This is a genomic window from Streptomyces sp. NPDC057939, from assembly GCF_042887545.1.
Classification (GTDB): domain Bacteria; phylum Actinomycetota; class Actinomycetes; order Streptomycetales; family Streptomycetaceae; genus Streptomyces.
This window is the reverse complement of sequence record NZ_JBHVPG010000004.1, coordinates 270,983-328,653: the sequence shown is the minus strand read 5'-3', so window position 1 is coordinate 328,653 and position 57,671 is coordinate 270,983. Positions and strand designations below refer to the sequence as shown.

The window sequence follows — 57,671 nt, the reverse complement described above, 5'->3', positions numbered from 1 at the left end:
CCGATCGCCTCGGTGACGTACGAGACGTCCTCCGGGGTGAGGTCGCGCAGCTGTGCGAGGTCCTCGCGGCGGCGGATCGGCTGCGCGACGACCGGGCCGACGCCCGGCTTGATGTCCAGGTCGACGCCGATGGCCTTCAGCGGGACGACGATGTCGGAGAAGAAGATCGCCGCGTCGACGCCGTGGCGCCGCACGGGCTGCATCGTGATCTCGGTGACCAGGTCGGGGCGCATGCAGGACTCCAGCATGGCCGTGCCCTCGCGCACCTTGCGGTACTCCGGAAGCGAGCGCCCCGCCTGCCGCATGAACCACACCGGAGTGTGCGGAACCGGCTCGCGCCGGCACGCCTTCAGGAAGGCGGAATCGTACGTCTGACTCGGCTGGCCCGTCGGGCGTTCGTTGGCACTCACGACCCAAATCTTCGCACGTATGAAGAAGTGCCCGGCCCGGTGCGGGTGTCCCTGCGCCGCAGGGGCGCTCGTTCCGCCTAGTCTTCCCGGCATGGCTGCGGCTCAGGGACGATTTTCAGATGGCGCTGACGGTGTGGACAGCGCGAAGGAGAGCTCGGTCCCGCTGCCGTTCCGGCGGGCGGTCGACGGCTTGAGGAAGGCGCGGCTGCGCCCGGGTATCGAGATCGACCCGACGAAGCCGCCGCAGAGACTGGCGCCGTACGCCTACGCCCTGGAGGCGGCGGTCGTCGACGGCGAGGACGACCTGGCCGACGGCCGGCTGATCCTGCTCCACGACCCGTCCGGGCACGACGCCTGGCACGGGACCTTCCGGCTGGTGACGCTCGTACGGGCCGAACTGGAGCCGGAGATGGCCGCGGACCCGCTCCTCCCGGAGGTGTGCTGGTCGTGGCTGACCGGGGCGCTGGACGCGCGCGGACTGATGTACGGGGAGCCGAGCGGCACCGTGACCATGGCGAGCTCCCACTACTTCGGCGGGCTCTCGGAGCGGCGGCCGGCGACCCAGATCGAGATCAGGGCCTCCTGGACGCCGCGGGAGGGGGTGGGAGGGGTGCCGGAGACGTCGGCGCACCTGGCCGCCTGGTGCGAGCTGCTGTGCCAGATCGCGGGGCTGCCCCCGGTGGGGCCCACGGACACCGTCACGGGCGTGGTGTCCCTGCCACAGCGCCGCGGTCCGCACCACCCGTAGCCGAGGGGCCCCGCGGGGCCGTCCGGCCGAGGCGCGTGCCGCGAACGACCGGTCGGGATCGTCACGGAATGTCGGAACAGCGCATCCGTTGCGGGCTTCTGATCATCCTCTGATCGATCGTGCGTCCGAATTGCCCGAATTGTTACTCACTAAATCGTGATCATTCCCTAAAGCCGGGCGGGTGACGTGCCGAAGGAGTCAGTGACCATCCGCACGGTTCGCACCGGCTGCCTTCCCCCAGCCGGCCCGTCCCGCCACTCCCCCAGGAGGCCTAGGTGTCCGTTCTTCTCGAGCAGCCCGCAAGCCTGGTCGCCTACCGCCCGAACAAGCCGACGGCCATGGTCGTCGTGGCCGACCCGCGCGTCCGCTCAACCGTGACCCGTCATCTGTGGGCGCTCGGAGTTCGTGACGTGATCGAGGCGTCGTCCATCGCGGAGGCCCGCCCCCGCGTCGGCAGCCCGCGCGACATCTGCGTGGCCGACGTACACCTGCCCGACGGTTCCGGTCTCACCCTGCTCTCCGAGACCCGGGCCGCCGGTTGGCCGAACGGCCTGGCCCTGTCCGCCGCCGACGACATCGGCGCCGTGCGCAACGCCCTCGCGGGCGGCGTGAAGGGCTACGTCGTCACCGGTACGCGCACCAACATCGGGCTCCCCACCAGGCCCGGCGCCGCCCCCATCGGTGCCGCAGCCGCCCGTATGCACCGCCGCCCCCCGGGTGCCCCGAGCCACCCGGGCGGCTACCGCGAGCTCTCCGGCCGCGAGGTCGAGGTCCTGCGCCTCGTCGCGGAGGGCCAGTCCAACAAGGCCATCGGCGTCTCGATGGGCCTGTCCGCCCTGACCGTCAAGTCCCACCTCGCCCGGATCGCCCGCAAGCTGGGCACCGGCGACCGGGCCGGGATGGTCGCCGTCGCCCTGCGGACCGGGATCATCCACTAGGACCCCGGAGATCGTCCGCCCTTTTCCCCCTCGCGCCCGTCGACGGAACGTTCCGGCGACGGGCGCGTCACATCCACGGATACCCTTGACCGGTGACCGACGCCCAAGAGACCGCAGCAGACCTGCGCACCACCACCGGGGGCGGCCCCCCCGACGACACGGTTTCGTCCGATGGGCCGCCGATCCCCTTGCTGGAGCCCCGCGAGGGCATCCCGCCGGTCGTGGCCGACGCCGACGCCCTCGCCCGGGTGGTCGCGGCCTTCGCGGCCGGGACCGGGCCCGTGGCGGTCGACGCCGAACGCGCCTCCGGATACCGCTACGGCCAGCGCGCCTACCTGGTGCAACTGCGCCGCGAGGGGGCCGGCTCCGCGCTGATCGACCCGGTCGGCTGCCCCGACCTCTCCTCCTTGGGCGAGGCCCTGTCCGGCACCGAGTGGATCCTGCACGCGGCCACCCAGGACCTTCCGTGCCTGCGCGAAATAGGCATGACGCCCACCTCCCTGTTCGACACCGAACTCGCGGGCCGGCTGGCCGGCTTCCCCCGGGTCGGGCTCGGAGCGATGGTCGAGGGCGTTCTCGGCTACGTGCTGGAGAAGGGTCACTCCGCCGTCGACTGGTCCACCCGCCCGCTCCCCGAGCCCTGGCTGCGCTACGCCGCCCTGGACGTGGAGCTGCTGGTAGACCTGCGGGACGCGCTGGAGAAGGAGCTGGACCGGCAGGGCAAGCTGGAGTGGGCCCACCAGGAGTTCGACGCCATCGCCTCCGCCCCGCCCGCGCCGCCCCGCAAGGACCCGTGGCGCCGCACCTCCGGCATGCACAAGGTGCGCCGCCGCCGGCAGATGGCGGTCGTCAGGGAGCTGTGGGAGTCCCGCGACAAGATCGCCCAGCGTCGGGACGTGTCGCCCGGCAAGGTGCTCGGTGACGCGGCGATCGTCGAGGCCGCCCTGGCCCTTCCGGCGAACGTGCACGCGCTGTCGGCCCTGCCCGGGTACGGGCAGCGGATGGGTCGGCGCCAGCTCGACCAGTGGATGGCCGCCGTGGACCGGGCGAAGGCCCTGCCCGAGAACGAGCTGCCGCAGCCCGGAGCCAGCCCGGCGGGTCCGCCGCCGCCGCGCTCCTGGGCGGACAAGGACCCGGCCGCCGCGGCCCGGCTGTCGGCCGCCCGTACGGCCGTGTCCGCGCTCGCCGAGGGGCTGAACCTGCCCCAGGAGAACCTGATCACCCCGGACACCGTGCGCCGACTGTGCTGGGAGCCGCCGCAGCGGCTGGACACCGGCACGGTGACCGAGGCCCTCGCGGCCCACGGCGCCCGCCCCTGGCAGATCGAGCAGGTCACCGCGGCCCTCGTCACCGCCCTCGCGGCGACCGACTGAGCCCGCTCCTCCACGAAAGCCCCCGGCCGACGGCCGGGGGCTTTTTGTTACGCGGCCATGACACTCAGCATCTTTTGAACACGCTCAACAATCGCTAACTTCTTGAACATGATCAAAACTCGGAGCACGAGCGGAACCACCTACGCGGCATGGGTCGAGGAGTTCGAGGCCGAGCGGGAGCGCCGCACGGCGCTCGGGGACCCCGATTGGGGGCGCGGGGCGCGGTTGCCCGCCGCGATCGTCCGCAGCGTCCAGAAGTTCCAGGTCGGAGAGGACGGCGACGGCTCCGCGCTGACCGGCAAGGCGGACCGCGCGGGCGAGGCCTCGTACGCGGCGGCGGTGCGGCTGTTCATCGCCGAGGAGCAGAACCACGCGCGGATGTTGGCCCTGCTGCTGACGGCCGGCGGCGCGGGCACCCTGGACGGCCACTGGAGCGACGCCGCGTTCGTGCGCCTGCGTCGACTGATGGGGCTGAAGCTGGAGCTCCTCGTCCTGATGGTCGCCGAGGTGGTGTCGCTGCGTTACTACCGGGCGCTGCGCGACGGCAGTCCCGACCCGCTCGCCTCGGAGGTCGCCCGCCGGCTGCTGGCGGACGAGGAGCGGCACGTCCCCTTCCACTGCCACCGCCTCAACGCGGGCCTGGCCCCGCTCCCCCGGCCGGCGCGACGGGCGGTGACCGCGGGCTGGCGGGTGCTGCTCGCCGGGGCGGCCGTCGTGGTCGCAGTCGACCACGGCCCGGCGCTGCGCGTGCTGGGCGTGGGTCGCCGCGCGTTCGTCGAGGACGTGCTGCGCTCCTCGGCCGTCATGGCCGCGGCCATGGTCGACGGGCCCGTCGCGGAGCCCGTGGCGGGACGCCTGCCGGTGTGACCTTCGCCGCTCCTCGGGGAGGGGGTGTGCACATTGGTTACCCACAAGTAGCATGGGCCGGGTGAGCGGGCGCTCAGGACCACGTCCCGGGCCGCCCCCGCGCAGCAGTGCACACCCGCACCTGGAGGAGAGCCAACGTGCCTCGTACCGTCAGGGACGTCGTCTTCGTCGACGGCGTCCGCACCCCGTTCGGCAAGGCGGGCCCGAAGGGCATCTACCACGAGACCCGCGCCGACGACCTCGTCGTGAAGGCGATCCGGGAGCTGCTGCGCCGCAACCCGGACCTGGACCCCAAGAAGATCGACGAGGTCGCCATCGCCGCGACCACGCAGATCGGCGACCAGGGCCTCACGCTGGGCCGCACGGCCGGCATCCTCGCGGGCCTCCCGCAGTCCGTACCGGGCTACTCCATCGACCGCATGTGCGCCGGCGCGCTGACCGCCGTGACCGCCGTCGCGGGCGGTGTGGCCTTCGGTGCCTACGACGTCGCCCTCGCCGGCGGTGTCGAGCACATGGGCCGTCACCCCATGGGCGAGGGCGTGGACCCGAACCCGCGCTTCGTCTCCGAGAAGCTGGTCGACGAGTCCGCCCTGTTCATGGGCATGACCGCCGAGAACCTGCACGACCGGTACCCGACGATCACCAAGCTCCGCGCCGACGAGTACGCCGTGCGCTCGCAGGAGAAGGCCGCCAAGGCGTACGCCGACGGCAAGATCCAGCAGGACCTGGTCCCGATCTCGGTGCGCAACACCAACGAGGCGGCCGGTGAGACGGGCTGGGGCCTGGTCACCACCGACGAGCCGATGCGCCCGGGCACCACGCTGGAGAACCTGGCCGGCCTGAAGACCCCGTTCCGGGTGCACGGCAACGTGACCGCGGGCAACGCCGCCGGTCTCAACGACGGTGCCACCGCCGCGATCATCGCCTCCGAGGACTTCGCCCGGGAGAACAACCTCCCGGTCAAGATGCGCCTGGTCTCGTACTCCTTCGCGGGTGTCGAGCCGGAGGTCATGGGCTACGGCCCGATCCCGGCGACCGAGAAGGCCCTGGCCCAGGCCGGCCTGACGATCGACGACATCGGCCTGTTCGAGGTCAACGAGGCCTTCGCCGTGCAGGTGCTGGCCTTCCTGGAGCACTACGGCATCGCCGACGACGACGCCCGCGTGAACCAGTACGGCGGCGCCATCGCGTTCGGCCACCCGCTGGCCTCCTCCGGCGTCCGCCTGATGAACCAGCTGGCCCGCCAGTTCGAGGAGCAGCCGCACGTCCGCTACGGCCTGACCACCATGTGCGTCGGCTTCGGCATGGGCGCCACGGTCATCTGGGAGAACCCGAACTTCAACGCCGAGGGAGACTCCAAGTGAGCACCACCGCTGAGCTCCTGAAGGGCGCGGCCGAGCTGTTCCCGGACGAGGTCGTCACGTCCGCGCACGTCCGTCACCTGGACCTGCCGTTCGGCGCCGGGCGCTTCGCGCTCGTCACGCTGGACAACGGCTTCGACCACACCAAGCCGACCACCTTCGGCCCCCAGTCCCTCGCCAACCTGAACGCGGCGATCGACCAGGTCGAGCAGGAGGCCACCGCCGGCACCATCGTCGGCGCGGGCATCACCGGCAAGCCGTTCATCTTCGCGGTCGGCGCCGACCTCAAGGGCGTCGAGCTGCTGAAGAAGCACGACGAGGCGCTCGCCATCGGCAAGGGCGGCCACGACGTCTTCAAGCGTCTGGCGGCCCTCGCGGTCCCGACGTTCGCGTACTACAACGGCGCGGCGATGGGCGGCGGCGTCGAGGTCGGTCTGCACTGCACCTACCGCACCGTCTCGAAGGCCATCCCGGCGTTCTCGCTGCCCGAGGTCTTCCTCGGTCTGGTTCCGGGCTGGGGCGGCTGCGCCCTGCTGCCGAACCTGATCGGCGCCGAGCGCGCGGTCTCGGTCATCATCGAGAACTCGCTGAACCAGAACCGCCAGCTCAAGGGGAAGCAGGTCTTCGAGCTCGGCATCGCCGACGCCCTCTTCGAGGGTGCGGACTTCCTGGAGCAGTCGCTCCTGTGGACCGCGAACGTCCTGAACGGCACCACCGAGGTCGTCCGCGCGGACATCGACCGCGGCGAGGGCTGGGACGCGGCCGTCGCCAAGGGCCGCGCCATCGCGGACTCCAAGGTGCACGGCGCCGCTCCGGCCGCCTACCGCGCGCTGGACATCATCGCCGCGGCCAAGGACGGCGACCTCCAGGCCGGCTTCGACGCCGAGGACACCGCGCTGGCGGACCTCATCATGGGCGGCGAGCTGCGCTCGGGCATCTACGCCTTCAACCTGGTCCAGAAGCGCGCCAAGCGCCCGGCCGGTGCCCCGGACAAGTCCCTGGCCCGTCCGGTCACCAAGGTCGGCGTCGTCGGCGCGGGTCTGATGGCCTCGCAGCTGGCGCTGCTGTTCCTGCGCCGCCTGGAGGTGCCGGTGGTCCTCACCGACATCGACCAGGAGCGCGTGGACAAGGGCGTGGGCTACGTCCGCGCCGAGATCGAGAAGCTGCTCGGCAAGGGCCGCATCAACCAGGACAAGGCGAACCGCCTGAGCGCCCTGGTCAGCGGTGTCCTGGACAAGGCCGAGGGCTTCGCGGACGCGGACTTCATCATCGAGGCCGTGTTCGAGGAGATGTCCGTCAAGCAGAAGGTGTTCGCGGAGGTCGAGGCGGTCGCCCCGGCGCACGCGATCCTCGCCACCAACACCTCCTCGCTGTCGGTCTCCGAGATGGCCTCCAAGCTCCAGCACCCGGAGCGCGTGGTCGGCTTCCACTTCTTCAACCCGGTCGCGATCCTCCCGCTGCTGGAGATCGTCCGCGGTGAGCTGACCGACGACGCCTCGCTGGCCACGGCGTTCGGTGTGGCCCGGAAGCTGAAGAAGACCGCGGTCCTGACGAAGGACGCCCCGGCGTTCGTCGTGAACCGCATCCTGACCCGCTTCATGGGTGAGATCCAGAACGTCATCGACGAGGGCACCCCGGTGGTCACCGCCGAGAAGGCCATCGAGCCGCTCGGCCTGCCGATGTCCCCGCTGGTGCTGCTGGAGCTCGTCGGCCCGGCGATCGGTCTGCACGTCTCCGAGACCCTGAACCGCTCCTTCCCGGAGCGCTTCACCGTCTCCCCGAACCTGGCGGCCGTGGTCAAGGCCGGCAAGCGCGGCTTCTACGTCTACGATTCCGGCAAGCCGGAGCTGGACCCCGAGGTCGCCGCTCTCCTCGTGCAGGGCGACTCCGTCCTGACGGAGGAGCAGGTCCGCGACCGCGTCCTGGACGCGGTGGCGCAGGAGATCGGTCTGATGCTGGAGGAGGGTGTCGTGGCCGAGGCCCAGGACATCGACCTCTGCCTCATCACCGGTGCGGGCTGGCCCTTCCACCTGGGCGGCATCACGCCGTACCTGGACCGTGAGGGCGTCTCGGAGCGGGTGAACGGCAAGAAGTTCCTCGCCCCGGGCGTGGCGAGCGTTCCCGCGTAACACCCCGATCAGCAGGAAGGGCCCGTCCGCACCGAGGTGCGGACGGGCCCTTTCGCGTGCGGCGGCCCGCGCTACTTGCGGCCGGGCCGGCCGTTCTTGACCAGCCGCTGTGCCGCCGGCGAATCGGGGTTGAGGCCCAACGCCTTCCGGGCGGCCTGACGGCGCAGGTCGTCACCGGGCTTGCCGAGTTTCGCGGCGGTCTCCGAGATCCGCAGCCACACCAGCGCGCGCCCGCTGCCGGCCGAGATCTCCACGGCCCGCTTCAGGCGCCGCTTGGCCTGGTCGGTCTCCTTGCGGCGGATGTGGGCCTGGGCCATGCCGATGAGCAGGTCGAGGTTCTCGTGCTCGGCGAGCAGCCGGGCGCCGACCTCCAGGACGCCCCTGTCGTCCTTGGCCTCGACGAGCGAGGCGAAGCCGCTGAGGGTGATGTCGGTGAAGGGGACGTCGTCCGGCTCGTTGCGGTCCCGGCTGCCTCGGAAGGTCCAGCCCTTGCCCTTGCGCCACTTCCAGGTGCGGGGGCCGGGCAGGTCCAGCCGGGTCCGGGTGCGTTCGTTGAAGTGCATGCCCAGCTCGGGGCGGCCCTCCCACTGGTCGACGGCCGCGGCGACGTACTCCTCGGCGACCGGGCGCAGGAAGGCGTACCGCTTGGGCTGCATGCAGTAGCCGACGGCCTGGACGTACGGGGTGACCTCAGCCCGGATGTGTCCGACGTCCAGCACCCGGTCGGCCTGATGGCCGGTGGGCACCTCCAGGTCGGGCAGCAGCGCGTGGGTGAGGGTCGCGGGGATGCGGTTGCTGTTGGCGTACGGGCGCATCCTGCGGATCACCTCCAGGGCGCCGATCTGCGCGACGGGGATCCCGTAGAGCGCGCGGGCGGTGAACAGGCCCGTGGAGAAGCAGCCGATCACCTGGCGGGGGGCGAGGTACTCGAAGACCGTCTCGGCGAGGACGGGCACGTCCAGGACGAGGAAGGCGACCCCGGCCTCCCGGGCGGCGAGGCCGAGGGTGTCGGCGAGGCTGGACGGGGCGCTGGGGTGCGGCTTGAAGACCACCGAGGTGAAGCCGAGCCGGAGCGCGTTGCGGAACATCCGCAGGTGCAGGTCCTCTTCCTCCTCCTCGGTGAGGATGCCGAGGGGGGAGAGGTACTGGCCGAGGAGGACCGCGGTGTCGGGTCCGTTGCGGGCCAGTCCCGGCGGGATCACCCGGTCGAGGATGGCCCGGCACTCGTCGGTGACCTCCGCCATCAGCTTGAGGACGGCCGCGGTGTGCACGGGCTGTGAGGGGATGCCGTACTCGGTGAGGAGCATGGGCAGCAGGGTGGGGACCAGGTCCAGGTAGAGGACCTGGGTGATGCGGCCGTGGATGGCGCGGGGGAGGTCGTTGCGGGTGGGGCCGTAGCTCATGACCCCGTCGGCGTACACGGCCAGCGTGGCGTCCGAGAAGATCTTGCAGAGCGTCTGGGCGGGTTTGACCTGGATCGACTCGACGACGAGTTCCAGGGGGCCGGGGCGGATGCCCATCTTCTCCGCCATGACGGTGCGCCACAGCGGGGCGTCCTCGTCGCGCGGGGCCCACAGCGCCGGGTGGAAGGGGTAGATCAGGTCGTTCCAGTAGACGACGCGGTGGAAGCGCGCGAGGACGGCGGCGGCGCCCGGCATGTGGTGCAGGGGCGTCGCGACCTCGGGGATCTCGACGTTGTTGCACACCAGCAGGACGCGTTCGCGGTCGTCCTGGCCGAGCTGGCCGGCGTCGATGGCGGCGGCCACGGTCATGGCGCCGTAGAGGGTGGAGGCGGCGAATATCCGGGTCATCGGGCGGCGGCGCCCTGGTGCCGGGCCATCAGCGCCCTGAGCTTGTTCACGCGTCCGGAGTCCATTCCCGCCAGCGTTCCCTCGACGACCTCCTGGGGCAGGTCCCACAGGATCAGGGCGCTGCGTTCCCTGAGCAGTTCGCGGGTGGCCTCCTCGTACGACTCGGCGCGGTCCATGTGAATGACGATGAGCGCGCACAGGGTTCGCATCGCCTTGAACGACAGTTCATATCCGCGCGGGTGGCGCGCCAACTCCTCGAAAATCAGGCGGAATGCCGGGAGGAAGTCGAGCTGGCGTTCGTCCGGGGCCTTGGTGAGGGAAGTCGACACGTCTCGGCGGTAGAACACGCCGTGGAGGTCGACGACTCCGAATGAGCCGGTCCGCAGGTGCAGCTTGTAGAACCAGGGCCGGTCCTCCGCGGTCCTCAGGCTCTCGTCGAAGTAGAGCGCGTCGACATCGAGGAGGCGCCGGCGGTCGTAGACGCCCGCCCAGGACTGGGGGTAGTCCATGAAGGTCGAGGCGTCGACGGGGCCTATCCAGTCCGCGGGATTCAGCGGAAGGGCCCGGGGGGCGAGCGGCGCCATGACTATCCTGCGCTTCCTGCCGTACACCCGGACGTGGCCGGTGCGCAGGAAGTCGACTCCCGATTGGCTCATCCAGCCGACCAGTTGGGCGAGATAGCCGGGGGCGTACCAGTCGTCGCCGTCGAGAAAGGTGAAGAACCGTCCGCGGGCGGCCGCGAGGCCGATGTTCCGGGTGGCCGAAATTCCCAGGTTCTGCTGATTGCTGATCAGTACCGCGCCGGGAATGCGCGGCACCATCTCGCGCAGGATCTCCGACGTCCCGTCGGTGGAACCGTCGTCCACGACGATGAACTCGAAATCCTCCCGGGCATTCAGCACCAAGGACTTGAGCGCCGTCCGGCAGTAGTCCCGGACGTCACACATCGCGACGATTACCGAAAGGGTCACCATCGGAGGTGCTCACCTTCTCCCCATTTTCAACACACTTCTCCGGAAGGGTTCCCGCGCGGGCCGTCGGCGCGACCCTCCAGTCTACGTTCGAGTAACAGGTCGCCATCATGACAGAACCACTCGGAAGCCCCGTACGGGCACCTCGGTGTGACGTACAACTCCCCTGGCCGCCGAGGCCTATTCGTGACGTGTAAGGCCGGGATCAGCATGTAAGGTCTAACGGACCGCTCGGCAATCCGCCCTGTGTCCGCGCCCGGCTGCGGCTATCCCGACGGCAGTTGGGCCCGACCGACCGACCAGGAATCACCAGTGCGCATCCACATGCTCGCAGACTCCGACACCCGCTGGAAATGGGGAGCGGGTCTGGCGGTGGGACTGGCACCCGGCAGCGAGGTCCACGCGCACATGCTGCGCGGCCGCAGCACGCCGACGGCACGACAGCTCGCGGAAGTCGGCATCTCGCCCGCCTCGCTCAGCGAGGTCACCATGGCGGGCTTCGCGGCGGCTCCGGAACTCGACGAGGCGGATCTGATCATCCTGGGCACCGTCGGCGGCGCGACGCACGCGGCCCTGCACGCGCTCGCCCGGCGCTTCCGCACCGCCCGGCGCCGGCCGATCCTGATGACCGGTTACGTCGGGGTCGTCTACGAGAAGATGGCCGACGGACTGCTCCTGCGCGCGGGCGCCGACATCGTCCTCGCCAACAGCCCTTTCGACGGGCGCCGTTTCGCGGACGTATTCGAACCCCTCGGAATTCCCACGTCCTGCATCGTCCGGACCGCGCTCCCCTTTCTCGTCCAGCGGCCCTACGACGCGAACCGCACGCACGCCCGGCACCCCTATACGGTCTGCTTCGCCGTCCAGCCCTCGGTGCCCGCCGATCGCAACGGCCGCCTCTACATGCTGCGCCGAGCGATATCCCACGCGCGATTGCGCCCGGGACGCGACGTACTCGTCAAACTCCGCAGCAAGCCCGGCGAGGCGACCACCCATGTGGAAGCACACCACTACCAGGTCCTCGCCGAACAACTCGACGAACCGTTGCCCCCCAATCTGCATTTCGTGTACGGCAACATGTCGGAAACCCTGGACCGCACCGATCTCCTGGTCACCGTCAGTTCAACCGCCGCCCTCGAATCCATGCACCGGGGCATGCCGACCGCCATATTGAGCGATCTCGGCGTGCGCGAGGTGCACGGAAACCACTATTTCGCCGCTTCCGGATGCGTCACCGACTGGACGGCCATAGACGAGGGCGCCGCCCCTCTCGCCCACGAATCCTGGACGATCGACCAGGGAATCCGGGCCGTTGATCCCTACGGGGAACTCCGTACCCGGATCGACGAATTGTGGGGCATCCCGCTGCCGCCCATCACCCCCTACTACACGGCCGAGAGCGCCCCCGAATACGTCGGTACGCTGCTGCGCCGCAGGGGCCTCGACCCGGACGGCTCCCCCGGCGCGGGAACCCTGACGCGCACCGCCGGCCCGATGCGGCGCACCTCCCGGCGCGTGATGAAGGTCGCCTACCGGTTCGGGGTCCAGCGGGTGGCCCCGAAGATCCAGCAGTGGGGCGGCGTATGAGCGGGCCCCGCCCGTGCGCCACGGCCCCTCCGACGCCCGTGCCCGCACTCGGGCCCGCACCGGGCGCGGTACCCGTACCCGTGCCCGTCCAGATCGCCGCACCCCAGGGGGAGAACCCGTGAACGTCACCGCCGTCATACCCGCCCGGGGCGGCTCCAAGGGCATCCCCGGCAAGAACGTGGCCGAGGTCGGCGGCGTACCCCTGGTCGCCCGGGCCGTGTCGGCCTGCCGCGACGCCGCGCACGTGACCCGGGTCGTGGTGTCCACCGACGACGCGGCCATCGCGGCCGCGGCCCGGGAGGCCGGCGCCGACGTCGTCGAACGCCCCGCGGAACTGGGCTCCGACCTCGCCTCCAGCGAGTCCGCCCTGCTGCACGCGCTGGACCGCCTGGAGGAGCGGTACGCGGAGGCGGTCGGCGTACTGGTCTTCGTCCAGTGCACCAGCCCCTTCGTGACGTCCGAGGAGGTCGACGAGACCGTGCTGGCCGTCCTGCGGGACGGCGCCGACTCCGCCTTCACCGCCGTGCCCTTCCACGGGTTCCTGTGGGGCACCGCGGCCGCCGGCCCGGACCCGGCGGACTCCCCCACCGGTCCCGGCCACCGCGCGCACGGCATCAACCACGACAGCGCCGTGCGCCCGCGCCGCCAGGACCGCACCCCCGAGTACCTGGAGTCGGGCGCCGTCTACGCGATGCGGGCCGACGGCTTCCGCCGTCACGGCCACCGCTTCTTCGGCCGGACCCAGCTCGTCCCCACCGCCCCGGAACGGGCCATCGAGATCGACGAACCCGGCGACCTCGCCCGCGCCCGGGCCCTCGCCCCCCTGCTCGACGCGCCGCACGGCGCACCCCGGGTACCGGCCCCGCCGGTACCCCCGCAGCACATCGGAAAGGAACTCTGAACAGTGGTACACAGCAGCCGCATCCGCCGGATCGGGAACAAGGAGGTCGGCGCGGGCCGGCCCACCTACGTGATCGGTGAGATCGGGATCAACCACAACGGCGAGCTCGCCAACGCCCTGGCGCTCGTCGACGCGGCCGCCGACGCGGGCTGTGACGCGGTGAAGTTCCAGAAGCGCACCCCCGAGATATGCACCCCGCGCGACCAGTGGGACATCGAACGGGACACGCCCTGGGGGCGGATGACGTACATCGACTACCGCCACCGCGTCGAGTTCGGCGAGGACGAGTACCGCGCCATCGACGCGCGCTGCGCCGAGCGCGGCATCGACTGGTTCGCCTCCCCGTGGGACACCGAGGCCGTCGCGTTCCTGGAGAAGTTCGACGTCCCCGCCCACAAGGTGGCCTCCGCGTCCCTGACCGACGACGAACTGCTCCTCGCCCTGCGCGCCACGGGCAGGACGATCATCCTGTCCACCGGCATGTCCACGCCCCAGCAGATCCGGCACGCCGTGGAGGTGCTGGGCAGCGAGAACATCGTCCTGCTGCACGCCACCTCGACGTACCCGGCCAAGGCCGAGGAGCTGAACCTGCGGGTCATCCAGAGCCTGGAGGCGGCGTACCCGAACGTCCCGGTCGGCTACTCCGGCCACGAGACGGGCCTGCAGACCACCGTGGCGGCCGTGGCCATGGGCGCCTGCGCCGTCGAGCGGCACATCACCCTCGACCGCGCCATGTGGGGCTCCGACCAGGCCGCCTCCGTCGAGCCGGGCGGCCTCACCCGTCTCGTCCGCGACATCCGCACCATCGAGACCGCCCTCGGCGACGGCGTCAAGCGCGTCTACGACTCCGAACTCGCGCCGATGAGGAAGCTCCGCCGCGTCCAGGGCGCCTTCGCAGTCGAGGGCGTGACGGCCTCGGCATGAGCGGCACCCTCGCCCTGGTGGAGAGCCCGGCTCAACTACTGAACGTCCTGGAGTGGGCCCACGTCCACCCGGGCGAGGCAGCGTCCCTCACCGTCGCCGTCCTGCAGCCGACGGACCCGCGCTCGCGCGAACAGGTCCGCCGGCTGTGCCGGCACGCCTCGCGGGCCGGGGTGGCGTGGCGGTGCTACGAGGTGCGGGCCGGCTACCTGGGGCGGGCCCAGGAGCTGGTCCGTCTGGGCCGGGCGGTCTCGGCCGCCGAACGCCTGGTGATCGGCGACCTGTTCTCCCGGACGATCCAGCTGCTGCTGCCGCGCTCCAAGGCCCGCGAGGTGGTCGTGGTGGACGACGGTACGGCCACCACGGAACTGGTCGGCCTGCTGGCGTCCGGGCAGCAGCTGACCCGCTGGCACCAGGGCGAGGTGAGAGCGTCCACCAAGGCGGGCCCGGTGAGCCGCTGGCTGGCCCGCGAGGGGTTGGCCCGCATCACCTTCTTCACCTGCATGCCGGTGCAGGCGCCGCCGGGCACGGAGGTCCGCGCCAACACGTACGCGTGGTGCCGGGAGACGTTCGGGCCGGTGCGCGTGCGCCCCGGGGCCGACCTGGCGGGCAGCTCCCTCGTGGAGACCGGCGTCATCGACGAGGACCGGTACGTCGAGGCGGTCGGCTGGATCGCCGACAGCCGCCGGGCGGGCCGGTACCTGGCGCACCGCAGGGAGAGCCGGCGGAAGCTGGACCGGATCGCCGCCGCCACCGGCATGGAGATCGTCCATCCCGAACTGCCGCTGGAACTGACCGCGTTGACCGAACCCATCGGCCTGTCGATGCTGACCTTCGCGTCCACCGTCGCCTACACCCTGCCCATCGTGCTCGGCGGGTCGCCGGTGCGGGTGGAGCTGTGCGAGCTCGACGACGCCTGGATCACCCCGAACACCGCCGCGCGGTCGGTGGACTTCCTGCGGAGGATCTCCGCCCAGGCCGTACTCCGCCACGGGCTGGCGAGGATCCCACCGCAGGAGCGCGGTCGACGCCCCTCAGAACCGCTGCCAGCGCCCCAGTGAGAGGGCGGCGCGGTCCTTCTGCCGGTTGACGAGCAGTTCGCCCCGGGCGCCGAGCGAGGCGACGACGACCCGGCCGTGGGCGTCGAGGGCGAGGGCCGGGGACTCCAGTCCCTCCTCCCCGATCTCCGTCCACCAGAGCCCGGCGGCCTCGTGTTCGGTGGGATAGGCGGCCAGGGCCGTACGGCCACCGACGGTCCGCAGGGCCAGCACGGTGCAGTCGTGTCCGTCGACCAGGGCGCGGGTCGCGGCGACGGCCCCGGAGGCGGGGCCGCCACCGAGTGCGTGCGCGCCGGCGCCCTCGCGGTGGGCGAGCACGCCGCTGCCGTCGGCCGCGTGCCAGAAGTGGGTGAACCGTCCCGGGGCCGTTTCCAGGGCGACCGACGATCCGTCCTGGGCCAGGAACGGAAGGTCCTCGCCCCTGTCCACGGAGGAACCCGGGGCGCTGCGGGTCCAGAGGGAGATCCCCTTCTCGCCGGGCGCGGCGAGCACGACCCGACCGTCGGCGGTGGACGCGGCGCTGATCCCCTCGAAGGCCTTGCTGCCGTGCAGGTCCTCCCAGTCGCCCCAGTTGCCCTTCGCGTCCTGGCACTTCATGTGGATCCCCCGGCCCGCGTTGCGCACGAAGACGTGGGCCCCGCCCCGGGCGTCGACGGCGACGGCCGGCGGGCCGCCCCGGTGGGACATCTCCGGCTTCCGGTAGAGGGTGCCGAGGTCCTGCCACGGCGCCGGCGGGCGGCCGGTCTGGTACTGCACCGCGTGGTGGTAGGTGACGGTGACGCCCTCGGCGTCCGGTGACCGGCGGCGGCGCCTGCCCACGAAGTGGGCGTACCCGTCGGGTCCCTGGCCCACCGCGAGGTCGGTCAGGTCCGGTGCGGGGAACAGGTCCGGGCCGCTCCAGTCGGGGCCGCCGGGTGCCCGCTCGGTCCAGCGCAGCAGGCCGCCCTCGGTGCGTGCGTAGGCGGTGAGGCGTCCGTCGCGGCCCGCCAGCAGCCAGCGGCCGGACAGGGGGGCCAGGGCGACGGAGTCCCAGTCGTCCGCGGGGGCCGGCGCGGGTGCGCGGGCGGCCTCCGGGCGGGCGGTGTCGGCAGCGGGTTTGCGCGCCTTGCGCGTCGATCGCGTCGCCATGGCCCGCCAGCAACCTTCCCCTTCGCCATTCGAACAAATTGAGGATACCCCGGGGCCCTTGCGGACCGTTCCTGCGCTTATCTTGTAGCCCGCTACATCCCCCCGCATCCCGTTCGGAAGGCCGGTCACCGGGCATGACTTCAGACAGCACCGCCACGACGACGCTCCAGGAGGGCCCGTCGACCTCCGGACGCGCGCCCCGCCCGCCCCGTTCGCGCGGCAGCCGGATCCGGCGGGTGCTGGCCTGGAGCGCGGCCGTACTGGTCCTCGGCGCGGCCGGCACCGGCTGGTGGGTGTACAGCCACCTGAACGGGAACATCGACAGCGTCGACCTCAACCAGGCGATCGGCGCCGACAACCGGCCGCCGAAGGTCGTGAAGAACGCGCAGAACGTCCTCGTGCTCGGCTCCGACTCGCGGGCCGGCGCCAACGGCGACCTCGACCACGGCGACGTCAGCGGCGCCCGCTCCGACACCGCGATGCTGGTGCACATACCCGAGGGTCGGGCCAGGGCCACCGCGGTGAGCATCCCCCGCGACACCCTGATCTCCCGGCCCGAATGCAAGGACAAGGACGGCAAGGCCGTCTCCGCCGCGAACCGGGTCATGTTCAACTCCGTCTACACGCTGGCCGGTCCGGCGTGCGTGGTCAAGACCGTCGAGCAGATGTCCGGGATCCGCGTGGACCACTTCGTCGAGGTGGACTTCGCCGGCTTCAAGGGCCTCGTGGACGCCCTCGGCGGGGTCACCGTCACCCTGGACCAGCCGATGACCGGCACGAAGGGCGGACTCAAGCTGGACGCGGGCACGCACCGGCTGGACGGCACGGCCTCCCTGAAGTTCGTCCGCACCCGCTACGGCTACGGCGACGGCAGCGACCTCGGACGGATAGGACTCCAGCAGCAGTTCATGCTCGCCATGCTGTCCGAGATCAAGAAGCAGGACGCCCTCGGCAACCCCGCGCGCCTCTACAAGCTCGCGGACGCCGGCACCAAGTCGCTGACCACCGACTCCGACCTGGCCTCGCTCACCGCGCTGTCCGACTTCGCGCAGAGCATGAAGGGCGTGGACCCGGCGACGATGGAGACCATCATGCTGCCCGTGGCCTACGACAAGGTGGACCGCAACCGGGTGGTCGTCGCCGAACCCCAGGCCTCCCAGCTGTGGGACGCGCTGCGCACCGACCAGAAGGTGCCCGCGGCGGCGAAGGACTCGCCCGCGAAGGGCGGCGGCCCGGCCGCCAAGTCCCCGGCGCCCAAGCCGTCGCCCTCCTCGTAGCCGCGTAGCCGCGTACCCGTACCGCCCGGCGGCCGCGGCCCTCGTCTAGCGGTCCGTGCGCGGGCCCACCTCACCGCGGCCGAGGCGGCTGTGGGACCGGCCGTACAGGAAGTAGACGACCACGCCGATCGCCATCCAGATCCCGAACCTGATCCAGGTCTCGGCCGGCAGGTTGAGCATCAGCCAGAACGAGGCCGCGATCGACACGATCGGGATGAACGGCACCCACGGGGTGCGGAACGCCCGGTGCAGGTCGGGGCGGGTCCGGCGCAGGATGATCACGCCGAGGGCGACGATCACGAAGGCGAACAGGGTGCCGATGTTCACGAGTTCCGCGAGCTTCTCCAGGCTGGTGAAGCCGGCGAGGACCGCGATGAGCACACCGAGCAGGATGGTCGCCCGGTAGGGCGTGCGGTACTTGGGGTGGGTGACGGAGAAAACGCGCGGCAGCAGTCCGTCGCGGCTCATCGCGAAGAACACGCGGGTCTGCCCGAGGAGCAGGATCATGCACACGGTGATCAACCCGACGGACGCGCCGAGGCTGATGGCTCCGGCGAAGAAGGGTTGGTTCACCGATTTGAACGCTTCGGCGAGTGGTGCGGTCGGCGACATCTGCGTGTAGTGCTGCATGCCGGTGACCACCAGCGTCACGGCGACGTAGAGGATCGTGCAGATGATCAGCGAGCCGAGGATGCCGCGCGGCATGTCCCGTTGGGGGTTCTTGGTCTCCTCGGCCGCGGTGGCCACGACGTCGAAGCCGATGAAGGCGAAGAAGATCAGCGACGCGGCGGTGAAGATGCCCATGACGCCGAAGTTGGTGGGCGCGTACCCGAAGAGCAGCTGGACCAGCGGCGCGTGGATGCCGCCGCCCGCCTCCTGCGGCTGGGCGGGCGGGATGAACGGGGAGTAGTTGTCGGCCTTGATGAAGAACAGGCCGGCGATGATGACGAGCATCACCACGGTCACCTTGATGGCGACGACGATCGCGGTGAGCCGGGCCGACAGCTTCGTCCCGATGACCAGGACGGCGGTCAGCACGAGGATCAGCAGGAACGCCAACAGGTCGAACGTGCCGCCGGCGTCCGGGCCGGACAGCGCCGCAGGCATCTCCCAGCCGAGGTTGGTCTCCATGAGGTGGCGCACGTACCCGGACCAGCCGACCGCCACCACGGCGGTGCCGAGCGCGAACTCCAGCACCAGGTCCCAGCCGATGATCCAGGCGGGCAGCTCGCCGATGGAGGCGTAGGCGAAGGTGTACGCCGAGCCGGCCACCGGCACGGTCGAGGCGAACTCCGCGTAGCACAGGGCCGCGAGGGCGCAGACGATGCCCGCCGCCACGAAGGCGAGGGCGGTGGCGGGTCCGGCGTTGTTCCGGGCGGCGATGCCCGTGAGGACGAAGATGCCGGTGCCGATGATGACGCCGACGCCGAAGACCGTCAGGTCCCAGGCCGAGAGCGATTTGCGGAGCGCGTGTTCCGGCTCCTCCGTGTCACGGATCGACTGCTCGACCGATTTGGTGCGGAAAGGACTGTTCAGATCCGTACTCACCGACGCACCTCCGAAAGGTGGCGTACGCAGCACGCGGACGCGAACGGGCCGGGAGGCCCACCCTTCAAGGGTGATCTCCCGGCCCGTGACGTGCAACCGCGCGTGATCCGGGCGGGTGGCCCGGCGTCGACTAGTCGACGGTGGCGGCCTGCTCGCTGTCGTAGCGGCCGTCCAGCTTGGCGACGAGCCCCGTGACCTGGCGGGCGATGTCCGGAGCGGTCAGGCCGATTTCGGCCATGATCTCCTTGCGCAGCGCGTGGTCGAGGAAGCGCTGCGGAATGCCGAAGTCGCGCAGCGGGACGTCGACCCCGGCGTCGCGCAGGGCCTGCGAGACGGCGGCGCCGACACCACCGGTGCGACCGTTGTCCTCGACGGTGACGACGACCCGGTGGCCGTCCGCGAGCGGGGCCAGGGCCTCGTCCACCGGCTTGACCCAGCGGGGGTCGACGACGGTCGAGGTGATGCCCTGCTTGTCGAGCAGGTCGGCGATCTCCAGGCACATCGGGGCGAGCGCGCCGACCGAGACGATGAGTACGTCCGGACGGGTGACGTCGGCGGCCGGGGTGCGCAGCACGTCCATGCCGCCGATGCGGCCGACGGCCGGTACGGCCGGGCCGACGACGCCCTTGGAGTACCGCACGACCGTCGGCGCGTCCTTGACCTCGACGGCCTCGCGGAGCTGGGCGCGCAGCTGCTCGGCGTCACGGGGTGCGGCGAGGCGCAGCCCGGGGACCACCTGGAGGATGGACATGTCCCACATGCCGTTGTGGGAGGCGCCGTCGTCGCCGGTGACGCCGGCCCGGTCCAGGACGAAGGTGACCCCGCACTTGTGCAGGGCCACGTCCATCAGGACCTGGTCGAAGGCACGGTTCAGGAAGGTCGCGTAGACGGCGAAGACCGGGTGGACTCCGCCGGTGGCGAGGCCGGCGGCCGAGGTGGCGCCGTGCTGCTCCGCGATGCCGACGTCGTAGATGCGGTTCGGGAAGGCCTCGGCGAACTTGTTGAGGCCGACCGGGTGCAGCATCGCGGCGGTGATGCCGACGACGTCGGGGCGGTCGTGGCCCAGCTTGACCATCTCGTCGGCGAAGACGGAGGTCCAGCTGGCGGCCGCGGTCTTCACCGGCAGGCCGGTGTCCGGGTGGATCACGCCGACCGCGTGGAAGCGGTCCGCCTCGTGTTCCAGGGCCGGGGTGTAGCCGCGGCCCTTCTGGGTGAGGCAGTGCACGATGACCGGGCCGCTGAAGCGCTTGGCGCGCGTCAGGGCGGACTCCAGGGCCTCGATGTCGTGGCCGTCGATGGGCCCGATGTACTTCAGGCCCAGGTCCTCGAACATGCCCTGCGGGGCGATGAAGTCCTTGAGGCCCTTCTTGGCGCCGTGGAGGGTCTCGTAGAGGGGCTTCCCGACGACCGGGGTGCGCTCCAGGAGGTCCTTGCCGCGGGCCAGGAAGCGCTCGTAGCCGTCCGTGGTGCGCAGGGTGGCGAGGTGGTTCGCGAGGCCGCCGATGGTGGGGCCGTACGAGCGCTCGTTGTCGTTGACGACGATGACGAGCGGGCGGTCCTTGGCGGCGGCGATGTTGTTCAGCGCCTCCCAGGCCATGCCGCCGGTCAGCGCGCCGTCGCCGATGACGGCGGCGACGTGGTGGTCCTCGCGGCCGAGGACCTCGTTGGCCTTGGCGAGACCGTCGGCCCAGCCCAGCACCGTGGAGGCGTGGGAGTTCTCGATGATGTCGTGGTCGGACTCGGCGCGCGAGGGGTAGCCGGAGAGGCCGCCCTTGGAGCGCAGGTTGGCGAAGTCCTGGCGGCCGGTGAGCAGCTTGTGCACGTAGGCCTGGTGCCCGGTGTCGAAGAGGACCTTGTCCTTCGGGGACTCGAAGACCCGGTGCAGGGCGATCGTCAGTTCGACCACCCCCAGGTTGGGGCCGAGGTGCCCGCCGGTCTTGGAGACGGCGTCGACGAGGAAGGACCTGATCTCTGCGGCGAGCTGGTCGAGCTCCTCCTGGCTGAGCCGGTCCAGATCGCGCGGTCCCTTGATGCGGGTCAGCAGCACCCGTGCCTCCTTGCAGTTGCTTGCTGGTCTGTCGAGTCTAATGTTCCGCTCGCGGGGGCGGTCATCGGGCGGTACCCGGAAGGTCACGCCTTTGTCATACCTGTACACCCCGTCGCGTAATCACACATCCCAAACGGGCCCATACCCGCACACCTGTACGCACACATGTACGCACAGGTGCCCGGCGCCACACGAAGTGGCACCGGGCACTGTGACGGGTCTTACCGCCTGGGGACGCCCGTGGGCGCGCGGTCAGGCGCGTCCGGCCGTCTTCTGGGTCTTGCGGGTGACCGAGTCGATGACCACCGTGGCGAGCAGGACCGCTCCGGTGATCATGTACTGGATCGGCGTCGCGATCCCCTCCAGGGCCAGACCGTACTGGATGGAGGTGATGACCATGACGCCGAGGAGGGCGTTCCAGGTCCGACCCCGGCCGCCGAAGAGGCTGGTGCCGCCGATGACGGCCGCCGCGATCACGTTCATCAGCAGGTCGCCGGCGCCGGCGCTCTGGTTGGCGGCCGCGATCTTGGAGGCCCAGAAGAGCCCGCCGATGGCGGCGAAGGTGCCCGCGATCGCGAAGACCGTGATGCGGATCCCGTTGACGTTGATGCCCGCGCGGCGGGACGCCTCGACGCTGCCGCCGAGCGCGAAGACGTTCCGGCCGAAGGAGGTGCGGCGCAGCAGGAAGTCCGTACCGGCCAGGGCCAGGACGAAGAGCACCACCGCGAGCGGCAGGCCCTTGTACTGGTTGAACACCACGGCGGGGCCGAAGGTGAAGACGGCGAGCACGCCGGTGCGCAGCAGGATCTCGGTGAGCGGCCGCGACGGTACCCCGGCGGCCTCCCTGCGACGGTTGTCGAAGAAGGTGGCCAGGAAGTACCCGGCCACGGCGACCGTCGCGAGGCCGTAGCCGGCGGCCACGTCCGAGAAGAAGTACGTCGTGAGCTTGCCGACCACGCCGTCGGAGTCGAGGTTGATCGTGCCGTTGCTGCCGAGGATCTGCAGCATCGCGCCGGACCAGAACAGCAGGCCCGACAGGGTGACGGCGAAGGCGGGGGCGCCGATCCGGGCGAAGAAGAAGCCGTGGATCGCGCCGATGAGGGCGCCGCCGACGACGGCCGCGAGGATCGCGAGCCACTCGTTCACCCCGTGGGTGACGGAGAGGACGGCGACGATCGCGCCCGAGACGCCGCTGACGGAGCCGACCGAGAGGTCGATCTCGCCGAGCAGCAGGACGAAGATGATGCCGACGGCCATCATGCCCGTCGCGACCATGGTGATCGCGATGTTGGTGAGGTTCTCCGGGGAGAGGAAGTTCGAGTTCAGGCCCTGGAAGATGCTCCAGATGATGATCAGGCCGAGGACGACCGGGATGGAGCCCAGGTCGCCCGCCTTCATCTTGCGGCCGAACTCGCTCAGGTACCCGGAGAGGCCCTGTTCGCGCACCAGCAGTCGGGGGTCCACCGCGGGGATGGCGTCCGTCGCGGCGGCCGGGTTGACCGGGTCGACGTGCCCTGCCGGCCCCTTGCCCAGGGGATCGGCGGCGGGATTCTGGGTGCTCACTTGCGGGCCTCCCCGGTGCGGGCCGCCCGGCGGGTCACGGCGTTGTCCGTGGCTCCGGTGATGGCGGAGATGATCTCTTCCTGCGAGGTGTCGGCGACGTCGAAGACACCGTTGTTCCGGCCCAGTCGCAGGACCGCCACCTTGTTGGCGACGGCCTTCACATCGGCCATGTTGTGGCTGATGAGGATGACGGCGTGGCCGCGCTCCCGCAGCCGCTCCACGAGGTCGAGGACCTGTGCGGTCTGCTCGACGCCGAGGGCCGCCGTGGGCTCGTCGAGGATGACGAGCTGGGGCTCGCCCAGCATCGAGCGGGCGATGGCCACGGTCTGGCGCTGCCCGCCCGAGAGCGAGGCGATGGGGATCCGGACGCTGGGGATCCGGATGGACAGGGTGGTGAGGAGCTCGCGGGCGCGGCGCTCCATCTCCACCTCGTCGAGGACGCCGAAGCGCTTGAGCTCGCGGCCCAGGAAGAGGTTGCCGACGACGTCGATGTTGTCGCACAGCGCGAGGTCCTGGTAGACCGTGGCGATGCCCAGGTTCTGGGCGTCGTGGGGCTTGTTGATGGAGACCGGGCGGCCCTGCCACTCGATGACGCCGTCATCGATGGGGTGCACGCCGGCGATCGTCTTGACCAGCGTGGACTTGCCGGCGCCGTTGTCGCCGACGAGGGCGACCACCTCACCGGAGTGGATTTCGAGTTCTACGTCGGTCAGGGCCTGGACGGCACCGAACCTCTTCGAAACCCCTCGCAACGCCAGCACGGGCGCAGCGGACACATGAACCATCTCCTTCGCCGCCTGACCGGCGGGGATGTCGTGCAAAAGAGCAGGAGCGGGGCGGATGGGGAACGACACGGGGTCGTGAATGCGGGGAAGTGCAAGAAACGTTTCTGCCCGGCGCCCCGCGGGTGGCGGGAAGTTGGGGCGGGGCGCCGGGCAGGCGCGGGGGGCCGCCCCGGCCGGAGCCGGGGGCGACGGGGCCTACTTGAGGCCGAGGGTGGCGCAGGCGGCCGCGTACTTGTCGGCGCAGATCTCTTCGACCGTGTAGACGCCGTCCTTGACGACGGTGTCCTTGATGTTGTCCTTCGTCAGCGAGACGACCGGGATCAGGACGGACGGAACACCCTTGGAGGTCGGGCTGTCGACCTTCTGGTTGATGATCCCGTCGATCTTCTCGCCCTTGGCGAGGGCGACGGCCATCTCGGCGGCGGCCGCGGCCTCGGGGGCGTACGGCTTGTAGACGCTCATGAACTGCTCGCCCGACACGATCCGCTGCACACCGGCGAGTTCGGCGTCCTGACCGGTGACCGGGGGCAGGGGGGACAGGCCGGCCGCCTTGAGGGCGGTGATGATGCCGCCGGCCATGCCGTCGTTGGCGGAGTAGACGCCGACGACCTTGTCCTTGCCGAGGGCCGAGAGAGCGCCCGCCATGTTGGTGTTGGCGTTCTCCGGCTTCCACTCCTTGGTGTCGTACTCCTTGCCGATGTTCACCTTGCCGTCGAGGACGGAGTGGGCGCCCTTCTTGAACAGCGCGGCGTTCGGGTCGGTGACGGAGCCGTTCATCATGACGATCTGGCCGTCCTTGGCCTTGTCGCCGAGCGCCTCCAGCAGGGCCTTGCCCTGGACCTTGCCGACCTCTTCGTTGTCGAAGGAGGTGTAGGCGTCGATCGGGCCTTCGGCGAGGCGGTCGTAGGCGACGACCGGAATGCCCGCGTCCTTGGCCTTCTTGACCGAGCCGGCGATGGCCTTGGCGTCGACGGCGTCGATGATCAGCGCGTTCACCTTGTTGGTGATCATCGTCTCGACCTGGGAGTTCTGCGTGGTCGCGTCCTGCTTGGCGTTGGCGTAGACGACCTCGGCCTTGCCACCGGTGAGATCCGCGATCTTCTTCTCGATCAGCGGCTTGTCGAACTTCTCGTAGCGAGCGGTCTGGTTCTCCGGCAGGAGCAGACCGATCTTGATCGCGTCACCGGCGGCGGCGGAGTCCTTCGGGGCGTCACCGGCCTCCTTGGCGCTTCCACAGGCGGCCAGCGAAACGGCCATGGCACCGGCGGCGACGGCTACGGCGGCTCTACGCATACGCGTGTTCATTACTTGAACCTCCCTGACGAGGCCGCAACACTGCGGCCGAGGTGGATGTGAGTCAACCCCGGCCGCAAGTTTGCCGTCAAGGAGTGAATCCTTAACGAGATGACAACGGTGCCATCCGTTATCTAACTGAAGACATGACGGCGGGCGCTCGCACTCCAAGCCCATTTTCCGCCAAAAGCGTCGAATCGCCCATCTCGCTGAGGACGAGGGCCAGGGCGCCGAGCACCTCCGCACGGCCCCCCAGCGACCCCGTGAGGACCGACAACTGCCGGGCGGCGCTGGGGATCGCGTACCGTCCGACGGACTCCCGGATGGGCGTCAGGACCAGCTCGCCGGCCTCCGCGAGCGAGCCGCCGAGGACGACCCGACTCGGGTTCAGCAGGTTGCACAGGCTGGCCACGCCGCTGCCGATGTGCCGGCCGACGTCGGTGATGACCCGACGGCAGCCGGGGTCGCCGTCGCGGGCCAGCTCGACCACCCGCTCCATCGTCAGGTCCGGTCCGTGGCTGCTCTCCAGCAGCGGCAGCACGTAGCGGGCCGCCGCGAAGGTCTCCAGGCAACCGCGGTTGCCGCAGCGGCAGACGGGCCCCGACTCGTCGAGGGTGATGTGCCCGATCTCGCCCGCCGTGCCGCCGGGACCCCGGTAGATCTGGCCGTTGATCACCAGCCCGGCGCCGACACCACTGGCCACCTTGATGTAGGCCAGGTCCTTGACCCCCCGGCCGCTCCCCCAGACCAACTCGCCCAGCGCGCCGAGGTTCGCGTCGTTGTCCACGTAGACCGGCACGCCGAGTCGTTGCGAGAGCTCCTGGCGCGGGTTGATCCCGGCCCAGCCCGGCAGGATGGCGGTGGAGCCCAGAGTTCCGGACTCCACGTCGATGGGTCCCGGCACGCCGAGACCCACGCCGATGACCTTGTCCCGGCCCACGCCGACACCCTCGATCAGCCGTCCGACCAGCGCCTCGGCCCGGTCGAAACCGTCCACCCACGACGCGTCCACGTCGAGCGGCTCGGACTCCTCGGCCAGTACCTGGTGCGCGAGGTTGCCGACGGCCACCCGCAGGTGGGTGTGGCCGAAGTCCACGCCGATCACGATGCCCGCGTCACCGCTGAGCGAGACGCTGCGGGCCCGGCGGCCGCCGGCCGAGGTGTCGATGACCTCGACGGTCCCGGCCTCCTTGAGCTCGCGGACGATGTTGGAGACCGTGGCCGCCGACAGTCCGGTGGCGCGGGCGATCTCCGCCTGGGTCAGCGAACCGGCGAGCCGCACGGCCCGCACGACCCGTTCCAGATTCGCGCGATGCAGCGAGGACTGCGATCCGGGAGTCTGCACGACTCATCCACTCCTGCCCATAAGCGACGGCGAACCGTCGCCCCCCTGGCCGGCCGTCGCGGCTGAGCGCTCCGAGACTCCGGCGTCTCTCCAACTTGTGAACCTTAAGTCGAGCCTTTGGGCCTCCACACGTCAAGAGGCTGACGCAGCACGAAAAGGACACTGGTGACCAAAAGGATGATCGGGTACCTCCCGGATCGTGTTACGGTCGCTGAGGCGCCGGTCCTCTGCGGCCTTTCCGGCCGGACCGGGCGCCCGCAATGACGGCGCTACGCGAGGAGGTGTTCGGGATGAGTCCCGATCGAAGTCCTCGCAGTGCCCTGCTCGGCTGACCCTTCCGATCGGCCGGCCCTCCACCGGATGAGCACGACGGCGCCCGCGGCGCCCCCGTGCCCCTTCCATTGAGGCACCGCTCCACTCCTTCCGCACGCCCCGCACTCCCGTGCCGGGGCCGCGTCATCCATGCCCACCGGCGCGCCGGCCCGTTCGCGGCCGCTCCGCGCCGACCCATGATCACTCCACGTGACCGCGCGGCTCCGTGCTGCCCGGACACCGTGGAGGGAGGTATTCGTCATGACCATGCTCACCCCTCGTACCCCCACGAAGCTCGCGCCGCCGGGCCGGACCCGCCGCGAGCGCAAGGCCGCCGAGCTGGAGGCCGGGACCCGCCTCGTCGGCGAGCGCCTCACCGCGCTCGGAGCCCGCACGGGTGTCCAGGTCCTCCAGGACCTGGACACCTCCCGCGCCGGACTCACCCACGCCGAGGCCGCGCTCCGTCTGGAGCGGCACGGCGCCAACGTCGTGGCCCGGGAGCGCGCCCCCCGCTGGCCGGTCCAGCTCGCCAAGGCGTACTGGAACCCCTTCATCGGGGTCCTGCTCTTCCTCGCCGGCGTCATGTTCTGGCAGGACCCGGCCGACCCGGGCGTCGTGATCCTCGCCGTGATGGTGGGGATCAGCGGACTGCTCCGCTTCTGGCAGGAGTTCCGCTCCGGCCGCGCGGCCGACGCCCTGAAGCAGCTCGTCACCACCACCTGCGCGGTGCAGCGCCGGGCCGGCAGCGGCTCCGCGCCGACCACGTTCGAGGTGCCCATGGACCAGGTGGTCCCGGGCGACCTCGTGAAGCTGGCCGCGGGCGACCTGATCCCGGCCGACCTGCGGCTCGTGGCCGCCAAGGACCTGATGGTCTCCCAGGCCGCGCTGTCCGGGGAGTCGCTGCCGGTCGCCAAGGCCGACATCCGGGCGGACGACCCGGGCACGGCCGACGCCACCGACCCCGTCGAGGCCGACAACCTCTGCCTGATGGGAACCTCGGTCACGTCCGGCACCGCGACCGGCGTGGTCGTCGCCACCGGAGCCGACACCTGGTTCGGCTCCATGGCCGGCTCGCTCGTCGGCGAGCGTCCGCAGACCAACTTCGACACCGGGGTGCGCAAGGTCAGCTTCCTGCTGATCCGCTTCATGCTGGTGATGGTCCCGGTCGTCTTCATGATCAACGGCTTGACCAAGGGCGACTGGAACGAAGCCTTCCTCTTCGGCATCGCCGTCGCGGTCGGCCTGACCCCCGAGATGCTGCCGATGGTGGTCTCCGCGAACCTGGCCCGCGGCGCGGTCGCGATGTCCCGGCGCAAGGTGGTCGTCAAGCGGCTCAACGCGATCCAGAACCTGGGCGCGATGGACGTCCTGTGCACGGACAAGACCGGCACCCTCACCGAGGACCGGATCGTCCTGGACCGCTACCTCGACGTCCACGGCGACGAGGACACCGAGGTCCTGGAGTACGGCTACCTCAACGCCCACTTCCAGACGGGTCTGCGGAACCTCATGGACCGGGCCGTCATCGACCGCGTGGACGAGGCCGAGGAGGTTGTCGTCGACGCACGGTTCTCGATGGTCGACGAGATCCCCTTCGACTTCGCCCGGCGGCGGATGACGGTGGTCCTGAACCGCAACGGCCTCGCGGCCGGCCCCGCCCGCGCCGAACACGTCATGATCACCAAGGGTGCCGTCGAGGAGGTCCTCGGCCTGTGCACCCACATGACGGACCGCGGCGAGCGGACCGAACTGACGGCGGAGCTGCGCCGGCACGCGGCCCGCATCGCCGAGGACAACAACCGGCGGGGCCTTCGGGTTCTCGCCGTCGCCACCCGCACCGTCGCCGAACCGCGCGACACCTACACCGTCGCGGACGAGGACGGGCTGACCCTGGTCGGCTTCCTCGCCTTCCTCGACCCGCCGAAGGCCTCCGCCGCCGCGGCCCTCCAGGGCCTCGCCGACAAGGGCATCGCGGTCAAGGTGGTCACCGGGGACAACGAGCTCGTCGCGGCCCGCGTCTGCGCCGAGGTCGGCATCGAGGTGGGACACGTGGTCTCGGGCGCCGAGGTCGACGCCCTCGACGACGCGGCGCTGCGCGCGCTGGCCGCCCGTACGACGGTCTTCGCCAAGGCCAACCCCGTCCAGAAGGCCCGCATCGTGCGCGCCCTCCAGGCCGAGGGCCACACCGTCGGCTTCCTCGGGGACGGGATCAACGACGCGGCCGCCCTGCGGGACGCCGACGTCGGCATCTCGGTCGACACCGCGGTGGACATCGCCAAGGAGTCGGCGGACATCATCCTGCTGGAGAAGGACCTGACGGTCCTGGAGCAGGGGGTCGTCCAGGGTCGGACCACGTTCGGCAACACGATCAAGTACATCAAGATGACCGCGTCGTCGAACTTCGGCAACGTCTTCTCGGTGCTGGTGGCGAGCGCGTTCATCCCCTTCCAGCCGATGCTCGCGATCATGCTGCTGGTGCAGAACCTGGTCTACGACATCTCCCAGCTGGCGACCCCCTGGGACCGGATGGACGCGGAGTACCTGCGCAAGCCCCGCAACTGGGACGCCAAGGGCATCTTCCGTTTCATGGTCACCATCGGCCCCATCAGCTCGATCTTCGACATCGCCATGTTCGTGATCATGTGGAACGTGTTCGCGGCGAACAGCGAGGCGCACCAGGCGCTCTTCCAGTCCGGCTGGTTCGTCGAGGGCCTGCTCTCGCAGACCCTGGTCGTCCACATGATCCGTACCCGCAGGATCCCCTTCATCCAGTCCCGCGCCTCGTGGCCGGTGATGGTGATGACGGTCCTCGCCGTACTGACCGGCCTGTGGCTGCCCTTCTCGCCGCTGGCCTCCTCGCTGGGCTTCGTGGCCCTGCCGGCGAGCTACTTCCCCTGGCTGATCAGCGTCCTGCTCGCCTACTGCACGCTCACCCAGTTCGTGAAGACCCGCTACATCCGGCGCTTCGGCACCTGGCTGTAGCGGGGGCGGAGCAAGGGGAAGGAGGTCCGACCCATGACGCTGCTCGGCGAATGGGGGATGGCCGGACACCTCGGCGCCGCGCTCGGCTTCGGCGCGCTGATCGGCCTGGAACGGCAGTGGCGGGCCCGGCTGGCGGGACTGCGTACGAACGCCCTGGTCGCGGGCGGGGCCGCGCTGTTCGTGCTGCTCTCGCAGTACGGGTTCCTCGGGACGGTCTCCGAGGTGAACTACGACGGCTCCCGGGTCGCCGCCCAGGTCGTCTCCGGGATCGGGTTCCTCGGTGCCGGAGTGATCATGCGGGACGGGCTCGGCGTACGGGGCCTGAACACGGCCGCCACCCTGTGGTGCTCGGCGGCCGTGGGCTGCCTGGCGGGGGTCGGCCTCTTCGTCCTGGCGGCCTTCGGCACGGCGGGCGTGGTGGGGACCAACCTCCTGCTGCGCCCGCTGGGCCGGCGCCTGGACCGCGAGCCGCGCGGCGGGGCGGAGGTGGCGTCCGACTACCACTTCGAGGCGGTGTGCACGGAGGCGGAGGAGGCCCGCGTCCGCCACCGGGTGGTGGACGCGCTGGGCCGGCCCGGGTACCAGCTGCGGGAGATCCGCAGCCAGGACGGACCGGCCGACGGCCTGGTCACCGTATCGGCGCTGCTGACCGCCGAGGGGACGCAGGGCCGGACGCTGGAGGAGGCCGTCAGCAGCCTCTCGCTCGACCCGGCGGTCTCGGCGGTCGGTTGGTCGGTCCTGCCCGACCGGGCGTGATCCGCCGCTACTTGAGGGTCGCGGAGGTCAGGCCCGCCTGGATCTGGCGCTGGAAGGACAGGTAGACCACCAGCATCGGGATCATCGCGATGGTCACGCCGGCGAACAGCACCGGCAGGTCCGTCTCGTACCCCATCTGGTACTGGAGTTGGATCAGGCCCTGGGTGAGCATGTAGCGCTCGGGGTCCGATCCGCTCTGGGGCTGCATCAGCACGGAGGGCAGGATGTACTGGTTCCACTGCCCCAGGACATTGAATATCCCCACGCTGATCAGGCCGGGCTTGGCCATCGGCAGCATCACCTGGAAGAAGATCCGGGTGTCGGAGGCCCCGTCGATCACGGCCGCCTCGTGCACCGCCGTCGGCAGGGTGCGGAAGAAGGAGTGCATGAAGAAGACGGTGAACGGCATCGAGTAGGCGACGTAGACCAGGATCAGACCCTGGTAGCTGTTCAGCATGTCGAGGCGCTTGACCATGAAGAACAGCGGAACGAGCGCCAGGAACACCGGGAACATCGCCCCGCTGACGAAGAAGTAGTAGATGATCCGGTTCCCCTTGAAGGGATACCGGGCCAGCACGTACGCCGCCATGGAGCCCAACAGCATGGTGAGCGGCACCGAGAACACCATCACGATGAGGGTGTTGGCGAAGTAGTCGCCGATGCCCTTCTCCCAGGCCCGCCCGAAGGCGTCGAAGTTCCAGTTCGAGGGCCAGGCGAGGGCCGATCCGCCGATCTGCGAGTCCGTCTTGAAGGATCCGAGCGTCAGCCAGATCAGCGGCAGGACGATCAGTATCGCCCAGACGGCCAGGAAGCCGTGCGAGAAGACGTTGAGCACCATGCCGTCGGAGGTGCGGCTCCCGCCCCCCTTGGGACGGCCGCTGCCGCCGGACTTCTCGGCCGCGGCCTCACCGGGGGCCTTGATCACTGTGGTCATCGTGTCTCCCGCTCAGAACTCGATGCGCTCGCGGCGGGTGGCGCGCAGCGTGACAAGGGAAAGGATCAGGGTCAGGATCAGCATGACCACGCCCATGGCGCAGGCGTATCCGCTCTTGCCGAAGTAGAGGAAGTTGCGCATCAGGACCGTGGCCATGACCTCGCTGTGGTGATCGGGCCCGCCGCCGAACTGGCCCGAGGTCATGGTCGACACGAGGACGAACATGTCCATCGCGGCGATGCCCAGATAGACCGCCGAGGTCTGTACGGAGTCCCAGAGCAGCGGCAGCGTGACCTTGACGAAGGTCTGGGCGCGGCCGGCGCCGTCCAGCAGGGCGGCCTCGTAGATGTCCCTCGGGACGGACTGCATGGCCGCCGAGAAGAGGACCAGGTAGAAGCCGACGCCGTGCCACACGACCACGAGCAGCAGGCACCAGAGCACCAGGTCGGGCTCGTTGAGCCATTCGATGGGGTGGGCCGGATCGACGACGCCGATCCGGGTGAGGAAGCCGTTCAGCAGGCCGCCCTCGTCACTGCGGTACACGGCGCCGAACAGCACCGCGAGGATGGCGAGGGAGAGGACCTGCGGGAAGAAGTAGACGATCTTGTAGAAGGCGGATCCGCGCACGCCCCGGACGCCACCGGCCCCGCTGCGCCCTCCCGCGTTCACCATGAAGGCGAAGAAGAGGGCGAGCAGGATGGTGACCGCGGGGACGAACACCAGGAGCAGCAGGTTGTGCCACAGGGCCCCGAGGAAGACCTCGTCCTTCATCAGCGCCGAGTAGTTGTCCAGCCCGACGATCTCGAACGTCGGTGACTGGCCCGACCAGTTGGTGAAGGAATAGCCGAACGTCTGGATGTACGGCCAGATGACGAAGGTCAGGTACAGCGCGAGGGGCAGGACGAGGAATCCGGCGATGAAGCCGCCCCGTCCCCTGCTCGTGGCTACTTGGCTCATGGTGTCCGTCCCTGATGGTTCCGGGTGCCCGGTGGACGCGGGGTCAGCTGCGCTTGTTGTTCTTGGCGTTCGGGTCCTTGGCCGCCTTGTCGACCGCGGCCTGGGCCCGCTTGATCCATTCCTTGGGCTGGATGCGCTGGGCCATCAGCTCGTTGGACGCGTTCTCGATCTCGGTGCCCATCTCGCTGTACCACTCGGTGTACAGGTAGTTGAAGGTGTTGTCCCCCGCGCCCTTGAGGGCCTCGACCGCGGACTGGGTGCCGGGCCGGAGCTTGACGCCCGGATCGACGCCGTCCTTGACGACGGTGAGCGAGTTGGCCTGCTGGGCGAAGATCGTCGACCATTCGCGGGACAGCATCGAACGCAGGAACTCCAGGCCCCCGGCCTTGTTGGCGGCCTTCTCCGGGACGATGAAGGGCTCGCCGGCGCCGGCCCGGATGGCCTCGAAGGGGAGCTTGCTGTCGGCCAGTACGGGCATCGGCAGGAACTTCATGTCGAAGTCCTCCGGGGTCTGCTTCAGCTGCTCGTTCTCCAGCCAGGAACCGGAGGGGATGAAGGCGGCCTTGTACTGGTTCCAGGCGGTCTGGGACTCCGTGTGGGTGAGGCCGTTGGTGCCCGGCAGCAGGAGGCCCTTCTCGACGACCTCGTAGACCGCCTCGACCGCGGCCAGTGCCGCCGGGTTGCCCTCGAAGGCGTTCGGCTCCAGGTTGTCGATGGCCTTCATGGCCTCCAGACCGCCCTTCTTGGCGATCAGGTCCATGATGACGACGTTGATGTAGTACGGGTACTTGCCCTGGTGGGCGAGGCCGCCGATGCCGGCCTCCTTGGCCTTGGTGCACACGGCGAGGAACTCGTCCCAGGTCTTCGGCGCCGTCCAGCCCTTCTCCTTGAAGAGCTTGCCGGAGTACCAGAGGCCGAAGACGGTGTAGACGTAGTTCAGGGCCACGAACTTGCCGCCCTGGGTGCCCTGTTCGATCGTGCCCTTGATGAGGGTGTCGCGCACCTTCTTGGCGGGGTCGTCGAGCGAGGGGGCGTCGAGCACCTGCGTGAGGTCGGCGAGCTGGCCGCCCTTGAAGAGCACGTCCAGCTTGATCTGCTGGGCGCCGGCGTCGTCGACGACGTCCGGCGGGTTGCCGCCGTTGAAGCGCGGCTGGAGCTTGGCCGTGATCTCCTGGGTGCCGAGGTGGGAGCTGGTGGTGCCCCACTTCTTGTCGAAGGCGGCTTCCCAGGCCTTGGCGTAGTCGTCACCGAATCCGCCCTTGAATACGACCACCTCCAGCTTGCCGCCCTTGGCGACGCCGAACGGGTTCTCGGGGGAGGTGGCGGCCTTGGACTCGTTGCCCTTCGGGGCCGCCTCGCCGCCGGAGGCGCACGCGGACAGGAAGCTCATCGTCGGGACGGCGATCAGGCCGAGTGCCGCGGAGCGCTTGATCAGGTCCCGGCGGCCGAGGCCCTCACCGGTGCTGTTCTCGCCGTGGGCGGAGGTGGATCCCATGCTCAAGTCCTCGCCTTCGTCAGGAGTGTGAAGGAGGCGGGAAGACACGGCAGTTCCCGTGCATGCGGCATCACCGCAGGTCCCCGCCGTCCCCCGGTCCGGAGCCGCTCATTTCGCGGTGGTCCGGACGGGCACAGGTATAGTCCACTTCCGCTCGGCTGAGCAAGATCGTGCACAAGGATCGTCCCCGGCTTTTCCGAGTTGAGACCTCACCGTCACCTGGCCTGCTCCCCCAGGAGCGCCCCGAGCAAACGGAAGGGCCGTATCCCCTTGTACGGGGATACGGCCCTATGGTGCCGATCGCGGGCGGATCGCTCCGCCCGGCGCGCCCTTAGCCTCGGATGAGGTTGCGGAGCACGTACTGCATGATGCCGCCGTTGCGGTAGTAGTCCGCCTCACCCGGCGTGTCGATGCGCACGACCGCGTCGAACTCCACTCCGGTGTCGGTGGTCACCTTGACGGTGCGCGGGGTGGTGCCGTTGTTCAGCTCCTCCACACCGGTGAAGGAGAAGGTCTCCTCGCCGGTGAGGCCCAGGGTGGCCGCGGTGACGCCCTCGGGGAACTGCAGGGGCAGGACGCCCATGCCGATCAGGTTGGAGCGGTGGATGCGCTCGTAGGACTCGGCGATGACGGCCTTGACGCCGAGCAGCGCGGTGCCCTTGGCGGCCCAGTCGCGGGACGAGCCCGAGCCGTACTCCTTGCCCGCCAGGATGACCAGCGGGATGCCGGCGGCCTGGTAGTTCTGGGAGGCGTCGTAGATGAAGGAGACCGGCGCGCCCTCGACGGTGAAGTCGCGGGTGAAGCCGCCCTCGGTGCCCGCGGCGATCTGGTTGCGCAGGCGGATGTTGGCGAAGGTACCGCGGATCATGACCTCGTGGTTGCCGCGGCGGGAACCGTACGAGTTGAAGTCGCGGCGCTCGACGCCGTGCTCCGTGAGGTACTTGCCGGCCGGGGTGTCGGCCTTGATCGCACCGGCCGGGGAGATGTGGTCGGTGGTGACCGAGTCGCCCAGCTTCGCCAGCACGCGCGCGCCGGCGATGTCGGAGACCGGGGTGGTCTCCATCGTCATGCCCTCGAAGTACGGGGGCTTGCGCACGTAGGTGGACTGCGGGTCCCACTCGAAGGTGTTGCCGGTCGGGATCTCCAGCGCCTGCCACTGGGCGTCGCCCGCGAAGACGTCCTGGTAGGACTTGTTGAACATGTCCTCGCCGATGGCGTTCGCCACGACGTCGTTGACCTCGGCCTCCGACGGCCAGATGTCGGTCAGGAAGACCGGCTTGCCTTCGAGGTCCGTGCCCAGCGCGTCCTTGGTGATGTCCACCTTCATGGAGCCCGCGATGGCGTACGCGACGACCAGCGGCGGGGAGGCCAGGTAGTTCATCTTGACGTCGGGGTTGATGCGGCCCTCGAAGTTGCGGTTGCCCGAGAGGACCGAGGTGACCGCGAGGTCGGCCTCGTTGATCGCCTTCGAGATCTCCTCGTCCAGCGGACCGGAGTTGCCGATGCAGGTGGTGCAGCCGTACCCGACGAGGTTGAAGCCCATCTTGTCGAGGTACGGGGTCAGACCGGCCTTGTCGAAGTAGTCGGTGACGACCTTCGAACCCGGGGCGAGGGTGGTCTTGACCCAGGGCTTGCGGGTCAGGCCCTTCTCGGACGCCTTCTTGGCCACGAGCGCCGCGGCGACCATGACGTAGGGGTTCGAGGTGTTGGTGCAGGAGGTGATCGCGGCGACGGTGACGGCGCCGTGGTCGATCTCGAAGGAGGTGCCGTCGGCCAGGGTCACCAGGGTGGGCTTGGTGGGCACACCGTTGGAGGACGCCGGGGCGTCGGACGCCGGGAACGACTCCTTGCCGGCCTCCTCGTCGTCGCTGACGTAGTTGCGTACGTCCACGGCGAACTGCTCGGCGGCGTTCGCGAGGACGATGCGGTCCTGCGGGCGCTTCGGGCCGGCGATGGAGGGGACGACCGTGGAGAGGTCGAGCTCCAGCTTCTCGGAGAAGTCCGGCTCGGCGGCCGGGTCCAGCCACAGACCCTGCTCCTTGGCGTACGCCTCGACCAGGGCGACCTGCTGGGCGTCGCGGCCCGTCAGGCGCAGGTACTTCAGCGTCTCGTCGTCGATCGGGAACGTCGCGGCGGTGGAGCCGAACTCCGGCGACATGTTGCCGATGGTGGCGCGGTTCGCGAGGGAGGTGGCGGCGACGCCCTCACCGTAGAACTCGACGAACTTGCCGACGACGCCGTGCTTGCGGAGCATCTCGGTGATGGTCAGCACGAGGTCGGTGGCGGTGGTGCCGGCCGGCAGCTCGCCGGTCAGCTTGAAGCCGACGACGCGCGGGATCAGCATGGAGACCGGCTGGCCGAGCATCGCGGCCTCGGCCTCGATGCCGCCGACGCCCCAGCCCAGCACGCCCAGGCCGTTGACCATGGTGGTGTGCGAGTCGGTGCCGACGAGGGTGTCGGGGTAGGCCTGGCCGTTGCGGACCATGACCGTGCGGGCCAGGTGCTCGATGTTGACCTGGTGCACGATGCCGGTGCCCGGGGGGACGACCTTGAACTCGTCGAAGGCGGTCTGGCCCCAGCGCAGGAACTGGTAGCGCTCCTTGTTGCGGCCGTACTCCAGCTCCACGTTCTGGGCGAACGCCTCGCGGGTGCCGAACTTGTCGGCGATGACCGAGTGGTCGATGACCAGCTCGGCCGGGGCCAGCGGGTTGATCTTGGAGGCGTCGCCGCCGAGGGCCTTCACGGCCTCGCGCATGGTGGCGAGGTCGACGACGCAGGGGACGCCGGTGAAGTCCTGCATGATCACGCGAGCCGGCGTGAACTGGATCTCCTCGCTGGGCTGGGCCTGCGAGTCCCAGTTGCCGAGCGACCGGATGTGGTCGGCGGTGATGTTCGCGCCGTCCTCGGTGCGGAGCAGGTTCTCCAGCAGGACCTTCAGGCTGTAGGGAAGGCGGGCGGAGCCCTCGACCTTGTCCAGCTTGAAGATCTCGTACGACTCGTCGCCCACCTGCAGCGTGCTGCGGGCGTCGAAGCTGTTCGCCGACACGACAGTCTCCTTCATGCATGATTTCGCGCGTATTACCGCAATCCTGCCGTGTGGCGCTCTGGCCAATCCGCTAAGGTGAGGCTAAGTTAGGTAACCCTTACCGGCGGGACGGCTGCGGTACGCCTTGGGCAGTTATCTCGATGTCGAGATAACTCTAGTACATGTCCGGGGGAAGGGACGAGGCACGCACCCTCAGTCCTGCCGTCACCGTGCGCTGACCCGGGGATTCCGCCTGCCCTGATTCGATCAGTGTGACCAGCGCGGACACCGCCGTCACGGCAATCCGCTCGGGGCACAGCGTGACGGTCGTCACGGCGGGTTCGGACGCCGCGTACGCGGGATCCTCGCTGGCGCAGACCAGCAGCAGGTCCCCGGGCGTACGGATCCCGTGACGCGCGGCGGCGGCCAGCACCTGGCGACCGCCCGGGTCGTACACGCTGTACACGGCGTCGGGGCGGTCCGGCGCGGCGAACGCGGCGTCGAAGGCGTGCCCCGCCGCGTCCTCGGGGTCGAACACGACGATCCGCGCGCTCCGGCCGCGCTCCGCGCACCACTGTTCGTAGGCCGAGGTGACGGCCCCGGTGTAGAACTCCCTGCCGTAACCGGAGTGCAGGGCGATCCGGCGGGCCCCGGACCCGGCGAGGTGGTCGAGCACCTCGCGGGTCGTGGCGGCGTGGTCGTTGTCCACCCATATGTCACCGGGGCGCGGGTCGGTGGGGCGGCCGTCGAAGACCACCGGGAGTCCGCGCGCCCGCAGGGCCCGCAGCACCCGGTCGCCGTCCGGGCTGTCGAGCAGCAGCATCCCGTCGACGGCGAGGGTGTGCCACAGGGGCTCGGCGCCCCGGTCGGCCGGGAGGGTGGTCAGCGCGTAGCCGCGGGCGTGGGCCGCGGAGGTGGCCGCGGTGAGCAGGCGGGAGAAGTAGGCGACCCCCGCGAAGTCCCACGCCGAGCCGGCGTAGGTCGTGACGGCGACGCCCAGGGTCCGGGTACGGGGGCCGCGGTGGACTCCGTACCCGAGGGCGGCGGCGGTCTCGCGAACCCGGCGGCGGGTGCCCTCGCCGAGCCGGCCGGTGCCGTTGAGGGCGTGCGAGACGGTCGCGGTGGAGACCTCGGCGGCGCGCGCGATGTCGGCGATGGTCGGTCCCGGTCCAGGCACGCGGCCATCGTACGGATGGATCGGGGGTGGGGGTGGGGTCGGTGGCGGTGGGGGGCGGCGGTGGCGGTGCGGCTGCGGCTGCGGCTGCGGCTGCGGCTGCGGCTGCGGAATCCGTGGGGCGGGACGGGTACTGGTTACGGGCTTAATCAAGGAGCGTCCTGTCCTCGCCACATCCACCGATCCCTTCTTGTTCCGTTCGGAGCGGCCATGACGACATCTCTGTCCCTGCCCCGCCACACCTCCTCCTCCGCCCCCCACTCCCCCGCCGCGCCCGCGTCCGTGTCGCCGCCCGCGCCCGCCCCGTCCGCCGCCCTGTCGCGGCGGGGGCTCCTCGCGGCGGCCGGCGCCGCGGGGGCGGCGGGACAGCACGCCGCCGCCGCCACGCCCGCCGCGGCGGCTACCGCGGGCTCCTCGGGGCGCGCCTCGGCGGCGCTGGTCATCCACAACGCCCGGGTGTTCACCGGGGTGGAACAGGGCGGTCCGGCCCGGTCGGTGGCGGTCGGGCGGGACGGCCGGATCCTGGCCGTGGGTCCGGACGCGGCGCTGCGCCGGTACGTCGGCCGTGACACCGAGACGGTGGACGCCCGCGGGAACACCGTCATGAGCGGCATCCACGACGGCCACGTGCACCCGCTGGGCGCCGGGGACCGGTCGCTGCGGCCCTCCCTGGAGGGCGCCGAGACCACCGCGGTCGAACTGCGCACGATCCTCACCGGCTTCCTCGCGGACACCGGCGGCGCGGCCGCGGAGCCGGACCGTTGGCTGGTGGTGGAGGACTGGAATCCGGTCGGGCTGCTGCCGACCGGAACCGCTCCGCACCACTCCCTGCTGGACGCGCTGGCGACCCGACGGCCCGTGATCCTGGTCGGCGGGGACGGGCACAACCTGTGGGCGAACCGGCGGGCCCTGGAGATCGCCGGCGTCACCGCCGCGACCCCCGATCCGGTGGGCGGCCGCATCGTGCGGGGACCGGACGGACTGCCGACGGGCGTGTTCAAGGACGACGCCCAGGACCTGGTGAAGCGGCACGTGCCGCAGCCCTCGCGGGCGGAACTCGTCGCGGCGTGCGCCGCGGTGCTGGAGCTGGCGGCGGCCTCCGGGGTCACCACGATGATGGACGCCCTGGTGGGCCGGCACGAGCTGGACCTCTACCGCGAGTTGGCGGGGGCCGGTCGGCTGCCGCAGCGGATCGTCCCCGCGATCCGGCTCGACGCCGCGCAGGCGAAGGACCCGTCGGCGGCGCTCGCGTACGCGCGGGGCCTGCGGCGGGAGTACGAGGGGGTGCCGGGCCTGCGGTTCGGGATGGTGAAGGTGTTCCTGGACGGGGTGATCGAGCACCCGGCGCAGACGGCCGCGCTGCTGGAGCCGTACCTGGACGGGGCGGGGAAACCGACGGGGAACCGGGGCGAGCTCTACACCTCGGCGGCGGACTACGGCCGGCTGACCGCGGCCTTCAACTCCGCGGGATGGCAGATGCACGCCCACGGGCTGGGCGACCGGGCGGTCCGTACCGCTCTGGACGGATACGCGTACGCGCGCCGGGCGACCGGGCTGCGGGATCCGCGCAACGCGGTGGCGCACCTCCAGCTCGTGGACCCGGCCGACCTGCGGCGCTTCGCGCAACTCGGCGTGGCGGCCTGCATGCAGCTCCAATGGGCGGCGCGGGACACCTGGACGATGGAGGCGCTGCTGCCGTACATCGGCCCGCGACGCCACCGGTGGTTGTACCCGGCGCTCAGCCTGGAGCGGGCCGGGGCGCGCCTCGCGGGCGGCTCCGACTGGCCCGTGGACGCCCTCCAGGTGTGGAACCAGCTGCGTACGGCGATCGACCGGCAGGGCGCCCACGGCTCGGGACCCCTCCACCGGGAGCTGGAGGGGCTGGGGCGGAGCAGCGTGCTGCGGATGCACACCTCCGGGACGGCGTGGCAACTGCGCCAGGAGGGGCTGACGGGGACGGTGGAGCAGGGCAGGGCGGCGGACCTCGTCATCCTGGACCGCGACGTGACGCGCTGCCCGGTGGCGGACATCAGCGGCACGGAGGTACGACTCACCCTGGTCGGCGGCCGGGTGGTGCACGACGCGGATTCGACGGCGGGCAAGGCCGCTTCGGCCCGGATGGCGTCCCGGCCGGTGTCGGGCCCGTTGTCGGGTCCGCGCCCCGTCTCCGCGACGGCGGTGCACGGCGGCCGTCACCGCGCCTGCGGCTGCGCGACGAGCTGAACCGCCGGGCGGGCGGGTCGGGGGCGCCTGCGGGCGCGCGGCGCCCCCTTCCACTTCAACACGATCTGCGCAATACCGCCCCACATGCGGCATATCGCACCGTCCGCCATCCGGAGCCGGGCGAACGCCCGTCCCAACTCCACGACGGACCCGGGAAACGGCCGCCCGACGATCCCCCGCAACCCCACCCGCACCCCCGCCCACCCCACCGAAAACATCCGCCACATGGCGAGCCGGGGCGCGGATCTGACGGTCGGTAACACTCGTCTGCCACACCCAGCGCGAGCGACATCTCATATCTGAGATACCGTGCACCCATGGCAGACGACTACCTCGTACGCATCGGCAAGCTCATCCGTGACGCCCGGCAGCACCGCGGCTGGACGCAGAGTCAACTCGCGGACGCCCTGGGCACCAGCCAGAGCGCCGTGAACCGGATCGAGCGCGGCAACCAGAACATCAGCCTTGAGATGATCGCCCGAATCGGCGAGGCTCTCGACAGCGAGATCGTCTCTCTGGGCTACGCCGGTCCGATGCACCTGCGCGTCGTCGGCGGCCGGCGCCTGTCCGGCGCCATCGACGTCAAGACGAGCAAGAACGCGTGCGTGGCCCTGCTGTGCGCCTCGCTCCTCAACAAGGGCCGCACGGTGCTCCGGCGCGTGGCCCGCATCGAGGAGGTGTACCGCCTCCTGGAGGTCCTGAACTCCATCGGCGTGCGCACCCGCTGGATCAACGACGGCGTCGACCTGGAACTCATCCCGCCGGCGCGCCTCGACATGGACGCCATGGACGCCGACGCCGCCCGCCGGACCCGCAGCATCATCATGTTCCTGGGCCCGCTGCTGCACCGCATGGACCACTTCCGCCTGCCCTACGCCGGCGGCTGCGACCTCGGCACCCGCACCATCGAGCCGCACATGATCGCCCTGCGCCGCTTCGGCCTGGACATCACCGCGACCGAGGGCATCTACCACGCACAGGTGGAGGCCGGCGTCTCCCCCGACCGACCGATCGTGCTGACCGAGCGCGGGGACACGGTCACCGAGAACGCGCTGCTGGCCGCGGCCCGCCACGACGGCGTCACCGTCATCCGCAACGCCTCCTCCAACTACATGGTCCAGGACCTGTGCTTCTTCCTGGAGGCTCTGGGCGTCGAGGTCGAGGGCATCGGCACCACCACCCTCACCGTCCACGGCGTCCCGAACATCGACGTCGACGTGGACTACTCCCCCTCCGAGGACCCGGTCGAGGCGATGAGCCTGCTGGCCGCCGCGGTGGTCACCGAGTCCGAGCTGACGATCCGCCGGGTCCCGATCGAGTTCATGGAGATCGAGCTCGCGGTTCTGGAGGAGATGGGCCTCGACCACGACCGTTCGGCCGAGTACGTCGCCGACAACGGCCGCACCCGCTTGGTCGACCTCACGGTCCGCCCGTCGAAGCTCGAAGCCCCCATCGACAAGATCCACCCGATGCCCTTCCCCGGGTTGAACATCGACAACGTCCCGTTCTTCGCCGCCATCGCCGCCGTCGCCCAGGGCCAGACCCTGATCCACGACTGGGTGTACGACAACCGGGCCATCTACCTGACCGACCTCAACCGCCTCGGCGGCCGCCTCCAGCTCCTGGACCCCCACCGCGTCCTGGTCGAGGGCCCGACCCGCTGGCGCGCCGCGGAGATGATGTGCCCGCCGGCCCTGCGCCCGGCGGTGGTCGTCCTGCTCGCCATGATGGCCGCCGAGGGCACCTCGGTCCTGCGCAACGTCTACGTCATCAACCGCGGCTACGAGGAACTCGCCGAACGCCTCAACTCGGTGGGCGCCCAGATCGAGATCTTCCGCGACATCTGACCCGGCCACGGCCGGCGCGCAGGTTTCGGCGCACTCGTGCAAAATGGCAGCGCCCCCTCCCCGACGCAAACGGGGAGGGGGCGCCGCGCTGTGCGGGGTCAGACGTTCCGGCGCTGGTACGGCAGGCCGCGGATCTGGCGGCCGACCTCGGAAGCGGGGTTGTTCAGGGCCTCGTAGACCTTGTGGCCCGAGTCGCGGGCGCCGCCGGCCCAGCCGACCGTGCCCTTGTCGTCGACCTTGGCGGCGACGCCGCCCCAGTAGTCGGCCTCCCGCTCCCGGCGGACGTCCTCCAGCAGCCCGCGTACGGTCTGCCCGGCGGGGAGCGTCTCCTTGGACCAGGACATCTGACGGTGCACCGTGGCTCCGAGGCCGGCGAGGACGGCGGGCGCCGTGATCGCGGTCTTGGCGTGGAAGAGCTCGGCGTGGTCCCGGATGATGGCGCTCAACGCCTCGCCGGTTTCCCGCTTGACGGCGTTCGGCTCGGCGTCCTTGATGTCGTCCGGGTCGACGTCGCCGGAGGCGGCGTGGATGCCGGGCTTGCCGAGGGTGGTGGTCACGACGAGCCTGCGCAGGGGGCACGAGGGCGGACCGCGCGCGGCCGGCCGTCGGGGCCGACAGACTGGGGGCCGAGAACACGATCGAAGGGGATCCCATGGCCAACGGGTGGTTGCCGCCTGCGGAGTACGTCCGGACCATTGCTCGGGCCACCAGCTACGCCTGTCTGTACTTCACCGATGCCATCGGGCGGCCGGTGCAGTTGCGGGCGGTGCACGCGTACGAGGAGTGGCAGTGGCCCGGCGGGAACATGGATCCCGGGGAGACGCCGTGGCAGTGCGCGGTGCGGGAGTGCCTGGAGGAGACCGGGATCGTCTTCGAGGGGGCGCCCCGGCTGCTCGGTACGCACTTCATCGGGCACCAGGGCGAGGCGTGGCCGGCGAACCACATCGGCTTCATCTTCGACGGGGGCACGCTGTCGGACGACCGGATCGCCTCCATCGTCCTGGATCCGGCCGAGCACCGGGAGGTCGGGGTCCGTTCGGTGGAGGAGTGGGAGGGGCTCATGACCCCGGTGAACTTCCGGCGGCTCAAGGAGATCGACGCCGCCCGCAGGGAGGGGCGCGTGGCGTACATGGAGACTCCCTGACGGCGGTGTGATGTCAGTGGAATATGACTCCAAGCAGCTGACCCGACGGGGCTGACACGAGTAGACTGCGGCGTTTTTCGTTTCCATACCGTTTGACACCGTTGACATCGTTGACCTGGGGGGTCCAACCATGTTCCACCGTCGTAGCGTTGCCATGTTCGGCGCCGTGGGGGCCGTCGCCCTGTTGCTCACCGGGTGCGAGGACACCGCGCCGAAGAAGGGCACGGACGCGAAGGCGTCCTCCGTACCGTCCGCCAGTGCCCCGGCCTCCGCATCAGCGTCCGCGCAGCCGGTCATGCCGGCCGTCGTCGGGCTCAAGTTCGCCGCGGCCGAGGCGGAGGTGAAGAAGGTCGTGACCGGCAAGGTCGAGACCCGGGCGGCATACGCCAACGTCACCCTGACCGCCGACCGCTCGCAGTGGGACGTCTGCTTCCAGACCCCGGCCGCCGGCAGTGCGGTGACGGCCACGAGTACCGCCGAGTTGTCGATCGTCGCGGCGGGCACCCCGTGTCCGGACAAGGCAGGGGCCACCCTGCGGCCCTCCAAGGCCCCGACGACCGCAGCCAAGACCCCCGCGCCGACGCCGACGCCGACCAAGCCCAAGACCGGCAGCACGGGCACCGGCGGCACCACCGGTGGTACGGGTGGCACAGGTGGTACGGGTGGTACCACCAGTACGACCGGTGGTGGTGGCGGCAGTGCCTACTACAAGAACTGCGACGCCGCGAAGGCCGCCGGAGCGGCGCCCATCCGGCGCGGCCAGCCCGGGTACCGCGACGCCCTCGACCGGGACAAGGACGGCATCGCCTGCGACAAGTAGGCGAGCGCGGATGCCGGGGGCGGCCACCGACCGCGACGCACGACGTCGGTATTCGGCCGGCCGCCCCTCCTCCCCTCGCCCGGCCCGGCGAGGGGGCGGCAGAATCGGCCCTTCGGTACGGCGTCGAGGGGGCGGCCATGGCAGTGGAGACGAGTGCGGGCAGCGTGGTTCCGGGGTTGGAGGGGGTCCCGTTGCTCGGGTCGCTCCTCGACCTGACCTCGGACTCGCTCGGTACCTACCAGCGGGCCCGCGAGCGGCACGGTGACGTCGTACGGATCACCGCCGGCCCGCCCGGGCTGCGCGCCGAGCTGTACTGCGTGTTCTCCGCGGAGGGCGCGCAGCAGGTGCTGGCCACCGAATCGGCCAACTTCCGCAAGGACAACGTCTTCTACCAGGAGATCCGGGACTCCTTCGGCAACGGCCTGCTGACCAGCCAGGACGCGGACTACCTGCGCCAGCGTCGGCTGGTGCAACCCCTGTTCACCCGCAGGCGGGTGGACGGGTACGCCGGGGCCGTCGCGGCGGAGACCGAGGCGGCGGTGGCCGCCTGGGCCGGGGCTCCGGACGGGATCGTCGACGTCCACGACGAGATGACGCACCTGGCCCTGCGGGCGGTGACACGGATCCTGTTCGGCACCGACGCGGACGCCACCGTCGATGTCGTCGACCGGTGTTTTCCGGTCATCACGCAGTACGTCCTGCGCCGCGGTTACTCCCCCGTGAAGGCGCCCCGGTCCTGGCCCACCCCGGGCAACCGGCGGGCGGCGGCCGCCCTGGAGGAGTTGTACGCGGTCTGCGACCGGATCGTCTCCGAGCGGCGCGGGGTTGCGCCGGGCGGCGGGGGCGAGGACCTGCTGACCCTGCTGGCCGAGGCGCGCAGTGCGGACGACGGCGCCTTCGACGCCGCCGAGCTGCGCGACCAGGTACTGATCTTCCTGCTGGCCGGGCACGAGACGACCGCCACCTCGCTGGCGTTCGCCCTGCACCTGCTCGGCAGGCACCCGGAGGAACAGGCGCGGGCCCGCGAGGAGGTCGTCCGCGTCCTGGGCGACCGGACCCCGGAGGCCGCCGACCTCGATCGGCTCCCGTACCTCACCCAGGTGCTGAAGGAGGCGATGCGGCTGTACCCGGCGGCGCCGGCGATCGGCCGCAAGTCGGTCGCGGCCACGGAGATCGCCGGGTACGCCGTCCCCGCGGGCGCCGACGTGATCCTCGCTCCGTGGGTGACGCACCGCCACCCGCGCTACTGGCCCGATCCGGAGCGCTTCGACCCCGGCCGGTTCACCCCGGAGGCGGAGGCCGGACGGCCGCGCTACGCCTGGTTCCCCTTCGGCGGCGGGCCGCGCGCCTGCATCGGGCAGCACTTCTCGATGCTGGAGTCAGTGATCGCGCTGGCGATGATGCTGCGCGCCTACGAGTTCGAGGCCGTGGACGCGGAAGTGCCGGTGAGTGCCGGGATCACCTTGGAGACGCGGGGCCCCGCGCGCTGCCGGATCCGCCGGGTGACCGGTTGATCCCGCGGCGGCGGGCCCCGTCCCGGCACCCATGGGCACCCGTAGGAGCCCGTCGGCGTCAGCGGTAGTCGTCCGGGTGGCCCTGCATCCACGTGTTGATCTTGTCGCGGGTGGCGATCAGGGTCGTCTGGTTCTTCTTCAGGTTCTCGAAGCTCCGGTCGCCGCCGAGCTGCTTGTCGAGCTTCGCGATCAGGCTGATCGGCTCGGGGAAGTGGCCCGGGCCCTTGGGGTCGGCCTTCATGGCGCGGTCCATGCGGTGCAGCTCGTCGTACACCCGGCCGAGGAAGTAGGCGCAGTTGCCGGGCGTGCAGGAGTCGTTCAGCGTGGCCTGGAGGCCGGCGAAGGCGTCGCGCACGAGGGAGACGGGCTCCTCGCCGGGGGTGCCGGAGGCGGCGGGCGCGGCGACCGACGCGGCGGCCGTCGGGGACCCGGCGGCGGAGGCGGGCGCGGAGGCCGACGCGGGCACGGACGCGGACGGGGATGCGGCGGTGGACGGTGCGACGGAGGCCGGGGCGGATGCCGATGTCGACGGCGAGGCCTTCGGGTCGTCGCCCCCGCCGCCGCAGGCGACGGTGAACGTCGCCAGGGTCAAGGTCATGAGTGTGGCCGCGGCACCCCGCGCAGTCGAACCGAACATGGTTCCCCCCGTGTCTGTGGTCAGCAGACGGGACCTTACCCACCGGGCTCCTCCCGGACGGCGGCCGGGGTGTGGTTGCCCTGGAGTCGGGCCAGGTCGGAGGGTCGGACCTGGATCACGAACAGCGCGATGAGCGCGCCGACGAGGGTGAACAGCGCCGCCACGACGAAGGCGGCGCTGACACCGGAGGTGAGGACCTGGTCGCCCCACGGACCCGGGAGCCGGCCCGTGCGCAGGAACGCGGCCTTCTGCCCGGGGTCGGCGGTGCTCAGGAAGGCCGGGACCTGGCTGCGGGCCTCGTTGCGGCTGGCGGTGCCGAAGACGGTGACCAGGATCGACAGGCCGAGCGAGCCGCCCACCTGCTGCATCGCGTTGAGCAGTCCGGAGGCGGCGCCCGACTCCCGGTCCTTGACGTTGGACAGGGCCATCAGGGTCAGGGAGACGAACTGCAGGCCCATGCCGGTGGCGAAGATCAGCATCGGGCCGAGGACGCTGCCCAGGTACGTGGAGTGGACGTCGGTCTGCGTGAGCCAGGCCAGTCCGACCGCGCAGCACAGGGCGCCGGTGACCATGAAGGGTTTGGGCCCGAACTTGGGCAGCAGTTGCGAGGCCGTACCGGCCGCCAGCGCGATCATGACGCTGACGGGCAGGAACGCGAGGCCGGCGCGCAGGGGGCTGAAGCCGAGGACGTTCTGCACGAACAGGGTCAGGAAGAAGAACATGCCGAAGATCGCGCAGGCGAGGAAGAGCATGATCCCGTAGGTGCCCGCCCGGTTGCGGTCGGCGAACATGTGCAGCGGTGTGATGGGTTGGGGCGAGCGGCTCTCGTTGAGGACGAACAGGAGCAGCAGGACCACGGCCGCGCCGAAGGACCCGAGGGTGATCGGGTCGCGCCAGCCGTCCTGGGAGGCGCGGATGAACCCGTAGACGAGGGCGACCATGCCGAGGGTGGACAGCAGCGCGCCGGCGATGTCGAAGTGTCCGGGATGGCGGGCCGATTCGCGGATGACCTTCGGGGTGACGATGGCGATCAGCAGGGCGATCGGGACGTTGACGAAGAGGACCCAGCGCCAGTCGAGCCATTCGACGAGGACGCCGCCGGCGAGCAGGCCGATGGCCCCGCCACCGGCCGATACGGCGGCGAACACGCCGAAGGCGCGGTTGCGTTCGGGGCCCTCGCGGAAGGTGGTGGTGATCAGCGCGAGGGCGGTGGGCGAGGCGATGGCGCCGCCGACGCCCTGGAGGGCCCGGGCCGCCATCAACTGGCCTGCGTTCTGGGCGAATCCGCCGAGCAGTGAGGCGAGGCCGAAGAGGACCACGCCGAAGATGAAGACGCGCCGGCGGCCGAGGATGTCGCCGACCCGGCCGCCGAGCAGGAGCAGCCCGCCGAAGGTGAGGGTGTAGGCGTTGACGACCCACGAGAGGCTCTCGGTGGAGAAGTCGAGGGCCGTCTGGATGTGCGGCAGCGCGATGTTCACGATGGTGATGTCGAGAACGACCATGAGCTGGCAGGAGGCGATGACGAGCAGCGCCGGCCCGTGTCGGCTCCCCCGGACCGTGCCGTCGGTCCCGTTGCTGGTCGGCAGTGCGTTCGGGTCCACCTAGTCGACGCTATGCCCGGTGCGCAAGCGTCACCACTCGAATGGGCTAGGCTACGTCACCTATCCCATGTGATATTTCACATGACACACTGCCTCGCATGGACGATTTCCTCCGGCTCTCCGCCGCCACGGCCCGCTTCACCCACGGCGCCCCGCACGGCTTCTCGTTCGGCGACGACGGCCGCCTCCTCTGGTTCCTCCGCTCGGACGGCCCCACCGACCCCCTCGCCGGCCTGTGGGTCCTCGACACCACCACCGGCTCCGAGACCCTCCTGGCCCACCCCCGCACCCTCTCCCCCGAGCCGGGCGAACTCCCCGTCGCCGAGCGCCGGTTGCGCGAGCGGACCCGGCTGGTGGCCACCGGGATCGGCTCGTACGCCCTGTCCGGCGACGGCCGCCGCGCCGTGTTCCCGCTGTACGGGCGGCTGTACGCGGTCACGGGCGACGGAGCCGGCGGCCCCGAGGAGCTCCCGGTCGCCGGGCCCGCCCTGGACCCCCGCCCCAACGCCGACGGCTCGCGCACCGCGTACGTCGCCGACGACGCGCTCCACGTCGTCCCGGGCGGCCGGGTCAGCCCGGACGACGGCGCCCGCTGGGGCCTCGCCGAGTTCGCCGCCGCCGAGGAACTCGGGCGCGCCCGCGGACACTGGTGGGCCCCCGACGGGCAGCGCCTGCTCGCCGCCCGCGTCGACGAGGACGCCCTCCAACGCCGCTGGTTCACCGACCCGGCCCGGCCCCACCTGCCCGCCGAGGACTTCGCCTACCCCGAGGCGGGCGGACCCAACGCCGAGGTCGAGTGGGTCCTCGGGCCGGGACGCCCCGTACGCCTCGACCGGGACGCGGAGGCCTTCCCCTACCTGTCCGACGCCTCCTGGGAATCCGACGGCGAGATCCTGCTGACCGTCCAGGACCGGCTCCAGCGGAACGTGCTGCTGCTCGGCGCCGACCCGGCCACCGGCCGGACCCGGGAGCTGTCCCGCACCACGCACCCGCAGTGGGTGGACGCCCTGCCCGGTACCCCCGCCCGGCTCCCCGACGGGCGGATGCTGACCGCCGCCGACACCCCTGGCGGGGTCGCGCGCGCCCTGGCCGTCGACGGGAAGCCCCTGACGGACGACGGGATCCAGATCCGCCGCGTGGCCGGGATCCACCAGGGCCGGCTACTGGTGGAGACCGGGCGACGCGATCCCTCCGAGCAGCAGGTGCTGCTCGTGGACCCCGACACCGGGGAGGTGACCCCGCTCGCCGACGGACCCGGCGTGCACGGCGCGCTCGCCGGCGCCGGCGCCCTGCTGCTGACCTCCGCCGACGCCGACGGGATCCGCCGCACCCTGCACACCGCCGACGGACGCCGCCTCACCCCGGCCGACCGGTCCGCGCCGCTGCCGTACCGGGTGGCGCCCGTCCTGGAACGGGTCACCGAGCACGGGATCCCCACCGCGCTGGTCCTGCCCCGCGACCACGTACCGGGCCGCAGGCTGCCCGTCCTGGTCGACGCCTACGGGGGCCCCGGCTACCAGGACATCAGCGCCGAGCCGGTCCGCTGGCAGGCCAAGCAGTGGTGGGCCGACCAGGGCTTCGCCGTCGTCACCGTCGACAACCGGGGCACCCCGTACGTCTCGCCCGCCTTCACGCACGCCGTGTACCGGGGCTTCTCCGACGTCACCCTGGAGGACCAGGCCGCGGCGCTGCTCGCCCTGGGCGAACGGCACCCGGACCTGGATCTGGGCCGGGTCGGCGTCCGCGGCTGGTCCTACGGCGGCTACCTGGCCGCCCTCGCGGTGCTGCGCCGCCCGGACCTCTACCGCGCGGCCGCCGCCGGGGCCGCCCCGACGGACTTCCGGCACTACGACACCGCCTACACCGAGCGCTACCTGGGCCTGCCCGCGGAGCATCCCGAGGTGTACGAGCGGGACTCGCTGATCCCGGACGCCCCGGGACTGGGCCGGCCGCTCCACCTGACCACGGGCCTGGCCGACGACAACGTGCACCCCTCGCACACCCTGCGGCTGTCCCGCGCCCTCACCGATGCGGGCCGCCCGCACCAGCTCCTCGCGCTGCCGGGCGTCACCCACATGACCCCGGGCGGCACCCGGGAGAAGGTGATGGCGCTCCAGCTGGAGTTCTTCCGGCGCGAACTGGCCTGAGGCGCGTTCTGAGAGTCCCGCCCGACCCGCGTCGTCCGCTTCACCGGTAACGCCGGAGCCCCGGGGACGTCCTCGTCCCCGGGGCTCCGCGCCTTCCCGTGATCCCCGTCAGTCACCCGGGAAGTGACAGGCCACCTCGCGCGAGGCGGCGGGCCGCAGCAGGGGCCGCTCGGTGCGGCACAGTTCCTGCGCCTTGGGGCAGCGCGGGTGGAAGGTGCAGCCCGGGGGCGGCGCGGCCGGGCTCGGCGGGTCGCCGAGCAGCACGATCCGCTCGCGCCGACGCTCCGCCGCCGGGTCGGGCAGCGGCACTGCGGACAACAGGGCCCTGGTATAGGGGTGTTGGGGGACCTCGTACAGGGACTTCTTGTCGCCGATCTCGACGATCCGGCCGAGGTACATGACGGCGACCCGGTCGCTGACCCGTTTGACCACGGACAGGTCGTGCGCGATGAACACGTAGGCCAGGCCCAGTTCGGCGCGCAGCCGCTCCATCAGGTTGACGATCTGGGCCTGCACGGAGACATCGAGGGCGGAGACCGGCTCGTCGGCGATGAGCAGCCGGGGGCTGGTGGCCAGCGAGCGGGCGATGCCGATGCGTTGGGCCTGGCCACCGGAGAACTCGTGCGGGTAGCGGTCGATGTGCTCGGGGATGAGCCCGACGAGTTCCATCAGTTCGGCCGCCCGGCGGCGGGCGTCCGCCGCGCCGCGACCCTGCACCAGCAGCGGGTCGGAGATGATCCGGGCCACGGTCTGGCGGGGGTTGAGGGAGGAGTGCGGGTCCTGGAACACCATCTGGATGTTCCTGCGGATCGGGCGCAGGGCGCCCTGGGAGAGCCGGCTGATGTCCCGGCCGTCGAAGGTGACGGTGCCCGAGGTCGGTTCGAGCAGTCGTACCAGCATCCGGCCGGTGGTGGACTTCCCGCAGCCCGATTCCCCGACGAGGCCCAGTGTGCGGCCGGCCTCCAGGTCGAAGGAGACGCCGTCGACGGCCCGGACGGGTGCGCCCCGTCGGCCGGTCACCGACCGTTTCCCGGGGAAGGTCATCGTCAGGTCCCGTACGGACAGCAGTGGCCCCTGCGACCCGTCGGGGCGGGCGGTGGGCGGCCCGGCGGAACGCGTGGCTTCGGGGCTCATCGGGAAACCTCCGGGACGGCCGCGGGGCCGCTGTGGTGGCAGGCGCTCGTGCGTGCCGGGCCGGCGTACGGACCCGCGTACGGGCCGAGTTCGGGGCGGCGCGTCGCGCAGAGGGCCCGTTCGGTGTCGGTGCCGACGGCGGCGCGTCGGCAGCGCGGGGCGAACGCGCAGCCCGGGGCCCGGACCAGCAGGGAGGGCGGGGAGCCGGGGATGGCGCGCAGGGGGGCGTCGTCGGTGTCGTCGAGGCGGGGCAGCGAGTCGAGGAGCCCGCGGGTGTAGGGGTGGGCGGGGTCGGCGAACAGGTCGTCGACCGGGGCCTGTTCGACGGCTCGGCCGCCGTACATGACCAGCACCTCGTGGGCCACGCGGGCGACGACGCCCAGGTCGTGGGTGATCATCACGACACCGAGGCCGTGTTCCTGTTGCAGGCGGGCGATCAGCTCCAGGATCTGGGCCTGCACGGTGACGTCGAGGGCGGTGGTCGGCTCGTCCGCGATCAGCAGCTCCGGCTCGCACGCCAGGGCCATGGCGATCATCGCGCGCTGGCGCATGCCGCCGGAGAACTGGTGCGGGTACTCCCCCGCCCGACGGGCCGGTTCGGGTATGCCGACCTCGCCGAGCATGTCGACGGCCCGTTTGCGCGCGGCGGCCCGACCGGCCCGGAAGTGCACCCGGAAGTGCTCGGCGATCTGCTCGCCGACCGTGTAGTACGGGTGCAGGCTGGAGAGCGGATCCTGGAAGATCATGGCCATCCGGCGGCCCCGCAGCTTCGACAGCCGCTTCTCCGGCAGGCCCGTCAGCTCCTGTCCGGCCAGGGCGATGGAACCGGCGACCTCGGCGCCGCGGTGCAGGCCCATGACCGCGAGGGAAGTGACGGACTTGCCGGACCCGGACTCGCCGACGATGCCGAGGGTGCGTCCGGCCTCGACGGTGAAGTCGAGCGAGTCGACGGCGCGCACCGTGCCGCGCGGGGTGGTGAACGTGACGCTGAGGTCGCGCACTTCGAGGAGCGGAGCGTCGCTCATCAGTACCTCACCCTCGGATCGATGACGGCGTACAGGAGGTCGACGGCGAGGTTGGCGACGACGATGAAGAAGGCGGCCAGCAGGGTGACGCCGAGCACGACCGGTTGGTCGGAGCTGACCAGCGCCCCGTAGAACAGCCGCCCGATGCCGGGCAGTCCGAAGATGGACTCGGTGATCACGGCTCCGGCGAGGAGTCCGCCGAGGTCCATGCCGAAGATGGTCAGGATCGGGGTCATGCCGGAGCGCAGCCCGTGTTTGACGACGACGGTCCGCTCGGGCATGCCCTTGGCGCGGGCCGTGCGGATGTACGGCTCGGCCATCGCCTCGATCATCGAACCGCGGCTCTGGCGGGCGTACATGGCGGCGTAGAGGAGGGCGAGGGCCGTCCACGGCAGCAGCAGGTTGGCGGCCCAGCCCAGCGGGTCGTCGGTGAGTGCCTGGTAGGTGGGGTAGGGCAGGAGTCCGGCGATGCGGATGACTCCGTAGATGAGCAGGACGGACGTGAAGTAGACGGGCAGGGACGCGGCGGCGACGGCGCCGACCATCAGGGCCTTGTCCGTCGCGGTGTCCTTGCGCAGGGCGGCGGTGACGCCGGCGCCGAGGCCGAGGACCAGCCACAGGACGGCCGCGCCGAGGGCGAGGGAGGCGGAGACGGGCAGCCGGTCCATCAGCAGGTCCCACACGGGCAGCGAGCTCTCGTACGAGTAGCCCAGGCAGGGGAAGTCACAGGCGACGGCGTACTGGCCGGTGCCGAGGGTGCGCCCGGTGAAGATCCCGATGAGAAAGTCGGCGAACTGTTTCCACACGGGCTGGTCGAGGCCCAGGTGGATCCGTACGTCGGCCAGTCGCTCGGCGCTGCAGGTCTTGCCGCAGGCCGCGGCGGCCGGGTCGGAGGGCAGCACGTAGAAGATGAGGAAGGTGACCGCGGCGATGGCGAGCAGGACACCGGTCAGGGCGATCAGCCGGCGGGCGAGGTAGAGGATCACGTGCGGCCGCCCCTCGGGTCGAGGATGTCGCGCAGGGCGTCACCGAGCAGGGTGAAGGCGAGCACCGCGAGGAAGAGGAAGACGCTGGGGATGACGAAGTACATGGGGTCGGTCTCGTAGAAGGCGACAGACTCGGCGATCATCTGGCCCCAGGAGGGGGTCGGCGGGCGCACGCCCACGCCGAGGTAGCTCAGCGCCGCCTCGGTGCTGATCATGCCGGGGATGAGGAGGGTGGTGTAGGCGATGACCGGGCCGGCGACGCCTGGGAGGATGTCGCGGGTCAGGATCCGCCAGGAACTCGCACCGCCGACGCGGGCGGCGTCGACGTACTCGCGGTGTTTGAGGGAGAGCGTCTGGCCGCGGACGACGCGGGCGATGCCGGGCCAGCCGAAGACGCCGATGACGGCGGTCATGAGGACGATCCGGTTGACGTCCTTCGCCACGGACAGCATCGCGATCATGAAGATGAGGGACGGGAAGGACATCGTCAGGTCCATGAGGCGGGACAGGACCGCGTCGGTGCGGCCGCCGAAGTAGCCGGCGGCGATGCCCGCGGCGGTGCCGGTGACCACGACGATCGCGGTGGCGGCGAAGGCGATGAGGAGGGAGACCTGGGCGCCGTGGACGACGCGGGCGAACAGGTCGCGGCCGGTGACGGGTTCGACGCCGAGCCAGTGCTCGGGGCTGATCCCGCCGAAGGAGCCCAGGGGCAGTCCGCCGAGGTAGGGGTCGACGGCGCTCTTGTCGAACTCCTCGGGGGACCAGCCGCCGAGAGCTCCCAACCAGGGCGCGGTGACGGCCATCAGGACGAAGAGCAGGACGACGCAGAGGCTGATGCGGACGGCGGGTCGGCGGCGCAGTTCCCGCCGGGCGAGCTGCCAGGGGCTGCTGCCCGGGGGGACGTCCCCGGTGCGGGTACGGGCGGCGCCCTCGGGCGGTGCGCCGTCCGGGGCGGGTGTGCCGTCCGGGGCGGCCGGGGGGCCGTCGCCCGGGTCGGCGGGTCCCCGTCCGGCGGGTCCCTGTTCGGCGGCGCCCGGTGCGGTGGTGGTCATGGTGTCGAAGGCCTCCGGATCCTCAGCCCTGGCTCTTCGACGGGTCCTTGAGGCCGACGGTCGCGTAGTCGATGGTGCCGGTCCACACGGGGTGGCCGTAGGCTCCCGCGACGTTCGGGCCGACGAGGAGCGGCTTGCGCTCCAGCAGGACCGGGACGGACGGGGACTTCTTCATGATCTCGGCGTCGAGGTCGATCCAGGCCTGGTTGGCCTGCTTGGCGTCGGCCATGGCGTTGATCTCGTCGATCCGCTTGATGGTGGCCTCGTCGCGGAACTGGCTGTTGTTGCCCTGGTTGCCCTTGTCCTTGATGGTGCGGCCGTCGAAGACGAAGGGGATCCAGGTGGAGCCGGAGGGGTAGTCGGGGCACCAGCCGCTGAGGGACATGTCGGGGGTGGTGGAGAGGTCGCCGATGACGTCGTAGTAGGCGCCCGGGTCGATGGTGTCGATGACGACCTCGATGCCGGCGCGGGACAGGCCCTGCTGGATGGCCTCCGCCTTGCCCTTGTCCCCGGTGGAGACGGCGAGGGAGACCTTCAAGGTCTCCTTGCCCGCAGCCTTGAGGAGTTCCTTCGCCCTGGCGGGGTCGCCCGCGGCGGGGATCTTCAGGGTGTCGGCCTGCTTGCCGCCGGACAGGGCCGGGGGCAGGTAGGCGGTGGCGACCTCGTTGAGGGCCGGACCGCCGCCCGCGGTGACCACGGCCTCCTTGTCGACGGCGTACTGCATGGCCTCGCGGACCTTCGGGTCGTCGAACGGCGCACGGGAGTTGTTCAGGTGGAGCATCTCGGTACAGCCCTGGGACTCGGCGAGCAGCCGCGCCTTGACGTCGGGCTTGGGCAGCACCTTGGGGGCGCTCTCGGGTCGCATGTCGGAGTACTGGACGGCGGAGGCGTCGGCTCCGTCACCGGCGATGATGCGGTCGTCGATCTGGCCGCCCTTGAGGCCCATGACCACGACGAACCTGTCGGGGTAGGCCTTGCGGACGGTGTCGGTCCGCGGGTCCCAGTGCTCGTTGCGGACGAGCACGAGCTTCTTGTCCCGGTCGTACGAGTCGATCTTGTACGGGCCGGAGGAGAACGGGCGGGCGTCGTACTGCGTGCCCTTCTCCTGGGACTGCGGGACCGGGGCGAAGGTGGGCAGGGTGGCGGTCGCGGAGAACTCCGCGACGGGGCGCTTGAGTTCGAAGACGATCGTGCGGTCGTCCGGGGTCTTCACCGAGTCGAGGTGCTTGCCCTGGAGGGGGCCCTTGTACCCCTCGGTGCCGGCCAGGTACTGGGCGGCGTAGTCGGGGCCGCCGGTGAGGTCGGGGGCGAAGGAACGCTCGACGTTGTACTTGATGTCCTGGGCCTTGATCGGCGAGCCGTCCTCGTACTTGACGCCCTCCTTGAGGGTGAAGGTCCAGGTGCGGCCGCCGTTGGAGGAGGTGCCGAGGTCGGTGGCGAGGTCGGGGACCAACTCGCTGCCCGCCTTGCCCGGTTCGGCCTTGAAGGTGACGAGCGTGCGGTAGAGGAGGCGGGTGCCGAAGTCCATGGTCGGCATGACCCAGTTGCGGGCGGGGTCGAGGTGGGCGAAGTCCTGGTTGGACAGGACGGTGAGGGTGCCGCCCTTGACGGGGGTGCCTCCGAGGGTCTTGCCGTCGTTGGCTGCGGCCGGGTTCGCGGCGGAGGGTGCGGCGCCGGAGCCCTTCTTCGGGTCGGAGCAGCCCGAGGCACCGAGTGCGAGTGCGGCCACGACGGCTGTGGCGAGGGCGAGTTGGGTGCGCTTGGTCATGGGTCACTCCAGTGAAGGGCCGCGCTTTAGGATGTGACCGGTAACATAGTAATGTGAAATTGCACTGACAAGGGTTCTACGGCCCCGTTATCCAGCCGTGTCCAAATCCCGCTCCCTGGACGGGTGTTGGCGGGGGCGCGGGTCGGGAGCCGGGAGTTGACGGGTGGCGGGGCCGGGGCGCTGTGCCTACCCGGCGTGCGACGTGAAGCGCCAGACGGCGTGCTCCATGCCGCCGGGTTCGTGGCCGAGGAGCGCTGCGGCCTCCTCGTAGGCGGCGCGGAGTTGTTCGTAGGGAAGGCCCGGGACGCCAGCGTTCGCGGCGAAGGTCCGCAGGTGCACGTCCACGGCGACCTGCGAGCGGCCGACGAGGTTGCCGATGTAGTCGACGGTCTTCGGCCCCACGCCCTTCACGGTGCGCAGGGCGGCACGGTTCGTGCGGTGGTCGAGCCAGGCGTGGAGGTCTTCCCTGGTGTCCACGCCCCGGACGGACAACAGGTCCGTGATGGCGCGGGCCGTCGCGACCCTTCGGGGGCTGTTGAAGTCCATGGCGACGGCGAGGTCCTCGGTGGCGAGTCGCGCCCGGAATCCGCGGACGGTCGTGGCGTCGGGCCACCATTCCTGGAGTCGCAGGAGCCTCGGCCGGACGGTCGACCGGTACTTCCGACGGGCGTGGAAGCTCGCGTCGCAGATGACGGCTCCCATGTGCGTCCAGCCGCCGGGCGCGGGGAACGGGCCCCCTCCGAGGGCGCCCTGGACGTGCGCGGCGAGCAGTCGGGCGGGGGTGGGAGCGGTCATGGGCCCATGATGCCGCCCCGCCCCATCGCCCGGGGCGAAAGCGCCGAAGCCAACGGTGGGCCGCCGGCCCGGGGCCGGTCCGGGCCGGCTCCGGCGGGGCCGTGGGACCTTGCCGTCAGCCCCGGGGCCCGGAACGACAGGCCCTGGGACCTGTCGTCGAACTCCCCTTCGCTGCCCGGAGGGCGGCCTCACGGCGTCCGGGGCCGTGCTCTCGGCGTGCCGGGCGGAAGCAGCCGAACCCGCCCGTACCGGAGCTCTCGTCCGCTGCGGCGAGAGCGCGCGCCGGACGCCGGACGCGACGGGGTTTCGGCCGGGTTTCGACGGCAGGCCTCAGGCCGGGAGGCCGGATCCGAGGCCGCCCGGGGTGCGGCCGACCGGTTCGTCGCGGCCCTGGGCCCAGAGGGAGCGGACGTGACCGAGGTGGCGCTGCATGCATTCCATGGCCGCTTCGGCGTCGCCCGTGAGCATCAGGTCGAGCAGTTCGATGTGCTCCTCGGCGGAGGAGACCAGCTTGCCCGCCTCGTCGAGGCCCGTCAGCCCGTATAGCCGGGAGCGCTTGCGCAGGTCACCGACCGTCTCCACCAGGCGGTCGTTGCCCGCCAGGGCCAGCAGGTCGAGGTGGAAGCGACGGTCGGCCTCCAGGTAGCCGATGAGGTTGTGCTCCCGCGCGTTGGTGACGATCTCCTCGGCGACGGGTCGCAGGGCCTCCAACTGCTCGGCCGTTGCGATCTTCGTGATCCGGCCGATGGTCGGGACCTCGATCATCGTGCGCAGTTCGGTGTACTGGTCCAGGTCGCGTTCGCTGACCTCGGTGATCCGGAAGCCCTTGTTGCGGACCGGCTCGACCAGGCCCTCGCGGGCCAGGTCCAGCATCGCCTCGCGGACGGGTGTCGCTGAGACGCCGAGTTCGGCGGCGAGACCGGGGGCCGAGTAGACGCTGCCGGGGCGCAGCTCGCCCGCTATCAGGGCGGCTCGGAGCGCGTGGCCGACCTGGTCCCGGAGTCGTTCCTGGGCCTTGATGAGACTGTGCTGCTTCAGGTCACCCATTGCATTTCCTCCGAGACCCCCGACACCATCACCGCCACCGATGAGCAGAGGCACAGCGTACAATGTCACGTTTCGCCGCTTGCCCCGCCGGCGGCCTCGAACAACGCGACCGCCACGGCAAGATCCTCCCAGGCCATGCCCACGCTCTTGAAGAGCTGTGGACAACCCGGCCGTCCGCCGACCGCGATCCGGCCCGTGACCAGGTCGGCGAGGGTGCCGTTGATATGACCGGGCC

At 71.0% G+C, this 57,671-nt stretch carries 44 protein-coding genes and 1 pseudogene (2 of these 45 running past the window's edge); 19 read left to right on the top strand and 26 right to left on the bottom strand.

Annotation, left to right across the window (positions count from 1 at the left end; genetic code table 11):
• A protein-coding gene (gene hemE, locus ACFVS6_RS07480) for a uroporphyrinogen decarboxylase (protein ID WP_389701512.1) crosses the window boundary here: on the bottom strand, window positions 1-410 show its beginning. Its footprint begins 655 nt before the window's first position; only the first 410 of its 1,065 coding nucleotides appear in the window; it begins with the start codon at window positions 408-410; the stop codon falls past the left edge of the window.
• 91 nt (window positions 411-501) lie between these two features.
• Between hemE and ACFVS6_RS07475 the strand changes: the two genes are divergently transcribed.
• The 6 genes from ACFVS6_RS07475 (at window position 502) to ACFVS6_RS07450 (ending at window position 7,826) form a co-directional block, all read left to right on the top strand.
• Entirely contained in the window at window positions 502-1,158 is a 657-nt protein-coding gene (locus tag ACFVS6_RS07475; RefSeq protein ID WP_281206053.1) for a DUF3000 domain-containing protein, read from the top strand.
• 275 nt (window positions 1,159-1,433) lie between these two features.
• Window positions 1,434-2,096, top strand: coding sequence for a response regulator transcription factor (locus ACFVS6_RS07470; protein WP_007267191.1), 663 nt, complete (start codon window positions 1,434-1,436; stop codon window positions 2,094-2,096).
• A gap of 92 nt (window positions 2,097-2,188) precedes the next feature.
• Window positions 2,189-3,469: an HRDC domain-containing protein gene (locus ACFVS6_RS07465; RefSeq protein WP_389701510.1), complete on the top strand. Its 1,281-nt coding sequence runs from the start codon at window positions 2,189-2,191 to the stop codon at window positions 3,467-3,469.
• Window positions 3,470-3,577: 108 nt separating this feature from the next.
• Window positions 3,578-4,336, top strand: coding sequence for a ferritin-like domain-containing protein (locus ACFVS6_RS07460; RefSeq protein ID WP_389701508.1), 759 nt, complete (start codon window positions 3,578-3,580; stop codon window positions 4,334-4,336).
• A gap of 137 nt (window positions 4,337-4,473) precedes the next feature.
• Window positions 4,474-5,700: an acetyl-CoA C-acyltransferase gene (locus ACFVS6_RS07455; protein WP_281206056.1), complete on the top strand. Its 1,227-nt coding sequence runs from the start codon at window positions 4,474-4,476 to the stop codon at window positions 5,698-5,700.
• Entirely contained in the window at window positions 5,697-7,826 is a 2,130-nt protein-coding gene (locus ACFVS6_RS07450) for a 3-hydroxyacyl-CoA dehydrogenase NAD-binding domain-containing protein (protein ID WP_389701506.1), read from the top strand. Before ACFVS6_RS07455 ends, ACFVS6_RS07450 begins: the two co-directional genes overlap by 4 nt.
• A 71-nt stretch (window positions 7,827-7,897) precedes the next feature.
• Here the strand turns inward: ACFVS6_RS07450 and ACFVS6_RS07445 are convergent, their stop codons facing one another.
• Complete coding sequence (locus tag ACFVS6_RS07445) at window positions 7,898-9,637, bottom strand: polysialyltransferase family glycosyltransferase (RefSeq protein ID WP_389701505.1); 1,740 nt, start codon at window positions 9,635-9,637, stop codon at window positions 7,898-7,900.
• Entirely contained in the window at window positions 9,634-10,611 is a 978-nt protein-coding gene (locus ACFVS6_RS07440; RefSeq protein WP_389701503.1) for a glycosyltransferase family 2 protein, read from the bottom strand. The genes ACFVS6_RS07445 and ACFVS6_RS07440 overlap by 4 nt, the downstream gene beginning before the upstream one ends.
• A gap of 309 nt (window positions 10,612-10,920) precedes the next feature.
• Between ACFVS6_RS07440 and ACFVS6_RS07435 the strand changes: the two genes are divergently transcribed.
• The 4 genes and pseudogenes from ACFVS6_RS07435 to ACFVS6_RS07420 all read left to right on the top strand — a co-directional run bounded on the left by ACFVS6_RS07435 (window position 10,921) and on the right by ACFVS6_RS07420 (window position 15,078).
• The gene (locus ACFVS6_RS07435; RefSeq protein ID WP_389701501.1) at window positions 10,921-12,195 is read left to right on the top strand and encodes a DUF6716 putative glycosyltransferase; all 1,275 of its coding nucleotides are present in this window, start codon (window positions 10,921-10,923) and stop codon (window positions 12,193-12,195) included.
• 118 nt (window positions 12,196-12,313) lie between these two features.
• A pseudogene (locus ACFVS6_RS07430) lies at window positions 12,314-13,033 on the top strand (cytidylyltransferase domain-containing protein); the annotation flags it as partial.
• Between the two features lie 66 nt (window positions 13,034-13,099).
• Complete coding sequence (locus ACFVS6_RS07425) at window positions 13,100-14,020, top strand: N-acetylneuraminate synthase family protein (RefSeq protein ID WP_389701500.1); 921 nt, start codon at window positions 13,100-13,102, stop codon at window positions 14,018-14,020.
• On the top strand, window positions 14,017-15,078 hold the full coding sequence (locus ACFVS6_RS07420) for a hypothetical protein (protein ID WP_389701498.1): 1,062 nt from the start codon (window positions 14,017-14,019) through the stop codon (window positions 15,076-15,078). Before ACFVS6_RS07425 ends, ACFVS6_RS07420 begins: the two co-directional genes overlap by 4 nt.
• Here the strand turns inward: ACFVS6_RS07420 and ACFVS6_RS07415 are convergent.
• Window positions 15,052-16,203, bottom strand: coding sequence for a hypothetical protein (locus tag ACFVS6_RS07415; RefSeq protein WP_389701496.1), 1,152 nt, complete (start codon window positions 16,201-16,203; stop codon window positions 15,052-15,054). The genes ACFVS6_RS07420 and ACFVS6_RS07415 overlap by 27 nt on opposite strands.
• Before the next feature lie 134 nt (window positions 16,204-16,337).
• Here ACFVS6_RS07415 and ACFVS6_RS07410 point away from each other — a divergent pair, with 134 nt between their 5' ends.
• A complete protein-coding gene (locus tag ACFVS6_RS07410; RefSeq protein WP_389701494.1) occupies window positions 16,338-17,480 on the top strand; it encodes an LCP family protein in 1,143 nt (380 codons plus the stop codon).
• 45 nt (window positions 17,481-17,525) lie between these two features.
• Here ACFVS6_RS07410 and ACFVS6_RS07405 read toward each other — a convergent pair whose 3' ends face one another.
• The 6 genes from ACFVS6_RS07405 to ACFVS6_RS07380 form a co-directional block, all read right to left on the bottom strand.
• Window positions 17,526-19,028, bottom strand: coding sequence for an amino acid permease (locus ACFVS6_RS07405; protein WP_389701492.1), 1,503 nt, complete (start codon window positions 19,026-19,028; stop codon window positions 17,526-17,528).
• A gap of 130 nt (window positions 19,029-19,158) precedes the next feature.
• On the bottom strand, window positions 19,159-21,075 hold the full coding sequence (gene dxs, locus ACFVS6_RS07400) for a 1-deoxy-D-xylulose-5-phosphate synthase (protein ID WP_389701490.1): 1,917 nt from the start codon (window positions 21,073-21,075) through the stop codon (window positions 19,159-19,161).
• A gap of 252 nt (window positions 21,076-21,327) precedes the next feature.
• The gene (locus ACFVS6_RS07395) at window positions 21,328-22,608 is read right to left on the bottom strand and encodes a sugar ABC transporter permease (RefSeq protein WP_389701613.1); all 1,281 of its coding nucleotides are present in this window, start codon (window positions 22,606-22,608) and stop codon (window positions 21,328-21,330) included.
• A gap of 26 nt (window positions 22,609-22,634) precedes the next feature.
• Complete coding sequence (locus ACFVS6_RS07390) at window positions 22,635-23,423, bottom strand: ATP-binding cassette domain-containing protein (protein ID WP_389701611.1); 789 nt, start codon at window positions 23,421-23,423, stop codon at window positions 22,635-22,637.
• Between the two features lie 195 nt (window positions 23,424-23,618).
• Window positions 23,619-24,728 carry a sugar ABC transporter substrate-binding protein gene (locus ACFVS6_RS07385; RefSeq protein WP_281206070.1) on the bottom strand — a complete coding sequence of 370 codons (1,110 nt, stop codon included), beginning with the start codon at window positions 24,726-24,728 and terminating at the stop codon, window positions 23,619-23,621.
• 118 nt (window positions 24,729-24,846) lie between these two features.
• Window positions 24,847-26,061: an ROK family protein gene (locus ACFVS6_RS07380; RefSeq protein ID WP_389701488.1), complete on the bottom strand. Its 1,215-nt coding sequence runs from the start codon at window positions 26,059-26,061 to the stop codon at window positions 24,847-24,849.
• Window positions 26,062-26,634: 573 nt separating this feature from the next.
• Here ACFVS6_RS07380 and mgtA point away from each other — a divergent pair.
• Both mgtA and ACFVS6_RS07370 read left to right on the top strand, forming a co-directional pair.
• Complete coding sequence (mgtA, locus tag ACFVS6_RS07375) at window positions 26,635-29,355, top strand: magnesium-translocating P-type ATPase (protein ID WP_389701487.1); 2,721 nt, start codon at window positions 26,635-26,637, stop codon at window positions 29,353-29,355.
• 33 nt (window positions 29,356-29,388) lie between these two features.
• Entirely contained in the window at window positions 29,389-30,111 is a 723-nt protein-coding gene (locus ACFVS6_RS07370; protein WP_389701485.1) for an MgtC/SapB family protein, read from the top strand.
• A 7-nt stretch (window positions 30,112-30,118) separates the two neighbouring features.
• Here ACFVS6_RS07370 and ACFVS6_RS07365 read toward each other — a convergent pair whose 3' ends face one another.
• The 5 genes from ACFVS6_RS07365 to ACFVS6_RS07345 all read right to left on the bottom strand — a co-directional run bounded on the left by ACFVS6_RS07365 (window position 30,119) and on the right by ACFVS6_RS07345 (window position 37,699).
• The gene (locus ACFVS6_RS07365; RefSeq protein WP_389701483.1) at window positions 30,119-31,045 is read right to left on the bottom strand and encodes a carbohydrate ABC transporter permease; all 927 of its coding nucleotides are present in this window, start codon (window positions 31,043-31,045) and stop codon (window positions 30,119-30,121) included.
• Between the two features lie 12 nt (window positions 31,046-31,057).
• Window positions 31,058-32,002 carry a carbohydrate ABC transporter permease gene (locus tag ACFVS6_RS07360; protein ID WP_389701481.1) on the bottom strand — a complete coding sequence of 315 codons (945 nt, stop codon included), beginning with the start codon at window positions 32,000-32,002 and terminating at the stop codon, window positions 31,058-31,060.
• Window positions 32,003-32,045: 43 nt separating this feature from the next.
• Window positions 32,046-33,497, bottom strand: coding sequence for an N-acetylglucosamine/diacetylchitobiose ABC transporter substrate-binding protein (ngcE, locus tag ACFVS6_RS07355; protein ID WP_389701479.1), 1,452 nt, complete (start codon window positions 33,495-33,497; stop codon window positions 32,046-32,048).
• 331 nt (window positions 33,498-33,828) lie between these two features.
• A complete protein-coding gene (acnA, locus tag ACFVS6_RS07350; RefSeq protein ID WP_389701478.1) occupies window positions 33,829-36,543 on the bottom strand; it encodes an aconitate hydratase AcnA in 2,715 nt (904 codons plus the stop codon).
• 154 nt (window positions 36,544-36,697) lie between these two features.
• Window positions 36,698-37,699, bottom strand: a complete 1,002-nt coding sequence (locus ACFVS6_RS07345) for a LacI family DNA-binding transcriptional regulator (RefSeq protein ID WP_389701476.1) — start codon at window positions 37,697-37,699, stop codon at window positions 36,698-36,700.
• A 207-nt stretch (window positions 37,700-37,906) separates the two neighbouring features.
• On the opposite strand from ACFVS6_RS07345, the gene ACFVS6_RS07340 reads away from it, so the two are divergent.
• Both ACFVS6_RS07340 and ACFVS6_RS07335 read left to right on the top strand, forming a co-directional pair.
• Window positions 37,907-39,919: an amidohydrolase gene (locus ACFVS6_RS07340; RefSeq protein WP_389701474.1), complete on the top strand. Its 2,013-nt coding sequence runs from the start codon at window positions 37,907-37,909 to the stop codon at window positions 39,917-39,919.
• Between the two features lie 317 nt (window positions 39,920-40,236).
• Entirely contained in the window at window positions 40,237-41,766 is a 1,530-nt protein-coding gene (locus tag ACFVS6_RS07335) for a UDP-N-acetylglucosamine 1-carboxyvinyltransferase (protein ID WP_281206080.1), read from the top strand.
• Window positions 41,767-41,864: 98 nt separating this feature from the next.
• On the opposite strand, the gene ACFVS6_RS07330 is transcribed toward ACFVS6_RS07335, so the two are convergent.
• Window positions 41,865-42,323 (bottom strand): hypothetical protein, encoded by a 459-nt coding sequence (locus tag ACFVS6_RS07330; protein WP_389701473.1) that lies wholly within the window; start codon window positions 42,321-42,323, stop codon window positions 41,865-41,867.
• 95 nt (window positions 42,324-42,418) lie between these two features.
• Here ACFVS6_RS07330 and ACFVS6_RS07325 point away from each other — a divergent pair, with 95 nt between their 5' ends.
• The 3 genes from ACFVS6_RS07325 (at window position 42,419) to ACFVS6_RS07315 (ending at window position 45,244) form a co-directional block, all read left to right on the top strand.
• Window positions 42,419-42,910 carry an NUDIX domain-containing protein gene (locus ACFVS6_RS07325; RefSeq protein WP_389701471.1) on the top strand — a complete coding sequence of 164 codons (492 nt, stop codon included), beginning with the start codon at window positions 42,419-42,421 and terminating at the stop codon, window positions 42,908-42,910.
• A gap of 154 nt (window positions 42,911-43,064) precedes the next feature.
• The gene (locus ACFVS6_RS07320) at window positions 43,065-43,730 is read left to right on the top strand and encodes an excalibur calcium-binding domain-containing protein (RefSeq protein ID WP_389701469.1); all 666 of its coding nucleotides are present in this window, start codon (window positions 43,065-43,067) and stop codon (window positions 43,728-43,730) included.
• Between the two features lie 137 nt (window positions 43,731-43,867).
• The gene (locus ACFVS6_RS07315; RefSeq protein WP_389701467.1) at window positions 43,868-45,244 is read left to right on the top strand and encodes a cytochrome P450; all 1,377 of its coding nucleotides are present in this window, start codon (window positions 43,868-43,870) and stop codon (window positions 45,242-45,244) included.
• 58 nt (window positions 45,245-45,302) lie between these two features.
• Here ACFVS6_RS07315 and ACFVS6_RS07310 read toward each other — a convergent pair whose 3' ends face one another.
• Both ACFVS6_RS07310 and ACFVS6_RS07305 read right to left on the bottom strand, forming a co-directional pair.
• Entirely contained in the window at window positions 45,303-45,842 is a 540-nt protein-coding gene (locus ACFVS6_RS07310) for a hypothetical protein (protein WP_389701466.1), read from the bottom strand.
• Between the two features lie 74 nt (window positions 45,843-45,916).
• Window positions 45,917-47,482 carry an MFS transporter gene (locus ACFVS6_RS07305; protein WP_389701464.1) on the bottom strand — a complete coding sequence of 522 codons (1,566 nt, stop codon included), beginning with the start codon at window positions 47,480-47,482 and terminating at the stop codon, window positions 45,917-45,919.
• A 98-nt stretch (window positions 47,483-47,580) separates the two neighbouring features.
• Between ACFVS6_RS07305 and ACFVS6_RS07300 the strand changes: the two genes are divergently transcribed.
• Window positions 47,581-49,629, top strand: coding sequence for a prolyl oligopeptidase family serine peptidase (locus ACFVS6_RS07300; RefSeq protein WP_389701463.1), 2,049 nt, complete (start codon window positions 47,581-47,583; stop codon window positions 49,627-49,629).
• 108 nt (window positions 49,630-49,737) lie between these two features.
• Here the strand turns inward: ACFVS6_RS07300 and ACFVS6_RS07295 are convergent, their stop codons facing one another.
• From ACFVS6_RS07295 to ACFVS6_RS07260, 8 genes are all read right to left on the bottom strand, one after another.
• The gene (locus ACFVS6_RS07295; RefSeq protein WP_389701461.1) at window positions 49,738-50,763 is read right to left on the bottom strand and encodes an ABC transporter ATP-binding protein; all 1,026 of its coding nucleotides are present in this window, start codon (window positions 50,761-50,763) and stop codon (window positions 49,738-49,740) included.
• Entirely contained in the window at window positions 50,760-51,788 is a 1,029-nt protein-coding gene (locus tag ACFVS6_RS07290; protein WP_389701460.1) for an ABC transporter ATP-binding protein, read from the bottom strand. Before ACFVS6_RS07290 ends, ACFVS6_RS07295 begins: the two co-directional genes overlap by 4 nt.
• Window positions 51,788-52,774: an ABC transporter permease gene (locus tag ACFVS6_RS07285; RefSeq protein ID WP_389701459.1), complete on the bottom strand. Its 987-nt coding sequence runs from the start codon at window positions 52,772-52,774 to the stop codon at window positions 51,788-51,790. Before ACFVS6_RS07285 ends, ACFVS6_RS07290 begins: the two co-directional genes overlap by 1 nt.
• Window positions 52,771-53,826 (bottom strand): ABC transporter permease, encoded by a 1,056-nt coding sequence (locus ACFVS6_RS07280; RefSeq protein WP_389701457.1) that lies wholly within the window; start codon window positions 53,824-53,826, stop codon window positions 52,771-52,773. The genes ACFVS6_RS07285 and ACFVS6_RS07280 overlap by 4 nt, the downstream gene beginning before the upstream one ends.
• Window positions 53,827-53,848: 22 nt before the next feature.
• Entirely contained in the window at window positions 53,849-55,594 is a 1,746-nt protein-coding gene (locus ACFVS6_RS07275) for an ABC transporter substrate-binding protein (protein ID WP_389701455.1), read from the bottom strand.
• Between the two features lie 186 nt (window positions 55,595-55,780).
• A complete protein-coding gene (locus tag ACFVS6_RS07270) occupies window positions 55,781-56,389 on the bottom strand; it encodes a hypothetical protein (protein WP_389701453.1) in 609 nt (202 codons plus the stop codon).
• Between the two features lie 330 nt (window positions 56,390-56,719).
• Entirely contained in the window at window positions 56,720-57,436 is a 717-nt protein-coding gene (locus tag ACFVS6_RS07265) for a GntR family transcriptional regulator (RefSeq protein ID WP_389701451.1), read from the bottom strand.
• A 65-nt stretch (window positions 57,437-57,501) separates the two neighbouring features.
• On the bottom strand, window positions 57,502-57,671 hold the 3' portion of the coding sequence (locus tag ACFVS6_RS07260; RefSeq protein WP_389701610.1) for an ornithine cyclodeaminase family protein. It continues 751 nt past the right edge of the window; only the last 170 of its 921 coding nucleotides appear in the window; its start codon lies off the right edge, out of view; it ends in the stop codon at window positions 57,502-57,504.

Coding starts and splice junctions, on each gene's coding strand:
- ACFVS6_RS07340 (WP_389701474.1), top strand. CDS start 37,907: ATGACGACATCTCTGTCCCTGCCCCGCCACACCTCCTCCTCCGCCCCC.
- ACFVS6_RS07410 (WP_389701494.1), top strand. CDS start 16,338: ATGACTTCAGACAGCACCGCCACGACGACGCTCCAGGAGGGCCCGTCG.
- ACFVS6_RS07290 (WP_389701460.1), bottom strand. CDS start 51,788: ATGAGCGACGCTCCGCTCCTCGAAGTGCGCGACCTCAGCGTCACGTTC.
- ACFVS6_RS07275 (WP_389701455.1), bottom strand. CDS start 55,594: ATGACCAAGCGCACCCAACTCGCCCTCGCCACAGCCGTCGTGGCCGCA.
- ACFVS6_RS07385 (WP_281206070.1), bottom strand. CDS start 24,728: ATGAACACGCGTATGCGTAGAGCCGCCGTAGCCGTCGCCGCCGGTGCC.
- ACFVS6_RS07415 (WP_389701496.1), bottom strand. CDS start 16,203: ATGGCGACGCGATCGACGCGCAAGGCGCGCAAACCCGCTGCCGACACC.
- ACFVS6_RS07475 (WP_281206053.1), top strand. CDS start 502: ATGGCTGCGGCTCAGGGACGATTTTCAGATGGCGCTGACGGTGTGGAC.
- ACFVS6_RS07295 (WP_389701461.1), bottom strand. CDS start 50,763: ATGAGCCCCGAAGCCACGCGTTCCGCCGGGCCGCCCACCGCCCGCCCC.
- ACFVS6_RS07445 (WP_389701505.1), bottom strand. CDS start 9,637: ATGACCCGGATATTCGCCGCCTCCACCCTCTACGGCGCCATGACCGTG.
- ACFVS6_RS07265 (WP_389701451.1), bottom strand. CDS start 57,436: ATGGGTGACCTGAAGCAGCACAGTCTCATCAAGGCCCAGGAACGACTC.
- ACFVS6_RS07440 (WP_389701503.1), bottom strand. CDS start 10,611: ATGGTGACCCTTTCGGTAATCGTCGCGATGTGTGACGTCCGGGACTAC.
- ACFVS6_RS07335 (WP_281206080.1), top strand. CDS start 40,237: ATGGCAGACGACTACCTCGTACGCATCGGCAAGCTCATCCGTGACGCC.
- ACFVS6_RS07270 (WP_389701453.1), bottom strand. CDS start 56,389: ATGACCGCTCCCACCCCCGCCCGACTGCTCGCCGCGCACGTCCAGGGC.
- ACFVS6_RS07420 (WP_389701498.1), top strand. CDS start 14,017: ATGAGCGGCACCCTCGCCCTGGTGGAGAGCCCGGCTCAACTACTGAAC.
- ACFVS6_RS07325 (WP_389701471.1), top strand. CDS start 42,419: ATGGCCAACGGGTGGTTGCCGCCTGCGGAGTACGTCCGGACCATTGCT.
- mgtA (WP_389701487.1), top strand. CDS start 26,635: ATGACCATGCTCACCCCTCGTACCCCCACGAAGCTCGCGCCGCCGGGC.
- ACFVS6_RS07370 (WP_389701485.1), top strand. CDS start 29,389: ATGACGCTGCTCGGCGAATGGGGGATGGCCGGACACCTCGGCGCCGCG.
- ACFVS6_RS07365 (WP_389701483.1), bottom strand. CDS start 31,045: ATGACCACAGTGATCAAGGCCCCCGGTGAGGCCGCGGCCGAGAAGTCC.
- ACFVS6_RS07315 (WP_389701467.1), top strand. CDS start 43,868: ATGGCAGTGGAGACGAGTGCGGGCAGCGTGGTTCCGGGGTTGGAGGGG.
- ngcE (WP_389701479.1), bottom strand. CDS start 33,497: ATGGGATCCACCTCCGCCCACGGCGAGAACAGCACCGGTGAGGGCCTC.
- ACFVS6_RS07310 (WP_389701466.1), bottom strand. CDS start 45,842: ATGACCTTGACCCTGGCGACGTTCACCGTCGCCTGCGGCGGCGGGGGC.
- ACFVS6_RS07360 (WP_389701481.1), bottom strand. CDS start 32,002: ATGAGCCAAGTAGCCACGAGCAGGGGACGGGGCGGCTTCATCGCCGGA.
- ACFVS6_RS07280 (WP_389701457.1), bottom strand. CDS start 53,826: ATGACCACCACCGCACCGGGCGCCGCCGAACAGGGACCCGCCGGACGG.
- ACFVS6_RS07390 (WP_389701611.1), bottom strand. CDS start 23,423: ATGGTTCATGTGTCCGCTGCGCCCGTGCTGGCGTTGCGAGGGGTTTCG.
- ACFVS6_RS07320 (WP_389701469.1), top strand. CDS start 43,065: ATGTTCGGCGCCGTGGGGGCCGTCGCCCTGTTGCTCACCGGGTGCGAG.
- ACFVS6_RS07300 (WP_389701463.1), top strand. CDS start 47,581: ATGGACGATTTCCTCCGGCTCTCCGCCGCCACGGCCCGCTTCACCCAC.
- ACFVS6_RS07460 (WP_389701508.1), top strand. CDS start 3,578: ATGATCAAAACTCGGAGCACGAGCGGAACCACCTACGCGGCATGGGTC.